General features: G+C 71.0%; 53 protein-coding genes, 2 tRNA genes and 3 pseudogenes (1 of these 58 cut by a window edge). 43 read left to right on the top strand and 15 right to left on the bottom strand.

Annotated features, from left to right (window positions below; all coding sequences use genetic code 11):
• Positions 1-122 precede the first annotated feature (122 nt).
• The 7 genes from J7E91_RS17140 (at position 123) to J7E91_RS17110 (ending at position 4,696) form a co-directional block, all read left to right on the top strand.
• Positions 123-290 carry a hypothetical protein gene (locus tag J7E91_RS17140; RefSeq protein ID WP_028813473.1) on the top strand — a complete coding sequence of 56 codons (168 nt, stop codon included), beginning with the start codon at positions 123-125 and terminating at the stop codon, positions 288-290.
• Positions 291-328: 38 nt separating this feature from the next.
• On the top strand, positions 329-943 hold the full coding sequence (gene nadD / locus J7E91_RS17135) for a nicotinate-nucleotide adenylyltransferase (RefSeq protein WP_028813474.1): 615 nt from the start codon (positions 329-331) through the stop codon (positions 941-943).
• Positions 944-994: 51 nt separating this feature from the next.
• Positions 995-2,629 carry an LCP family protein gene (locus J7E91_RS17130; protein ID WP_214904968.1) on the top strand — a complete coding sequence of 545 codons (1,635 nt, stop codon included), beginning with the start codon at positions 995-997 and terminating at the stop codon, positions 2,627-2,629.
• Positions 2,630-2,697: 68 nt separating this feature from the next.
• Positions 2,698-3,135 (top strand): ribosome silencing factor, encoded by a 438-nt coding sequence (rsfS, locus tag J7E91_RS17125; protein WP_214904965.1) that lies wholly within the window; start codon positions 2,698-2,700, stop codon positions 3,133-3,135.
• Entirely contained in the window at positions 3,132-3,800 is a 669-nt protein-coding gene (locus J7E91_RS17120) for a histidine phosphatase family protein (RefSeq protein WP_214905257.1), read from the top strand. Before rsfS ends, J7E91_RS17120 begins: the two co-directional genes overlap by 4 nt.
• A 70-nt stretch (positions 3,801-3,870) precedes the next feature.
• Positions 3,871-3,943: transfer RNA gene (locus J7E91_RS17115), tRNA-Ala, on the top strand.
• Between the two features lie 519 nt (positions 3,944-4,462).
• Positions 4,463-4,696: a hypothetical protein gene (locus J7E91_RS17110; protein WP_214904962.1), complete on the top strand. Its 234-nt coding sequence runs from the start codon at positions 4,463-4,465 to the stop codon at positions 4,694-4,696.
• Here the strand turns inward: J7E91_RS17110 and J7E91_RS17105 are convergent.
• A complete protein-coding gene (locus J7E91_RS17105) occupies positions 4,665-5,864 on the bottom strand; it encodes a glycosyltransferase 87 family protein (protein WP_308376683.1) in 1,200 nt (399 codons plus the stop codon). The genes J7E91_RS17110 and J7E91_RS17105 overlap by 32 nt on opposite strands.
• Positions 5,865-5,992: 128 nt before the next feature.
• Here J7E91_RS17105 and J7E91_RS17100 point away from each other — a divergent pair.
• Positions 5,993-6,065: transfer RNA gene (locus tag J7E91_RS17100), tRNA-Ala, on the top strand.
• Positions 6,066-6,121: 56 nt separating this feature from the next.
• On the opposite strand, the gene J7E91_RS17095 is transcribed toward J7E91_RS17100, so the two are convergent.
• Complete coding sequence (locus J7E91_RS17095) at positions 6,122-7,699, bottom strand: NADH-quinone oxidoreductase subunit NuoF family protein (protein ID WP_214904960.1); 1,578 nt, start codon at positions 7,697-7,699, stop codon at positions 6,122-6,124.
• Complete coding sequence (locus tag J7E91_RS17090; RefSeq protein WP_308376682.1) at positions 7,696-9,030, bottom strand: hypothetical protein; 1,335 nt, start codon at positions 9,028-9,030, stop codon at positions 7,696-7,698. The genes J7E91_RS17095 and J7E91_RS17090 overlap by 4 nt, the downstream gene beginning before the upstream one ends.
• A gap of 510 nt (positions 9,031-9,540) precedes the next feature.
• Between J7E91_RS17090 and leuS the strand changes: the two genes are divergently transcribed.
• From leuS to J7E91_RS17065, 5 genes are all read left to right on the top strand, one after another.
• Positions 9,541-12,405, top strand: coding sequence for a leucine--tRNA ligase (gene leuS, locus J7E91_RS17085; protein WP_214904954.1), 2,865 nt, complete (start codon positions 9,541-9,543; stop codon positions 12,403-12,405).
• Positions 12,406-12,537: 132 nt separating this feature from the next.
• Positions 12,538-13,320 (top strand): hypothetical protein, encoded by a 783-nt coding sequence (locus J7E91_RS17080; protein ID WP_214904951.1) that lies wholly within the window; start codon positions 12,538-12,540, stop codon positions 13,318-13,320.
• A 123-nt stretch (positions 13,321-13,443) separates the two neighbouring features.
• A complete protein-coding gene (locus J7E91_RS17075; RefSeq protein ID WP_214904949.1) occupies positions 13,444-14,289 on the top strand; it encodes a DegV family protein in 846 nt (281 codons plus the stop codon).
• A gap of 566 nt (positions 14,290-14,855) precedes the next feature.
• Positions 14,856-15,677: a helix-hairpin-helix domain-containing protein gene (locus tag J7E91_RS17070; RefSeq protein WP_374224728.1), complete on the top strand. Its 822-nt coding sequence runs from the start codon at positions 14,856-14,858 to the stop codon at positions 15,675-15,677.
• Positions 15,674-18,193, top strand: a complete 2,520-nt coding sequence (locus J7E91_RS17065) for a ComEC/Rec2 family competence protein (protein ID WP_214904941.1) — start codon at positions 15,674-15,676, stop codon at positions 18,191-18,193. The genes J7E91_RS17070 and J7E91_RS17065 overlap by 4 nt, the downstream gene beginning before the upstream one ends.
• 21 nt (positions 18,194-18,214) lie before the next feature.
• On the opposite strand, the gene J7E91_RS17060 is transcribed toward J7E91_RS17065, so the two are convergent.
• Both J7E91_RS17060 and J7E91_RS17055 read right to left on the bottom strand, forming a co-directional pair.
• The gene (locus J7E91_RS17060) at positions 18,215-18,670 is read right to left on the bottom strand and encodes a pyridoxamine 5'-phosphate oxidase family protein (RefSeq protein WP_214904938.1); all 456 of its coding nucleotides are present in this window, start codon (positions 18,668-18,670) and stop codon (positions 18,215-18,217) included.
• Positions 18,671-18,809: 139 nt separating this feature from the next.
• Positions 18,810-19,055 (bottom strand): hypothetical protein, encoded by a 246-nt coding sequence (locus J7E91_RS17055; RefSeq protein ID WP_028813487.1) that lies wholly within the window; start codon positions 19,053-19,055, stop codon positions 18,810-18,812.
• Between the two features lie 67 nt (positions 19,056-19,122).
• Between J7E91_RS17055 and holA the strand changes: the two genes are divergently transcribed.
• Positions 19,123-20,106, top strand: a complete 984-nt coding sequence (gene holA, locus J7E91_RS17050; protein ID WP_214904935.1) for a DNA polymerase III subunit delta — start codon at positions 19,123-19,125, stop codon at positions 20,104-20,106.
• 230 nt (positions 20,107-20,336) lie between these two features.
• On the opposite strand, the gene rpsT is transcribed toward holA, so the two are convergent.
• On the bottom strand, positions 20,337-20,603 hold the full coding sequence (rpsT, locus tag J7E91_RS17045; protein ID WP_028813489.1) for a 30S ribosomal protein S20: 267 nt from the start codon (positions 20,601-20,603) through the stop codon (positions 20,337-20,339).
• Between the two features lie 193 nt (positions 20,604-20,796).
• Here rpsT and lepA point away from each other — a divergent pair, with 193 nt between their 5' ends.
• The 4 genes from lepA (at position 20,797) to hemW (ending at position 28,352) form a co-directional block, all read left to right on the top strand.
• Positions 20,797-22,662 (top strand): translation elongation factor 4, encoded by a 1,866-nt coding sequence (gene lepA, locus J7E91_RS17040; protein WP_214904932.1) that lies wholly within the window; start codon positions 20,797-20,799, stop codon positions 22,660-22,662.
• Between the two features lie 233 nt (positions 22,663-22,895).
• Complete coding sequence (locus J7E91_RS17035; RefSeq protein WP_214904919.1) at positions 22,896-24,785, top strand: long-chain fatty acid--CoA ligase; 1,890 nt, start codon at positions 22,896-22,898, stop codon at positions 24,783-24,785.
• 197 nt (positions 24,786-24,982) lie between these two features.
• The gene (locus tag J7E91_RS17030; protein ID WP_214904916.1) at positions 24,983-27,088 is read left to right on the top strand and encodes an ATP-binding SpoIIE family protein phosphatase; all 2,106 of its coding nucleotides are present in this window, start codon (positions 24,983-24,985) and stop codon (positions 27,086-27,088) included.
• A 31-nt stretch (positions 27,089-27,119) separates the two neighbouring features.
• Complete coding sequence (gene hemW, locus J7E91_RS17025; RefSeq protein ID WP_214904913.1) at positions 27,120-28,352, top strand: radical SAM family heme chaperone HemW; 1,233 nt, start codon at positions 27,120-27,122, stop codon at positions 28,350-28,352.
• 166 nt (positions 28,353-28,518) lie between these two features.
• Here the strand turns inward: hemW and J7E91_RS17020 are convergent, their stop codons facing one another.
• Positions 28,519-29,349, bottom strand: a complete 831-nt coding sequence (locus J7E91_RS17020; RefSeq protein ID WP_214904910.1) for a DUF3097 domain-containing protein — start codon at positions 29,347-29,349, stop codon at positions 28,519-28,521.
• A gap of 27 nt (positions 29,350-29,376) precedes the next feature.
• Positions 29,377-30,108 (bottom strand): MBL fold metallo-hydrolase, encoded by a 732-nt coding sequence (locus J7E91_RS17015; protein ID WP_214904906.1) that lies wholly within the window; start codon positions 30,106-30,108, stop codon positions 29,377-29,379.
• A 210-nt stretch (positions 30,109-30,318) separates the two neighbouring features.
• On the opposite strand from J7E91_RS17015, the gene hrcA reads away from it, so the two are divergent.
• The 13 genes from hrcA to J7E91_RS16950 all read left to right on the top strand — a co-directional run bounded on the left by hrcA (position 30,319) and on the right by J7E91_RS16950 (position 42,334).
• Complete coding sequence (hrcA, locus tag J7E91_RS17010) at positions 30,319-31,335, top strand: heat-inducible transcriptional repressor HrcA (protein ID WP_214904903.1); 1,017 nt, start codon at positions 30,319-30,321, stop codon at positions 31,333-31,335.
• Positions 31,336-32,469, top strand: a complete 1,134-nt coding sequence (gene dnaJ / locus J7E91_RS17005) for a molecular chaperone DnaJ (RefSeq protein ID WP_028813498.1) — start codon at positions 31,336-31,338, stop codon at positions 32,467-32,469.
• A gap of 67 nt (positions 32,470-32,536) precedes the next feature.
• Positions 32,537-33,619, top strand: a complete 1,083-nt coding sequence (locus J7E91_RS17000; protein WP_214904899.1) for a nitronate monooxygenase — start codon at positions 32,537-32,539, stop codon at positions 33,617-33,619.
• Complete coding sequence (locus tag J7E91_RS16995) at positions 33,616-34,359, top strand: 16S rRNA (uracil(1498)-N(3))-methyltransferase (RefSeq protein ID WP_214904896.1); 744 nt, start codon at positions 33,616-33,618, stop codon at positions 34,357-34,359. The genes J7E91_RS17000 and J7E91_RS16995 overlap by 4 nt, the downstream gene beginning before the upstream one ends.
• 66 nt (positions 34,360-34,425) lie before the next feature.
• Entirely contained in the window at positions 34,426-34,818 is a 393-nt protein-coding gene (locus J7E91_RS16990) for a VOC family protein (protein ID WP_214904893.1), read from the top strand.
• Between the two features lie 93 nt (positions 34,819-34,911).
• A complete protein-coding gene (locus J7E91_RS16985; protein ID WP_214904889.1) occupies positions 34,912-35,493 on the top strand; it encodes a hypothetical protein in 582 nt (193 codons plus the stop codon).
• A gap of 232 nt (positions 35,494-35,725) precedes the next feature.
• Positions 35,726-36,085 carry a histidine triad nucleotide-binding protein gene (locus tag J7E91_RS16980; protein WP_028813502.1) on the top strand — a complete coding sequence of 120 codons (360 nt, stop codon included), beginning with the start codon at positions 35,726-35,728 and terminating at the stop codon, positions 36,083-36,085.
• An 11-nt stretch (positions 36,086-36,096) separates the two neighbouring features.
• The gene (locus J7E91_RS16975; RefSeq protein ID WP_214904886.1) at positions 36,097-37,014 is read left to right on the top strand and encodes a ribonuclease Z; all 918 of its coding nucleotides are present in this window, start codon (positions 36,097-36,099) and stop codon (positions 37,012-37,014) included.
• Positions 37,015-37,058: 44 nt separating this feature from the next.
• A complete protein-coding gene (locus J7E91_RS16970) occupies positions 37,059-38,048 on the top strand; it encodes an adenosine deaminase (RefSeq protein WP_214904883.1) in 990 nt (329 codons plus the stop codon).
• Between the two features lie 215 nt (positions 38,049-38,263).
• Positions 38,264-39,376 (top strand): PfkB family carbohydrate kinase, encoded by a 1,113-nt coding sequence (locus J7E91_RS16965; RefSeq protein WP_214905251.1) that lies wholly within the window; start codon positions 38,264-38,266, stop codon positions 39,374-39,376.
• Between the two features lie 139 nt (positions 39,377-39,515).
• Positions 39,516-40,529: a PhoH family protein gene (locus J7E91_RS16960; protein ID WP_214904880.1), complete on the top strand. Its 1,014-nt coding sequence runs from the start codon at positions 39,516-39,518 to the stop codon at positions 40,527-40,529.
• Positions 40,530-40,556: 27 nt separating this feature from the next.
• On the top strand, positions 40,557-41,054 hold the full coding sequence (ybeY, locus tag J7E91_RS16955; RefSeq protein WP_214904877.1) for an rRNA maturation RNase YbeY: 498 nt from the start codon (positions 40,557-40,559) through the stop codon (positions 41,052-41,054).
• Complete coding sequence (locus J7E91_RS16950; RefSeq protein ID WP_214904864.1) at positions 41,051-42,334, top strand: hemolysin family protein; 1,284 nt, start codon at positions 41,051-41,053, stop codon at positions 42,332-42,334. The genes ybeY and J7E91_RS16950 overlap by 4 nt, the downstream gene beginning before the upstream one ends.
• Positions 42,335-42,460: 126 nt before the next feature.
• Here the strand turns inward: J7E91_RS16950 and J7E91_RS16945 are convergent.
• Positions 42,461-43,208 (bottom strand): annotated as a pseudogene (locus J7E91_RS16945) (MFS transporter); the annotation flags it as partial.
• 120 nt (positions 43,209-43,328) lie between these two features.
• Here J7E91_RS16945 and J7E91_RS16940 point away from each other — a divergent pair.
• From J7E91_RS16940 to era, 6 genes and pseudogenes are all read left to right on the top strand, one after another.
• Positions 43,329-44,204 (top strand): annotated as a pseudogene (locus J7E91_RS16940) (RNA-guided endonuclease TnpB family protein); the annotation flags it as partial.
• A gap of 64 nt (positions 44,205-44,268) precedes the next feature.
• Positions 44,269-44,487, top strand: coding sequence for a zinc ribbon domain-containing protein (locus J7E91_RS37050; protein ID WP_308376674.1), 219 nt, complete (start codon positions 44,269-44,271; stop codon positions 44,485-44,487).
• A 214-nt stretch (positions 44,488-44,701) separates the two neighbouring features.
• Positions 44,702-44,818, top strand: a pseudogene (locus J7E91_RS16935) (XRE family transcriptional regulator); the annotation flags it as partial.
• Between the two features lie 27 nt (positions 44,819-44,845).
• Complete coding sequence (locus tag J7E91_RS16930) at positions 44,846-45,211, top strand: cytidine deaminase (RefSeq protein WP_214904861.1); 366 nt, start codon at positions 44,846-44,848, stop codon at positions 45,209-45,211.
• Between the two features lie 608 nt (positions 45,212-45,819).
• On the top strand, positions 45,820-46,179 hold the full coding sequence (locus J7E91_RS16925; RefSeq protein WP_374224727.1) for a transglycosylase family protein: 360 nt from the start codon (positions 45,820-45,822) through the stop codon (positions 46,177-46,179).
• An 86-nt stretch (positions 46,180-46,265) separates the two neighbouring features.
• On the top strand, positions 46,266-47,207 hold the full coding sequence (gene era, locus J7E91_RS16920) for a GTPase Era (protein WP_214904858.1): 942 nt from the start codon (positions 46,266-46,268) through the stop codon (positions 47,205-47,207).
• Between the two features lie 94 nt (positions 47,208-47,301).
• Here era and J7E91_RS16915 read toward each other — a convergent pair whose 3' ends face one another.
• From J7E91_RS16915 to J7E91_RS16895, 5 genes are all read right to left on the bottom strand, one after another.
• Positions 47,302-47,691, bottom strand: a complete 390-nt coding sequence (locus tag J7E91_RS16915; protein ID WP_214904855.1) for a DNA-binding protein — start codon at positions 47,689-47,691, stop codon at positions 47,302-47,304.
• Positions 47,688-47,927 (bottom strand): type II toxin-antitoxin system CcdA family antitoxin, encoded by a 240-nt coding sequence (locus tag J7E91_RS16910; RefSeq protein WP_214904852.1) that lies wholly within the window; start codon positions 47,925-47,927, stop codon positions 47,688-47,690. The genes J7E91_RS16915 and J7E91_RS16910 overlap by 4 nt, the downstream gene beginning before the upstream one ends.
• A gap of 38 nt (positions 47,928-47,965) precedes the next feature.
• A complete protein-coding gene (locus J7E91_RS16905) occupies positions 47,966-48,787 on the bottom strand; it encodes a GNAT family N-acetyltransferase (RefSeq protein ID WP_214904849.1) in 822 nt (273 codons plus the stop codon).
• Positions 48,788-48,868: 81 nt separating this feature from the next.
• Positions 48,869-49,135: a protealysin inhibitor emfourin gene (locus J7E91_RS16900; protein ID WP_028813518.1), complete on the bottom strand. Its 267-nt coding sequence runs from the start codon at positions 49,133-49,135 to the stop codon at positions 48,869-48,871.
• A gap of 26 nt (positions 49,136-49,161) precedes the next feature.
• Complete coding sequence (locus J7E91_RS16895; protein WP_214904846.1) at positions 49,162-50,220, bottom strand: M4 family metallopeptidase; 1,059 nt, start codon at positions 50,218-50,220, stop codon at positions 49,162-49,164.
• Between the two features lie 306 nt (positions 50,221-50,526).
• On the opposite strand from J7E91_RS16895, the gene leuA reads away from it, so the two are divergent.
• Positions 50,527-52,284 carry a 2-isopropylmalate synthase gene (gene leuA, locus J7E91_RS16890; protein WP_214904844.1) on the top strand — a complete coding sequence of 586 codons (1,758 nt, stop codon included), beginning with the start codon at positions 50,527-50,529 and terminating at the stop codon, positions 52,282-52,284.
• A gap of 160 nt (positions 52,285-52,444) precedes the next feature.
• Positions 52,445-53,140 (top strand): TerB family tellurite resistance protein, encoded by a 696-nt coding sequence (locus J7E91_RS16885; protein WP_308376671.1) that lies wholly within the window; start codon positions 52,445-52,447, stop codon positions 53,138-53,140.
• A gap of 13 nt (positions 53,141-53,153) precedes the next feature.
• On the opposite strand, the gene J7E91_RS16880 is transcribed toward J7E91_RS16885, so the two are convergent.
• A complete protein-coding gene (locus J7E91_RS16880; protein ID WP_214904838.1) occupies positions 53,154-54,524 on the bottom strand; it encodes an FAD-dependent oxidoreductase in 1,371 nt (456 codons plus the stop codon).
• Positions 54,525-54,681: 157 nt separating this feature from the next.
• Between J7E91_RS16880 and J7E91_RS37045 the strand changes: the two genes are divergently transcribed.
• The 4 genes in view from J7E91_RS37045 to J7E91_RS16860 are tightly spaced (at most 20 nt apart) and all read left to right on the top strand, a layout consistent with a single transcriptional unit that may run on beyond the window.
• The gene (locus J7E91_RS37045) at positions 54,682-54,813 is read left to right on the top strand and encodes a hypothetical protein (RefSeq protein ID WP_308376712.1); all 132 of its coding nucleotides are present in this window, start codon (positions 54,682-54,684) and stop codon (positions 54,811-54,813) included.
• Positions 54,810-55,556: a DNA repair protein RecO gene (recO, locus tag J7E91_RS16870; protein WP_214904835.1), complete on the top strand. Its 747-nt coding sequence runs from the start codon at positions 54,810-54,812 to the stop codon at positions 55,554-55,556. The genes J7E91_RS37045 and recO overlap by 4 nt, the downstream gene beginning before the upstream one ends.
• 20 nt (positions 55,557-55,576) lie before the next feature.
• Complete coding sequence (locus J7E91_RS16865; protein WP_214904832.1) at positions 55,577-56,404, top strand: isoprenyl transferase; 828 nt, start codon at positions 55,577-55,579, stop codon at positions 56,402-56,404.
• A gap of 19 nt (positions 56,405-56,423) precedes the next feature.
• Positions 56,424-56,549 carry the start of a YcxB family protein gene (locus tag J7E91_RS16860; protein WP_214904829.1) on the top strand. Its footprint extends 402 nt past the window's final position, so 126 of the gene's 528 nt are visible here — the first part of the coding sequence; the start codon lies at positions 56,424-56,426; the stop codon falls past the right edge of the window.

Here is a 56,549-nt window from a genome sequence, read left to right as displayed (position 1 = left end):
CTCGGCCGGTTCCTGGAGCCGGACACTGCGTGAACGACTGAGTCGGCGTGAGCGTGCCCGTACCGCCCGCATACGATGTTCGCGAAGTCTCCGCTCCGACTCCCGGATAGGTCCTGCCGCAGATGAGCCTCCACAGCACCGCTGTCTCCCTCGTGTCCCTCGCCTCCGGTGAGGGCGGCGAGCACGGCGGGAACCACGAATCCCTCAACCCGTACCTCACCGGCGGCGGCGCGCTCCTCGCGCTCCTGATCCTGCTGTGGATCACCACGCGCTTCAACCGCGACCGCTGAGGCGGGGCCGCTGGACGGGGCCAGTAGGCTCTGCACGCATGGGAGAGCAGCAAAGGCCGGGCCGTACCGGGAAGCGCCGGCTCGGCGTGATGGGCGGGACGTTCGATCCGATCCATCACGGACACCTGGTGGCCGCCAGTGAGGTGGCCGCCCAGTTCCACCTCGACGAGGTGGTGTTCGTACCGACCGGGCAGCCGTGGCAGAAGAGCCACAAGCATGTCTCCCCGGCCGAGGACCGCTATCTGATGACGGTCATCGCGACGGCGTCCAATCCGCAGTTCTCGGTGAGCCGGATCGACATCGACCGTGGCGGTCCGACGTACACCATCGACACGCTGCGGGACCTGCGCGAGCTGAACAGCGACTCGGATCTCTTCTTCATCACCGGCGCCGACGCGCTCGCCCAGATCCTCACCTGGCGGGACGCGGAGGAGCTGTTCTCGCTCTCCCACTTCATCGGTGTGACCAGGCCCGGCCACGACCTCACGGACGACGGGCTGCCCAAGGGCGGTGTCTCCCTGGTCGAGGTGCCGGCGCTGGCGATCTCGTCGACCGACTGCCGGGCGAGGGTCGCGGCGGGTGAGCCTGTCTGGTATCTCGTTCCGGACGGTGTGGTCCGCTACATCGACAAGCGCGCGCTGTACCGCGACTGAGCGGTCGGCCCGGCCGTACGGGGAGCACAGACAAGCAGGGAGAGGGCACCGGTGAACGACCGACAGTACCCGTACGACCCGTACGCGCAGGATCCGTACGCCCAGCAGCCGGAGATCATCGGCTACGACGCGTACGGGCAGCCGGTGTACCAGCAGGCGCAGCAGCAGGACGGGCAGCAGTACGACGCGCCGCAGCAGCAGGGGTACGGCTATGACCCGTACGCCCAGCAGCAGCCGTCGTACGACCCGTACGCGCAGCAGCCCCAGCAGGAGCAACAGCAGCAACAGCAGCAGTACGGGTACGTCGACACCGCTCAGCAGCAGTGGATTCCGCAGCAGCAGGCCGCTCCTGCTCCCGCTCCTGTCCCAGAACCCGAGCCCGAGCCGGCCCCCGAGCCCGTTGTCGTGCCCGAGCAGCGCCGCCCCAAGAACGAGTACGCGACCGAGCAGTTCTCCTTCGTCGAAGAGCCGGACGAGAACTCCGAAGACGTCATCGACTGGCTGAAGTTCACCGAGAGCCGCACCGAGCGCCGCGAGGAAGCCAGGCGCCGCGGACGCAACCGCGTCGTCGCCCTGGTCGTCGCCGTCGCCCTCGTCGTCGCGGGTGGTGTCGGCTACCTCTGGTACGCGGGCCTGCTGCCCGGCCTCTCCGGCAAGAAGGACGCTCCGAGCACGGCGTCGGGTCCGCAGAAGCGCGACGTGATCGCGGTGCACCTGCACACCACCAAGGGCGCCACCTCGACCGTGCTGCTCGTCGACAACACCACCACCCAGCAGGGCACCACCGTTCTGCTCCCGAACTCGCTCTCCGTCGCGAACGACGACGGCACCACGACCACGCTCGCCAAGTCGGTCGACGACGACGGCTCGGCGGGCACGCGCGAGGCGATCGGTTCCGTACTCGGGACGAAAATCGGCGGCACCTGGCGGCTCGACACTCCGTACCTGGAGAACCTCGTCGAGCTGGTCGGCAACATCGACATCGACACCGACACCGATGTGCCCGACACCAAGAAGGGCGCGACGCCCGTGGTGAAGCAGGGCAAGCAGCAGACACTGAGCGGCCGGATGGCCGTCGCGTACGCCACCTACCGGGCGCCGGGCGAGGCCGAGGCGAAGCAGCTCCAGCGGTTCGGGCAGGTCATGCAGGGCGTACTGAAGAAGATCTCGGACGACCCGCAGGCCGCGACCACGACCGTCCGCACGCTGGCGCAGATCCTCGATCCCTCGCTGCCGGAGAAGGACCTCGGCGCCTCGCTCGCCAAGCTCGCCGACCACGCCAAGCGCGGCGCGTACAAGACGGCGCTGCTGCCGGTGCAGCCCGACGGCAAGCTGAGCGATTCCGCCGCCGACAGTGTGGTGAAGGACATCCTCGGCGGCTCGGCGAGCAGCCCGGAGCAGGGCGCGGCCGTGCGGGTCGGCGTCCGGAACGCGAACGGGAACACGGACGCCAACGAGGCCGCCAGGATCGCCCTGGTCAACGGTGGCTACACGTTCGTGGACGCCGGCAAAGCAACCGCGGTCCTTACGTCGTCGCAGGTCAGCTATGGCGACGCGGCCCAGAAGGCCACGGCCGAAGAGGTCGCGAAAACGCTGGGCCTGCCGGCGGACGCGGTCCGCAAGGGCAAGGCGGCCGCGAACGCCGATGTGACGGTCGTACTGGGCCAGGACTTCGAGGTGCGGTAATCCCGTCGGGGCTGTCGGCGGTCCGTGAGACCCTGGAGGTATCTCTGACCGCCGACGAAAGCCTGCTAGTGACCGCCACTGACCGTTCCATCGAGCTCATCAACGCCGCCGCTCAGGCGGCCGCCGACCGGCTCGCGCACGACATCATCGCTTACGACGTCAGCGATGTGCTGTCCATCACCGACGCCTTCCTGGTCGCCTCGGCGCCCAACGACCGCCAGGTCAAGTCGATCGTCGACGAGATCGAGGAGCGGCTGAACAAGGACCTCGGCGTGAAGCCCGTGCGTCGCGAGGGCGACCGCGAGGCCCGCTGGGTGCTCCTCGACTACGTCGACATCGTGGTCCACGTCCAGCACAGCGAGGAGCGTGTCTTCTACGCGCTGGAGCGCCTCTGGAAGGACTGCCCCGAGATCACGCTGCCCGAGGACGCCGTCAAGACCCGCGGCCTGGCCGAGGAGCACGCCAAGCTGCGTGCGGCCGGTGAAGTGGACGGAGACCTGAGCTGAACGGCAGCGACACCGGCACCGGCAAGAAGGGCCGGGGCCGGCGCATCGTCCTGTGGCGGCACGGCCAGACGTCCTGGAACCTGGAGCGCCGCTTCCAGGGCAGCACCGACATCGAGCTGACCGAGACCGGCGTCGCCCAGGCGCGCCGGGCCGCCAGGCTGCTCGCCTCCCTGAAGCCGGACGCGATGATCGCGTCCGACCTGAAGCGGGCGGCGGCCACGGCCGGCGAGCTGGCTGCCCTGACCGGCCTCGATGTGACGCACGACGCCGCGCTGCGCGAGACGTACGCGGGTGCCTGGCAGGGCCTGACCCACGACGAGATCATCGGTCGGTTCGGCGAGCAGTACTCCGCGTGGAAGCGCGGTGAGCCGGTGCGGCGCGGTGGGGGCGAGCTGGAGACCGAGGTCGCCGACCGGGCGGCTCCTGTCGTGCTCGCGCACGCCGAGAAGCTGGACGACAACGGCACGCTGGTCGTCGTCAGCCACGGAGGCACCATCCGCACCACCATCGGCCGGCTCCTGGGTCTGGAGTCGTACCACTGGGAGGGCCTCGGCGGGCTTTCCAACTGCTGCTGGTCGGTGCTGGGCGAAGGCGCCCGCGGCTGGCGGCTGCTGGAGCACAACGCCGGGACGCTCCCGGAACCGGTGCTCGGCGACGACGACTGACGGATTTCACTTTCTGGCAGGTCGCAGGCTAAAGTTCTTCTTGTTCGCAGCGCACAGCGCACAGAACAGCGGGGCTATAGCTCAGTTGGTAGAGCGCCTGCATGGCATGCAGGAGGTCAGGAGTTCAATTCTCCTTAGCTCCACAATCGGATCCCGGTTCCTCCTCCAGGAGGGGCCGGGATTTCTCGTTCACCGCGTCAATGGCCGGTGTCCCCGGCCACCGGCACCGAACTCGACGCGTCCGGCGCCGGATTGCCGATGCGCCTGCGGACCGGCCGCAGACACCGGCCAGTTGGCCGTCCTTCCGGCCTTCGTGGCGCTGTTGAGGGCCAGTTGCCCGGCGTCGCGACATTCGGCACTCTCTTCCTCAACCGGCTGAAAGCGCCGGGAGTGCATGCGTACGGGGATGCGCTGTGGGTATGCGACCTTGCACCGGCCCCCGCGTCGATCTTCGGCACTGCGGCCGGCCTCCTGCGCACACGCCACTACCCCCCTTGCGGAGCCATGGCAGAATCGGACCGCCGGAGGGGGACGACGGTCTGATGGGGAGGGAGAGCGCGATGCCCGCGAGCATCCTCGATGCGGTCCGTGGTCTGCCCGGCAGCGACAACGGAGGTATCGCGTACGTGTGCACGGCCTGCCGCCACAGCTGGAACTGAGTGATGGGCGCACACAGTCGGAAATGCGACTGGTGCGGCAGTGGCACGCCCATCGTCAGGGACATGGAACCGGTCAATGCCGACTACCAGTACTGGTGCGAGGAATGCGCCCGGGCGCTGATCATAAAAGGCGACCCCATCGAGACGTACCGCGAACTCGAAGGGGAGCCGATCTACGGCCGGCTGCTCGACGAGCACTGCACGCTCAAGCGCTTCTATTCGTTCGCCACAGCGTGAGCAGCGCGGCGAGGGCCGTGAGCGGGTAGAGCGCCGACAGTGCCATCTGTCCGGGGTTCTGGGCGAGTTCAAGCCGTCCCGGGCCGTGTGGCACCCACCACAGCGCGTACGAACAGAACACCGCCGCCGTCGCCAGCGCCCCTCCCGCGCCGACTCGCGCGGCCAGGAACAGCACCACGGGCACGCACCACACCCAGTGGTGCGACCAGGACACCGGGCTGACGAGCAGTGCGGTCACCGCGCACGCGACCACCGCTGCGGCCCGCTCGCCGCGCAGTTCGGCCGCCACGGCGACGGCGAGGCCCGTGCCGGCCGCCAGGGCGGCGGCCACGGCCCACCACGGGCCCGGGTCGCCGGTGTGCAGCAGCCGGGCCAGTACGCCGCGCAGGGACTGGTTGGCGGTGTCCTCGGCGTGGCCCACCCGGCCCGCCTCGAAGACCATCCGCGTCCAGTAGCGGTGCGAGTCGTACGGCAGGACGGCCGCGGCCGTCACGGTCGCCGCGAGGAAGACCGCGGCGGCCGTCCCGGCCTGCCGGAGCCAGGGGTTGCGGCTCGGGCGTACGGTGCCCCGTGCTCGTACGACTCCCGTGATCAGGAGAAAGACGCCGAAGAGCGCGGGTGTGAGCTTCACCGCGGCGGCGAGGCCGATGCCCGCGCCCGCCCACCGGTGGCCGTCGCGGCGGGTGAGGTCCCAGAGGACGGCCGCCGCGAGCAGCAGGTTGATCTGCCCGTACCGCAGCGTCGTCCACACCGGCTCGCACCACACGGCGACGGCGGCGGTCAGCAGAACGGCGGTGGCGCTCTCGCGGCCCACCAGCCGCAGGGAGAGGCGGACCAGCGCGACGAGGAGAAGGAGGTTTCCGGCCGTGGCGAGGGTGCGCATCTCGGGGACGCCGGGCAGCGTCAGCGGGGTGAACAGCAGGGCGGCGAAAGGGGGGTAGGTGGTCGGCAGGTTCGCCTCGGTGGCACGCATCGCGTAGAGGTCCTGGCCTGCCCGTACGGTCTCCCCCTCGGCCCGGTAGACCATGAGGTCGATCATCGAGACGCCGGCGGCACGCTGCGCGGCCCAGAAGACCGCGAAGGAGAGCAGACAGACCGAGGCGGCGACGAGTATCGGCCACCGGGCGAGGGCGGGGCGGGCGGCGGTGGTCTGCGCGGTCACGGTCACACGGGCTGACAGTACCGGGCGTATGGGGACAGAACGGGTGTGCGGGTAAACGATTTGGTGGAGGGCCGGGGGGACCGTGTAATGTTGGCGGAGCCGCCGGGGGAAACCCCGGGAACGGCGGAACGCAAGGGGCTATAGCTCAGTTGGTAGAGCGCCTGCATGGCATGCAGGAGGTCAGGAGTTCAATTCTCCTTAGCTCCACAGAATGAAGGTCCCCCGGTCGAATTGACCGGGGGACCTTCTCGTTTCCGGGGTGGTCAGCCTCTGCCGCTGCCCAGGGCCTTCCTGCCGATGGGCGGCAGTGCGGGCCGGGCCGGCCGCTCGGGGGCCTCCTGCTCGATGCGCAGCGCCAGGGCGGGGCAGCGGCGTACGGCACGCTGGGCGCGTCCGCGCAGGTGCACCGGTACGGACGCGTCCGCGAGCGCCGGGTAGCCGTCGGGGCCGAGCCGGATCAGCTCGGGCACGATGTCCGCGCACAGCCCGTGGCCCTTGCACAGCGTCCAGTCCACGGCGAACTTCTCGCCGCTCGGGATGCCCTCTTCCTCGTAGCCGGGGCCCGGCAGCGGCAGTACGCCCATCGTCTCGCGGCCGCAGCCGCCGCCCAGGACGTGCGCCGCCAGGTCGTCGGTGAAGGCGTTGAGGGTCGAGACGAAGAAGCGCACGGAGCCGTCGGGGTGCTTGCACGCGCCCCGGCCCTTGACGGCCTGCGTCACTTCGCGCAGTGCCTCCAGGGCGGCCTGACCTCCTCCGTTGAGTACGTCGGAGAGGCCGCCGGCGGCGGCGGGCAGGCCCAGCCGGCACGGGCCGCACTGGCCCGCCGTCTCAGCGGCCAGCCAGTTCGCGACGCGCAGCGACTCGCCCAGCGGGCAGGTCTCGGGGCCGATCGGGAGGATGGCACCCGCGCCCAGCGCGCCGCCGAACGAGGCGAGGGACTCGCGGGAGATCACAGCGTCGTGCGCGGCGACCGCGTCGATCCAGTTGCCGTGGTAGCCGCCGGTGAGCACGCCCTGGGGGAGTGGCGGTGCGCCGGCCATCTGGAGGATGTACCGCAGCGGCACTCCGGTGGGCACTTCCACGACCATGGGGCGCGCGACCGCGCCGGAGATGGTGAGCATGACCGTGCCCGGCTCGTTCTCCAGGCCGGTGTGGCCGTAGCGGCGGGCGCCTATGCGGGCGGCGACGGCGAGCTGCGCGAACGTCTCGGTGTTGGACAGCAGCGTCGGGGCGCCCCCTACGCCCGTCTCCGAGGCGCGCTCACGGCGTCCGGGCGGGAGCGCGGGGCCGCCGTTCGCGGCGCGGATCAGGGAGGACGCTTCGCCGGAAACCATGCGTTCCGGGGTACGTACGATCCGGGCGCGCAGTTGCTGTCCGCGCCGGTCGGACAGGCCTCGCTCGGCGAAGGCGGCGCGTATGGACGCCTCGGTCGAGTTCCGGGTCACGCCGACGATCAGGGTGCGGGCGCCGAGTGCCTCGGCCGCGAGCAGGGCGCCGTCGAGCGCGAGGTGCGGGGCGCGGTTGAGCAGGACGGTGTCCTTGCGGCAGGCGGGCTCGCCCTCACTGCCGTTGATGACGACGACGGGCCGCACCCCGCGCCGGATGGAGGCCTGTGCGACCGCCCGCAGTTTCTTGCCGAAGGGGAAGCCGGCACCGCCGCGGCCGCGCAGCGAGATGTAGTCGGCGAGTTCGGCCAGGCGCTCCCCGCCCATCGGCTCCAGTGGGCCGTGCACCTTCAGGTGCATGCCGAGGTCGAGGCGCTCGACCAGGTCGAAGCCGGTTGTCAGCTGGGGAAGGCCGACTACGCGTACTTCGGGGACGTCGGGAAGGGGGACGTTCAACTTCGGTCTCCTGCGGGTGCGTGCCAGGGCTCTCCGGCCGCGGGCCGGTAGAGCGGACCCGGCGCGGGCTCGGTGTTGTCGGTGGTGTGGGGGTGGGGGAGCGGTCCGGTGGGCGCGTCCGGGGCGTACGTGGGGCGGCCGGGGGCGTACCCGGGAACGTCCGGTACGGCGTCGGGGCCGTACCCGGGAAGGTCGGGGACGGGGCCGTACCCGGGAAGGCCGGCGTCGGGGCCGTACCCGGGAAGGTCGGGTGCGGGGGCGGCTCCCGGGCCGTACGCCGCGCGGTCCGGGTCGTACGGCGGGCGTACGGCCTGGGCGGGGGGCGGGGGTGACGGAGTGGGCCAGCGGGGCGGCGGAGGCGCCGCCTGGACGGGGATCTCCTCCGTCATGGGGATCTGTTCCGCCAGGGGGATCCGTTCGGTGGGAGCGGAGGCGGCCGACGCGGCCGAAGCCGATACGGCGCGGTACGCGGCGGATATACCGGCGTCTGTCCCCGCGCGTAGACCTTCCGGGGAGCGGCCCGCCTCGTACAGCGGCGGGGCGGGCGCCGCGAGGCGCTGCGGCGGGGGCTGCGGCGCCGGGGCGTCGCGGAACAGCTGCTCCGGCTGCCGCGGCGGCCGCTGTGGCAGCGGCGGCTCCTGCGGCGGTGCGAAACCGCCGCCCGGCAGCGGGGAGAGGGTGGCGTCGCGGGGCGCCGGATCGGGCGCCGGGCCCAGGGAGCCGGACGTGACCAGGGTGACCACCCGGTCGGCGATGGTCCGCTTGAGCGGCGGAGGGAGCAGGCGCAGCGAAAGGGCCGCGACGACCGCCGTGAGACACAGGGCGTACATCGTGACGACCCAGCCCGCGGCGGGCCGGCCCGCGAACAGGCCGTGCACCAGCGCCGACCCCCAGGCGGGGTAGGCGACCATGTGCAGCGACCGCCAGCGACCCGCGATGCGGCCCGGCGTGGCGAACGCGCTGCGCATGGCGCCGGTCGAGGCCGCGACGACCATGAGGAATCCGGCCAGCGAGCCGAATCCGATGAGTCCGGACGTACCGCTGATTCCGAGACCGAAGGGGACCAGGGCTCCCAGGAGCGCCACGTGTCCCAGTGAGACCTTGACCGTCACGTGCAGCAGCAGGAAGCCGAGGGAGGCGACCGCGGTGGCGCGGTGGACACCCTGGGCGAGCAGACGGTGGCGCGGCCGCAGCAGCAGCCGGTCCGTCGCGATCAGGCCCCAGGCGACGGCGGCGGTCAGCGAGACCAGGGAAAGGACGCCGGTGGTGAAGTCGAGCGCGGCGCGCAGGCTGTCGCTGCCGAGGACGGCGAACAGCGGTATGAGGAGCAACGCGACGGCTGTGAGGCCTCCTTGTGCGGGGCGGCTCAATGGGGGGAAAGCCAGGGAGGTCGAAATTTTTCGATGAGGGTTCATGGGGGCGACTCCGAATGGTTCGGCAAAGTGGTCCCGTTGCCGCATGCTAAGTCGCCCCATACCAGGCAGTACGAGGTTTGGAGGTTTAGCGTTCAGGAGGAGGGAAAACTTGCTCGATCGTTGCCCCGGATAGGGCCGATACGCGGAGTAACCCCTTTGGCAAGGGGGGACCGGTCCGTGGGACGGATACTCGATGCGGCGCTCTCGGGCGCTGCGGTACCCTGACGCCATGCGTGCCGTACGCCTTCTGCTTAGCGAGCCGCGCTGATCACTCCCGACGGATGAAAGATCCGGTCGGAATCGGCGCGGCGTCCCCTCCTGTGCGAGGGGATTTTTCATTCGCTGAACGTCACAGTTCATTCGCTGAACGTCACAGCCTGAATGTCGCAGCCGCCGGCAGAGACGATCGATGGAGCTTTGAGGATCATGAGCGAGACGAATTCCGCTGCCGAGGTGGCAGCGCCGCACCGCTACACGGCCGCGATGGCCGCTGACATCGAGGCACGCTGGCAGGACTTCTGGGACGCCGAGGGCACGTACGAGGCGCCGAATCCCAGCGGCGACCTGGCGGGCGACGCGGAGCTGGCCGCCAAGCCCAAGAAGTTCATCATGGACATGTTCCCGTACCCCTCCGGTGCCGGACTGCACGTCGGTCACCCGCTGGGCTACATCGCGACCGACGTCTTCGCCCGCCACCAGCGCATGACCGGCCACAACGTCCTGCACACCCTGGGCTTCGACGCCTTCGGCCTGCCCGCCGAGCAGCACGCGGTCGCCACCGGCACGCACCCCCGGGTGTCGACCGAGTCCGCCATGGACAACATGAAGCAGCAGCTGCGCCGGCTGGGCCTGGGCCACGACAAGCGCCGCTCCGTCGCGACGATCGACCCGGACTACTACAAGTGGACCCAGTGGATCTTCCTGCAGATCTTCAACTCCTGGTACGACAAGGAGGCGGACCGCGCCCGGCCGATCGCCGAACTGGTGGCGCAGTTCGAGAGCGGTGAGCGTACGACGCCGGACGCGCGCCCCTGGAGTGAGCTGAGCGCTGTCGAGCGCGCCGACGTCCTGAGCGAGTACCGCCTGGCGTACGCCTCCGACGCGCCCGTGAACTGGGCGCCGGGCCTGGGCACCGTACTGGCCAACGAGGAAGTCACCGCCGACGGCCGCTCCGAGCGCGGGAACTTCCCCGTCTTCAAGGCCAAGCTGCGCCAGTGGAACATGCGCATCACCGCCTACTCCGACCGTCTGCTGAACGACCTGGACGGCGTGGACTGGCCCGAGGCCATCAAGCTGCAGCAGCGCAACTGGATCGGGCGCAGCGAGGGCGCGCGCGTCGACTTCCCGGTCGACGGCCACGCGATCACCGTCTTCACCACCCGTCAGGACACGCTGTTCGGCGCCACGTACATGGTGCTGGCGCCCGAGCACGAGCTGGTCGAGAAGATCGTCCCAGCCGCCTGGCCCGAGGGCACGCACGACGTGTGGACCGGCGGCCACGCCACCCCGGGCGACGCCGTCACGGCGTACCGCGCACAGGCGGCCTCCAAGTCCGACGTGGAGCGGCAGGCCGAGGCCAAGGACAAGACCGGTGTCTTCACCGGTGCGTACGCGGTCAACCCGGTCAGCGGCGAGCAGGTCCCCGTCTTCATCGCCGACTACGTGCTGATGGGTTACGGCACCGGCGCGATCATGGCCGTACCGGCGCACGACTCCCGTGACTTCGCCTTCGCGCGCGCCTTCGAGCTGCCGATGCGCTGTGTCGTCGAGCCGTCGGACGGGCGGGGCGCGGACCCGGCGCAGTGGGACGACGCGTTCGCCTCGTACGACGCGAAGATCGTGAACTCCTCCGGCGAGGACATCTCGCTGGACGGCCTGGGTGTCGTCGACGCCAAGGCGAAGATCACCGAGTGGCTGGCCGCGCGGGGCATCGGCGAGGGCACCGTCAACTACCGGCTGCGTGACTGGCTGTTCAGCCGGCAGCGCTACTGGGGCGAGCCCTTCCCGATCGTCTACGACGAGGACGGCGTCGCCCACTCGCTGCCCGAGTCGATGCTGCCGCTGGAGCTGCCGGAGGTCGAGGACTACTCGCCGCGCACCTTCGACCCGGACGACGCCGACAGCAGGCCCGAGACGCCGCTTTCGCGCAACGAGGACTGGGTCAACGTCACGCTGGACCTGGGCGACGGTCCGAAGAAGTACCGGCGCGAGACCAACACCATGCCCAACTGGGCGGGCTCCTGCTGGTACGAGCTGCGCTACCTGGACCCGCACAACAGCGAGCGGCTGGTCGACCCGGCCATCGAGCAGTACTGGATGGGACCGCGCGAGGGGCAGCCGCACGGAGGCGTCGACCTGTACGTCGGCGGCGCCGAGCACGCCGTACTGCACCTGCTGTACGCGCGGTTCTGGTCCAAGGTGCTGTTCGATCTGGGACACGTCTCGTCGTCCGAGCCGTTCCACAAGCTGTACAACCAGGGCATGATCCAGGCCTTCGTCTACCGGGACTCGCGCGGCATCCCGGTGCCGGCCGCAGAGGTCGAGGAGCGCGACGGCGCCTTCTGGTACCAGGGCGAGAAGGTCAGCCGCGTCCTGGGCAAGATGGGCAAGTCCCTGAAGAACGCCGTCACTCCGGATGAGATCTCCGCCGAGTACGGCGCGGACACGCTGCGGCTGTACGAGATGGCGATGGGCCCGCTGGACGTGTCGCGGCCGTGGGACACGCGCGCGGTGGTCGGCCAGTACCGGCTGCTGCAGCGGCTGTGGCGCAATGTCGTCGATGAGACGACGGGCGAGGTCACGGTCGTCGACGCCGAGCCCGACGAGGACACGCTGCGCGCCCTGCACAAGGCGATCGACGGCGTCGGCAAGGACATGGCGGGGATGCGCTTCAACACCGCCATCGCCAAGGTCACCGAGCTGAACAACCACCTGACGAAGGCGGGCGGCCCGCTGTCGCGGTCGGTCGCCGAGCGACTGGTGCTGCTGATCGCGCCGCTGGCGCCGCACATCGCGGAGGAGCTGTGGCGCAAGCTGGGGCACACGGACTCCGTGGTGTATCAGGACTTCCCGGTCGCCGATCCGGCGTACGTCGTGGACGAGACCGTGACGTGCGTGGTGCAGGTCAAGGGCAAGGTGAAGGCGCGGCTGGAGATCTCCCCGTCGATCGCTGACGAGGAGCTGGAGAAGCTGGCGCTGGCCGACCCGGCCGTGGTCGCGGCGCTGGGCGGCGCGGGGATCCGCAAGGTGATCGTGCGGGCGCCGAAGCTGGTCAACATCGTTCCCGCGTAGTTCGTGGTTGTTGTGTAGGTGCTTTCCCCTACGGGCAGGTTGGGGGGTCCCGATGGAACCCTTCGCCTGCCCGTTCCGTTTACGGTGGAGAGACCACGCGAGCCGAGTGGACCGACAAACGGAGAGGCGCTCATGGACGCCCTTACCCTGATCCTGATCCTGACGTCGCTGCTCTTCGTGGCGTTCGTGGCGACGGGGGTGTACGTGAGCGTGAAGGCTGTCGGTGCGGCCAAGCGCGGCGTGGACCGCAAGATCACGCAGGCGCGCCGCACCGTCGAGGACACCACCCTGCGGGCGAAGAGCTTTGGGCAGGTGGGCGTGGCCGGTGAGCTGGCCCAGCTGAGGCTCTCTCTGCGTACGTCGATGAAGGCCACCCAGGAGGCGCTGAACGCGGGCGCCGCGGAGGACGCCTCACTGTCGGAGTCGCTCGGGCTGTTCGAACGGCTGAGCGCGCACGGGCACGAACTGGACGACGACCTGAAGCGGCTGGAGCGCGAGCCGGACAAGGCGCGGGTCGCGGAGCGGCTGCCGGACCTGCGTGAGCGTACGGAGCGGGTGACGCATGCGGCGGACTCGCTGCGGTGGGCGGCGCGGGACCGGGCGCAGCAGTTCGCGAACGACGACCTCGCGTCGCTGAGCGCGCAGATCGAGGTCGAGTCGGGGGCACTGCGGCACTGGGCCACGGGGCCGGGTGCGGACGCGTCCTGGCCTGCGGCGGACGCGAAGGGGAACGGCACGGCGCACGGGGTGGCTGAGGCTGCTGCTGCTGCGGCCGGGGCGGCGGCGGACCGGGCGGAGGGGGCCGACGCGGCGCGCCGGGCGGCTGCCGGGCCCGAGGCGATCACGGCGCGTGACCCTCACCGGCAGACCACGTACCCGTGGCAGAAGACGGCCCGCCCGGAGGGCACGGTCTGACAAGGAACGGTCTGACAAGGAACGGTCTGAGAAGGCACCGCCTGAGACAGTTCCGGGGGGCGGCTGGATCTTTGAGCGGGCCCGGGCTGCCGCTGGGCGCCCCCGGCGGGTAACCTCCCGCTCATGTCCCGCCATGTCGCGATCGTCACCGATTCAACGGCCTACCTGCCGCAGCAGACGATGGAGCGGCACGGCATCACAGCGGTGCCGCTGACCGTCGTCATCGGTGATCAGGCCCTCGAGGAGGGCACCGAGATCTCCGCCCGCTCGCTGGCCCTGGCCCTGCAGAAACGCCGGTCCGTGACGACGTCGAGGCCGAGCCCCGAGGTCTTCGCGGCGGCCTACCGCGCGGCGGCGGAAGCCGGCGCGACCGGCATCGTGTCGCTGCACCTGTCCTCCGAGTTCTCCGGCACGTACGACGCTGCCGTGCTCGCCGCGCAGGGCGCCCCGGTGCCGGTGCGGGTGGTGGACACCGGAATGGTCGCGATGGCGCTGGGCTTCTGCGCGCTGTCGGCGGCCGAGGTGGTCGAGGCGGGCGGCACGGTGGACGAGGCGGTGGCCGCGGCGGAGAAGCGCGCGGCGGGCATGTCGGCGTACTTCTACGTGGACACGCTGGACTATCTGCGCCGCGGCGGCCGCATCGGCGCGGCACAGGCGCTGCTGGGCTCCGCCCTCGCTGTGAAGCCGCTGCTGGAGCTGGACGGCGGCCGCATCGAGATGCTGGAGAAGGTACGTACTGCCTCCAAGGCGATCGCACGGCTTGAGGAGATCGTCGCCGAGCGGGCGGGCACGCGCCCCGTGGACATCGCGGTGCACCACCTGGCGGCTCCCGAGCGGGCCGAACGGCTGGCGGAGCGGCTGCGTGTCCGGGTCACCGGGCTGGCGGAGCTGCATGTCAGTGAGGTGGGGGCGGTGATCGGCGCGCATACGGGGCCGGGGCTGCTGGGCGTTGTGGTCGCGCCTCACTGACACTCCGGACACCCTCGTTGTGATGACGGAGATATCCACAACGGACTGCTTTTCCACGGGAATTGACCGTGATCAGCGGGAACGGGCGGATGTGCCTACCGTCTCGTGACATGGCTCTCCGATCACACCCACACTCACGCCCGCACTCACGCTCACTCCCACGTTCCGCGACCAGTGGACCGGGCCGTACCCCGGCCTCCGAGGCCCGGTCGGCTGATGTCCGGGCCCGCCATGGGCACGGCCGAAAGGGACGCCGCCTGCGCCGCGCGCTTCACGAATCCGCCGCGTCCGCGGCCTTACGCCGCCGCGCGGAGGCGCTCTTCGAAACCGTGCCACACAGCGGCATTCCGCCAACCACCACCGACCCCGCGGCTTCGCCTTCGCTCCCGGCGCCGGCCTCGGCTGCGGCTCGGGCTCCGGCTTCGCCTCCTGCTGCGGCCTCGGCCTTGGCCTCGGCTTCGCCTTCGGCGCCGGCTCCGGCGCCGGTCTCGGCTTCGCTCCCGACCTCGGCTCCGGCGTCGGCGCTCGCTCCCACAGGGGCAGGCAGCCCGCAGGCGGTGTCGGCTGTGCGGGCTGGGCCCTCCTCGGCGGCGGTGGCGCGTCCGGAGGCCGGGCCGGAGGTGTCGGTACGGGGCGCGGTAGCGGGCGGTGCGGAGGGTGGCGTATCGGCCCGTGGGGGTGGTTTGGGGCGGATGCGGGCGGCCGTGCGGGAACGGTTGCCGGTCTGGGTGCAGTCGCGGTGCGGGCTTGAACCCAAGACGCTGGCCGCGCTGGCCGTGGTCCTTGCCGTGGCCGTCGCCTTCGCCGCTCAGCACTTCTGGGCCGGGCGGCCACAGCCCGTACAGCCTCCGCAGGTTGTCGGCGAGGAACTGGCCGAAACGCGGCCGGAGCCGTCACCGGGGCCGCCTCCGACGGCAGTCGGCGGTGAGCCGGCCGGCCAGGGGCGCATCGTCGTGGACGTGAGCGGCAAGGTACGGCAGCCCGGCATCCACCGGCTGCCGGCCGGCTCGCGGGTCGCCGACGCGCTGCGGGCCGCGGGTGGAGTCAAGGCGGACGCGGACACCGCCGGGCTCAACCGGGCGCGCCTGCTCATGGACGGCGAGCAGGTGGTCGTGGGGGTTCCCGCGCCATCCGGGACCACCGGAGCGGTTGCCGGCGGCAGCAGCGGTGCCGCCGCGGCGGCCGGTGGGCCCGCGGGCCCGGTCGGCCTGAACGCCGCCACCGCCGAGCAGTTGGAGACGCTGCCCGGGGTCGGTCCCGTACTGGCACAGCACATCATCGACTACCGGACCGAGCACGGTGGGTTCCGCTCGGTCGACGAGCTCCGCGAGGTCAAGGGGATCGGCGACCGCCGGTTCGCGGATCTACAGCCCCTCGTACGGCCATGACGCGCCCGGCGGTTCACGTCGCGTCCGGGCTTCGGCTGGGCGCCTCCGACCCCTGGCAGGAGGGGCCCGCGGACCTGCGCCTCGTACCGCCCGCGCTGGCGGCGTGGGTCGCGGCCGCCGTGGCGGTGGGGACGTCGGGCCGCTGGGCGGCCGGGCTGGCGGTGGTGTGCGTGGGCGTGGCGGCCGCGCTGCTGCTGGTCAGGGCGTTGCGGGAGGGGCGGGGGACTGAGGTCCGGCGCGGACTGAGCGTCACCGCCCTCGCCGCCGCGTTGCTGTGCGCGGCCGCGGGCGCCACCTCGGCCGGGCTGCACGCGGCCGATCTCCACCGTGGCCCCGTGCCGGACCTGGCGCGCCAGTACGCGCAGGTCACGGCCGAGCTGACGGTCACCTCGGACGCCCGCACCACCCGGCCGGCGGTGCGCGGTGACCACACGCTGCCGAGGTCGCTCGTGCTCAACGCCGACATCACACGCGTCACACCGGGCGCCCGCGACACCGGACCCGACCGGGCGTCGACCCACGTCCGTACGCCGGTCCTGGTGATCGCACCGGCCCGTGGGCCGGCGGTGTCCCGGTGGCAGCGGCTGCTGCCGTCCACCGGGCTGCGGCTCACGGCGCGACTCGCACCGCCAATGCACGGCGGTGGCGGTGAACGCGTCGCCGCAGTGGTGCGGGTGCCCGACGGTGAACCCCCGGAGATCGTCCGCGCCCCGACTGCCGTACAGCGCACGGCCGGTGGTCTCAGGTCCGGCCTGCGCGAGGCGACCGACGGGCTCGCCCCGGACGCGCGAGCACTGTTGCCGGGGCTGGTCGTCGGCGACACCTCAAGGGTGTCGCCCGAACTGCAGGAGGCCTTCGAGGCCACCGACCTCACGCACCTCCTCGCCGTATCAGGGAGCAACCTCACCATCATCCTGATTCTGCTGATCGGGCCACCAGGCACGGCGCTGCGCGCTGAACGGGGAGGGCTCGCCCCGCGTCTCGGCATCCCCCTGCGGGCGACGGCGCTGCTCGGCGGGGCGCTCACGCTCGCCTTCGTCGTCGTGTGCCGACCCGAGCCGAGTGTGCTGCGGGCCGCGGCCTGCGGGCTCATCACGCTGCTCGCCATCGGCACGGGCCGCCGCAGGCAGCTGATTCCCGCCCTGGCCGCCGCCGTCCTGCTGCTGGTCCTGTACGACCCGTGGCTGGCCCGCAGTTACGGCTTTCTGCTCTCCGTACTGGCCACCGGCGCCCTCCTCACCATCGGGCCGCGCTGGAGGGCCGCGCTGCGACGGCGCGGTGTGCCGCCGAGACTCGCGGAGGTGCTGGCCGCGGCAGCCGCCGCCCAGGCGGTGTGCGCGCCCGTTGTCGCGATGATGGCGGCCAGGGTGAGCCTGGTGGCGATCCCCTGCAACCTGCTTGCCGAGTTCGCGGTGGCTCCCGCGACGGTGCTCGGGTTCGCGGCCCTGGCCGCGGCTCCGGTGGCGATGCCCGTCGCCGAGCTGCTGGCCCGGTGCGCGGGCTGGCCGGCCGGATGGATCGCTTCCGTCGCCCGCACCGGGTCCGCGCTGCCCGGCGCGGAGGTCGACTGGCCGGGCGGGTGGCGTGGCGGGCTGTTGCTGGCGGGCGTGACAGCGGTGGCCGTGTTCGCAGCCCGCCGGCTGCTGCGCCACCCGTGGCTGAGCGCGGCCTGCGCGCTGCTCCTGGTGCTCGCGATCCTGCGGCCGGCGCCGCTCACCCGGATCGTCACCGGGTGGCCGCCGCCGCGCTGGAAGTTCGCCATGTGCGACATCGGCCAGGGAGACGCGTCCGTCCTCGCGGCGGGCGAGGGAACGGCCGTTGTCGTGGACGCGGGGCCGGACCCGCAGCGCGTCGACCGCTGCCTGCGCGCGCTCGGCGTCACCCGCGTACCGCTCGTCCTGCTCACCCACTTCCACGCCGACCACGTGGCGGGTCTGCCGGGTGTGCTGCGTGGCCGGGCAGTGGGCGAGATCCGGACGACGACGCTTCAGGAGCCCTTGGAGCAGAGCGTGTTCGTACGCAGGGCCGCGGCTGCCGCGCGCGTGCCGTTACTGGAGACGGCGCCGGGGGAGCATCGCCGGATCGGGCCGCTCTCCTGGCGGGCCCTGTGGCCGCCACCGCCGTCGTCCACGGTCCCCGAAGGGCCGAACGACGCCAGCGTCACGCTCCTCGTTCGCTCCGGTGCCCTGACCCTGTTGCTCCTGGGCGACCTCGAACCCCCGGCCCAGCAAGCCCTGCTGAGGGCCCATCCGATACTCCCGCCCGTGGATGTCCTGAAGGTCGCCCACCACGGCTCGGCCTACCAGGATCCCGCCCTGCTCGCCCGCGCCCGCCCCCGGCTGGCCCTGGTCAGCTGTGGCCGGGACAACCCGTACGGCCACCCCTCTCCCCGCACGCTCACCGCACTCCGCACGGGCGGGGCCACGGTGCTGCGCACGGACACGGACGGGGCGATCGCGGTGACGGGGTCGGGGCCCGGCCTGCGTGCGGTGCCGGCGGGGCGGGACGCCGTATGAGGCAGACGGACCGGACGTGCCTTAGACGAGCCAGTCGCCGTCCCGCATCAGATCGCGCTCGGCCAGTTCGTTCTCCTCGCGCCACGCCTTCACGGTTCGCGGGGTGACGCGGAGGTACACCCAGGGCTTCCGGTCGCGCGGGTCCCAGCCCAGCTTCGCCGTGAAGGCGTCGGCCGACTCCGTCGCCAGCTCCGTGCCCTCCACCGGCTCGGCGGCTCCCTCGATGAGCACCACGTCCCTGGTGTGGCCGAGGGAGACCCGTGCCTCCCCGGCCGGGGTCAGGTTCCGTGCCGTGGGGTTGGTCCGCCGGGTGCACATCAGGAGCGTGTCGCGGTCCCAGACGAACGACAGCGGCACCAGGCACGGCTCACCGTCCGGCGATGCCGTGGCGACCCAGAGGTCGTCGTCCTTCGCCAGCCGGTCGAGTACGTCCTGCTTGCGCTGCTCACGGGTGCGCGCCGGTTCCGTGGTCGTCATGCCCGCACGCTATCGACGGCTCACCCCCGCGCGCCTCGGGCAACCGGCCTAGGACCCCGCCCAGAACCGACCTAGGACCCACCTAAGACCCACCTAGGACGGACATAGGACCGACCTAGGACCGACCCAGGACCAGCGGTCATGGCCGTTCGAGCCAGCCCTCGTACTCGCCGGCCAGCGCGTGCAGCGCGTCGGCGTCGAGCCGTCGGTTCGGGTCCTCGACCACGACCAGCCACTGCGCGTCCTCGGCGTCGTCCTCGCCGGACAGCGCGTCCCGTACGAGCTGTGGCTCGTCCACGGCTCCGAAGCGCTCGCAGACCTCCACGGCCACCTCCTCGGCGGCGTCCCGGTCGGGCAGTACGAGTACGTGTCTCACATCGCTCACCTGCCCATTCTCCAACACGGACGGGATCTGGAGGGACTGTCAGTGGGTCGTGGGATGCTGGACCACGATGGCCACCAGGAAGAATTCGACCGACGATCCGCTCGCCCCCCTCACCCTCGCCGTGGGGCAGGAGGACCTGCTGCTCGACCGCGCCGTGCAGCAGGTGGTGGCGGCCGCCCGCGCCGCCGACGCCGACACCGACGTACGCGACCTCACGCCCGACCAGTTGCAGCCCGGCACCCTCGCCGAGCTGACCAGCCCTTCGCTCTTCGCCGAGCGCAAAGTCGTCGTCGTGCGCAGCGCGCACGACCTCTCCGCCGACACGATCAAGGACGTGAAGGCCTACCTCGAAGCCCCGGCCGAGGAGATCACTCTCGTACTGCTCCATGCGGGTGGCGCCAAGGGCAAGGGGCTGCTCGACGCGGCGCGCAAGGCCGGGGCCCGCGAGGTCGCCTGTCCCAAGACCACCAAGCCCGCCGAGCGCCTGTCGTTCGTACGGTCGGAATTCCGCACGCTGGGCCGCTCGGCCACGCCCGAGGCGTGCCAGGCCCTCGTCGACTCCATCGGCAGTGACCTGCGCGAGCTGGCCAGTGCCGTGGCCCAGCTCGTCGCCGACGTCGAGGGGACCATCGACGAGGCGGTCGTCGGGCGGTACTACACGGGCCGCGCCGAGGCCTCCAGCTTCACGGTCGCCGACCGCGCGGTGGAGGGCCGGGCGGCCGAGGCCCTGGAGGCCCTGCGCTGGTCGCTGTCGACCGGCGTCGCGCCCGTCCTGATCACCAGCGCCCTGGCCCAGGGGGTCCGGGCCATCGGCAAGCTGTCCTCTGCCCGCGGCGGCCGCCCCGCCGACCTCGCCCGCGAGCTCGGCATGCCCCCGTGGAAGATCGACCGCGTACGGCAGCAGATGCGCGGCTGGACACCGGACGGTGTGGCGCTCGCGCTGCGGGCCGTCGCCGAGGCCGACGCCGGCGTCAAGGGCGGCGGCGACGACCCGGAGTACGCGCTGGAGAAGGCGGTCGTCACCGTCGCCCGCGCCGCCCGCCACCGGTAGCCCCCACGTCGCGACAGGAACGACAAAGGCCCCGGCCGCCGTCCTGGGGAGGACGGGCGGCCGGGGCCTTCGCGTGAAGCCCTGAAGCCTGTCAAAGCTTTGATGCGCCGCACCCGCGTGGCGAACGCAGGCCGCGTGCGGCGCGGAGGTGCCGGATCAGGAGCGGAAGAGAGGGCCCGCTGAGTCCCTACCGGCGGTCAAGCAGGTCAATCAAGTGAGCAGGTGAGTGCTCAGCCCTGGAGGGAGGCAACCTTGTGCGCCAGCGCCGACTTCTTGTTGGCGGCGGCGTTCTTGTGGATGACTCCCTTGGAGACTGCCTTGTCGAGCTTGCGGGAAGCCTCGCGGACGGCCACGGTGGCCTTCTCGAGGTCACCAGCGGTGACAGCCTCACGGGCCTTGCGGATCGACGTCTTGAGCGAGGACTTGACGGCCTTGTTGCGCAGGCGCGCCTTCTCGTTCGTCTTGTTCCGCTTGATCTGGGACTTGATGTTCGCCACGAAAGAGCCTCTACAGGTTCGTTGGATCTTCGATGAGTGTCCCGCCGGCCGGAGACCTGCTCCGAGGGTTGTGAGACACAGCTGCTCAGCGTACCAGCGGCCCGCCGCACGGCCCAAACCGAGGCCCGCCCGCCGTCCGTGGGACCATAGAAGCTACGTATCGATCCAACATCGCCCCGAGACGAGACCCTGCGTGCCCGCGACTCCTACACACGTGCCCGAGCCGAGCCGTACCGACCCGGCGCTGATCCGCAACTTCTGCATCATCGCGCACATCGACCACGGCAAGTCCACGCTCGCCGACCGGATGCTCCAGCTGACCGGTGTGGTCGACCAGCGGCAGATGCGTGCTCAGTATCTCGACCGTATGGACATCGAGCGCGAGCGCGGTATCACGATCAAGTCCCAGGCGGTACGGCTGCCCTGGGCGCCCAACGAGGGCCCGGACGTGGGGAACACCCACATCCTGAACATGATCGACACGCCTGGCCACGTGGACTTCACGTACGAGGTGTCGCGGTCGCTCGCCGCGTGCGAGGGCACGGTGCTCCTCGTCGACGCCGCCCAGGGCATCGAGGCGCAGACTCTCGCCAACCTCTACCTGGCGATGGAGAACAACCTCACGATCGTTCCGGTACTGAACAAGATCGACCTGCCGGCCGCCCAGCCGGAGAAGTTCTCCGAGGAGCTGGCCAACCTCATCGGGTGCCAGCCCGAGGACGTGCTCAAGGTCTCGGCGAAGACCGGCCTCGGCGTGGACGCGCTCCTCGACCGCGTCGTACGGGACATCCCGCCCCCGGTCGGCGACGCCGACGCGCCCGCCCGCGCGATGATCTTCGACTCGGTCTACGACTCGTACCGCGGCGTCGTCACCTATGTACGTGTCATCGACGGAGGGCTCAACAAGCGCGAGCGCATCCGGATGATGTCCACCAACGCGACCCACGAGCTGCTGGAGATCGGCGTCTCCTCTCCCGAGATGACGCCGTCCGACGGCATCGGCGTCGGCGAGGTCGGCTACATCATCACGGGCGTGAAGGACGTCCGTCAGTCCAAGGTCGGTGACACGATCACCTCCCTGCACAAGGGCGCCACCGAGGCCCTGGGCGGCTACAAGGACCCGAAGCCGATGGTCTTCTCGGGTCTGTATCCGCTGGACGGCTCGGAGTACCCCGACCTGCGTGAGGCGCTCGACAAGCTCCAGCTCAACGACGCCGCCCTGGTGTACGAGCCGGAGACCTCCGCGGCGCTCGGCTTCGGTTTCCGCGTCGGCTTCCTCGGCCTCCTGCACCTCGACGTGATCCGCGAGCGCCTGGAGCGCGAGTTCGGGCTCGACCTGATCGCCACGGCGCCCAACGTGGTCTACCGCGTCGTCATGGAGGACGGCAAGGAGCACACGGTCACCAACCCGAGCGAGTTCCCCGAGGGCAAGATCTCGGACGTGTACGAGCCGGTCGTACGGGCCACGATCCTCGCCCCCAGCGAGTTCATCGGCGCGATCATGGAGCTCTGCCAGACCCGCCGCGGCACGCTGCTGGGCATGGACTACCTCTCCGAGGACCGCGTCGAGATCCGCTACACCCTCCCGCTCGCGGAGATCGTCTTCGACTTCTTCGACCAGCTGAAGTCCAAGACGCGCGGTTACGCCTCCCTCGACTACGAGCCCACCGGCGAGCAGTCCGCGTCCCTCGTCAAGGTCGACATCCTGCTGCACGGCGACCGGGTCGACGCCTTCTCGGCCGTCACGCACAAGGACGCGGCGTACGCGTACGGCGTGCGGCTCGTGGCCAAGCTGCGCGAGCTCATCCCGCGCCAGGCCTTCGAGATCCCGATCCAGGCGGCCATCGGCTCCCGCGTCATCGCGCGCGAGACCATCCGCGCCATCCGCAAGGACGTCCTCGCCAAGTGTTACGGCGGTGACATCTCCCGTAAGCGGAAGCTGCTGGAGAAGCAGAAGGAAGGCAAGAAGCGGATGAAGATGGTCGGCAGCGTGGAGGTGCCGCAGGAGGCCTTCATCGCGGTGCTGTCCAGCGACGACTCCGGCGGCAAGAAGAAGTAGCCACGACACGCCGCAGCACGGAAAAAGCTTGCGAAGGCGCCCTCCGTACTCACGGACGGGCGCTTTCGCATGTGAGGAAACTGTGGTGGCGGGCGCTTCCGTTCCGTTATGAAGCCGCGCGCCGCAGCCTCTTACGCCCCGGGCCCTCGCGCTTTACTCTGATCACCACTCGAAGGTTACTCGCCAGTTAAATACCAGCCAGTCGTGCAGCAGCCGCAGGCCCGGAGGACGTCGTGAGCGACACACAGACCTTGATCGAGAACCGGCCGCCGTCGGTGGCGGCACTCTTCATTGAGCGCGTGGCCGCCACGCCCGATGCTGAGGCCTACCGGTACCCCGTACCGGCCGCCTCCGGGCAGGGCGCCGACGCCTGGAAGTCGCTGAGCTGGGGGCAGGCGGCCGAGCGCGTGTACGCCATCGCCGCCGGCCTGATCGACCTCGGCGTACAGCCGGAGGAGCGCGTCGCGCTCGCCTCCAACACGCGTGTCGAGTGGATCCTCGCGGACCTCGGCGTGATGTGCGCCGGCGCCGCCACGACGACGGTCTACCCCTCGACCAACGCCGAGGAGTCGGCGTACATCCTGGCCGACTCCGAGAGCCGGTTGCTGATCGCCGAGGACGCGTCGCAGCTCGCCAAGGCGCGTGAGCGGCGGGCCGATCTGCCGAACCTCGCCCACGTCGTCGTCATCGACGCCACGGGTGTCGAGCCGGCCGAGGACGACCCCGAGGGCTGGGTGCTCACGCTCGCCGACCTGGAGGCGCGCGGCGCGGCGTACCTGGAGAAGCACCCGCGGGCCGTCGCCGAGCGGGTGGAGGCCATCACCGCCGACCAGCTCGCGACGCTCATCTACACCTCGGGCACCACCGGGCGCCCCAAGGGCGTACGGCTGCCGCACGACTGCTGGTCGTACATGGCGAAGGCCACGGTGGCGACCGGTCTGATCAGCGCGACGGACGTGCAGTACCTCTGGCTGCCGCTCGCGCACGTCTTCGGCAAGGTGCTGACCTCCGGGCAGATCGAGGCCGGGCACGTCACCGCCGTGGACGGCCGGGTCGACAAGATCATCGAGAACCTGCCGGTGGTCCAGCCGACCTACATGGCCGCCGTGCCCCGCATCTTCGAGAAGGTCTACAACGGCGTCGCGGCCAAGGCGCGGGCCGGCGGCGGAGCGAAGTACAAGATCTTCCAGTGGGCCGCCGAGGTCGCCCGCGAGTACGCCAAGGTCTCGCAGGACAACTTCCGCCGCACCGGCACCGCCTCCGCGCCCTTCGCGCTGACCGCCAAGCACAAGGTCGCCGACGCGCTCGTCTACGCCAAGATCCGCGAAGCGTTCGGCGGACGGCTGCGTGCCTGCGTCTCCGGCTCGGCGGCGCTCGCCCCCGACATCGGCTTCTTCTTCTCCGGCGCCGGCATCCACATCCTGGAGGGGTACGGGCTCACCGAGTCCAGCGCCGCCTCCTTCGTGAACCCCGGCGAGGCGTACCGCACCGGCACGGTCGGCAAGCCGCTCCCCGGCACCGAGGTGCGCATCGCGGACGACGGCGAGATCCTGCTGCGCGGCCCCGGCATCATGCAGGGCTACCACGGGCTGCCCGAGAAGACCGCCGAAGTGCTGGAGCCGGACGGCTGGTTGCACACCGGCGACATCGGCGAGCTGTCGGTGGACGGCTACCTGCGCATCACGGACCGCAAGAAGGACCTGATCAAGACGTCGGGCGGCAAGTACATCGCACCGGCCGAGGTCGAGGGCCAGTTCAAGGCCGTGTGCCCGTTCGTCTCCAACATCCTGGTGCACGGCGCGGACCGTAACTTCTGCACGGCGCTGATCGCGCTCGACGAGCCGACGATCCTGGGCTGGGCCAAGGACAACGGGCTTGAGGGCAAGTCGTACGCCGAGGTCGTCGCGTCCAAGAAGTCCGAGGAGCTCATCGAGGGCTATGTGAAGCGGCTCAACGAGGGGCTGCAGCGCTGGCAGACGATCAAGAAGTTCCGGCTGCTGCCCCGCGACCTGGACATCGAGCACGGTGAGCTGACGCCGAGCCTCAAGCTCAAGCGGCCCGTCGTCGAGCGCGAGTACAAGCACCTCATCGAGGAGATGTACGCCGGATCACGCGAGGCGTAGGAAGCGAGGTCGCGGGCGGGGCCTGAACCGGCTCCGCCCGCGCGGCACTCCAGGCATCCCCAGGCACCCCACGCACTCCAGGCACGCCAGGACTCGTTACGACCACTTCGGTGACTCCGTGCTTATGGGCGGCGTCCGTCTGTCACTCTGTTCCATGTCGCCGGCGGCGTAAGCAGAGACGGACGGGGAGCCGCACCATGGGGTCCATTCCGAGGCAGCGGAAGGCTACTTTCCGCTCAACGCACCTGCCGGTCGGGCTGCCTGACCCGCACTCGGCCGCCTGGACCAGCCTGCCCGGGAACCCTCTCGCGCCGGCCGCCGCGCGGCGCTTCGTCCGGGCCGCGCTCGCCGAATGGACCGGGCTCGGGCTGCCGGGCGCCGACGGCTTCACCGACCGGGTCGCGGACGACGCCGTGATCCTGGTCAACGAACTGGTGACCAACGCGGTCGTCCACGCGGGCACCAACGTCGAATTGGTGTGCCACCTGGAGGAGGCGACGGAGGACGACCCGGCCGCCCTGGTCGTCGAGGTCTCCGACCACCACCCCGCCCGCGTCGTACGGAACGAACCCGGCGGATCGGCGGCGACCGGCAGTCACGAGTTCGGGCGCGGCCTGCACCTCGTCGCCGCCCTCTCCGCGTGCTGGGGCGTCACCTACCGCACCGGCCTCAAGACCGTCTGGGCCCGGATCGCGATCGAAGGCGTACTGCCGGCCGTGTCCCCCGGACCGGCCGCCGACGCCGAGCAGGCGCTGCAGCGCGGGCTGCGCGCCGCCGAGATCCTCGCGCCCGTGCCCCGGCGGAGCGCGCGCGAGTACGACAGCGACTGGATCAACCGGGGCGCGCTGTCCTTCCTCGCCGAGGCGTCGGACCTGCTGACGGGCCAGTTCGACGAGGACATGATCGCGGCGCTCGCCGCGCAACTGCTGGTGCCGAGGCTGGCGGACTGGTGCGCGGTGTGGCTGGAGGAGGAGGGCGCGGCGCCGCGCCTCGCCCGCGTCTGGCACCAGCGCGAGTCCAGCGTCGAGGAACTGGGCAGGCACCTGGAGAAGGAGCCGCCGCCCGCACTGCCGGAGTCCGCGCGCGGCGGCCCCGTGCCGGTGCGGTGGCCGGGCGTGGCCGGTCCCGAGGAGGCTGACGGCCTCGACGGCACCGGCTCTGCCGAGGGCGTGGGCGGGATGGGTGGCATCGACGGTACCGACGGCCTTGACGTCATCGATGGCGCTGACCGCACGGAAGGTACCGACGGCAGTGACCGTACCGACGGCACCGACGGCACCGACGGCACCGACTGCGCCAACGGTGCTGCGGTCGCCTACCGGCTGATCGCGGGCGGGCGCGGGCTCGGGACGCTGATGCTGGGGCGGGCGGCGCTGACACGGTTCCCCGACGAAGTCACCGGCCTGGTCGAGGACTTCGTACGCCGGGTCGCGCTGGCCGTCGCCGCCGCCCGCCAGTACACCCGGCAGGCGAACATCAGCCATGTCCTCCAGCGGGCTCTGCTGCCGGGCCAGATGGCCGAGATCCCGGGCGTCGCGAAGGCCCTCGTGTACGAGCCGCGTGGGCAGGGCGTCGCGGGCGGCGACTTCTACGACGTCTTCCCGGGCGCGCCCGGCAGCTGGTCGTTCTCGCTCGGCGACGTCCAGGGCAACGGACCCGAGGCGGCGGTCGTCACCGGTCTCGTCCGGCCGTGGCTGCGGCTGCTCGCGCGCGAGGGCCGGGCGGTCGGCGAGGTACTGGGCCGGCTCAACGGGCTGCTGCTCGACGACGCGGTGGAAGCGGCGGAGGCGACGGCCAGGATGGCGGTGGTGTCGGCAGGGGCTTCCGGAGCTCCTGGCGCTCCGGTGGGCCCGCTCGCCCTGCGGGACGCGGCGCCGCAGCCCCGCTTCCTCTCGCTCCTGTACGGCGAACTCGTGCCGCTCCCGCCCGAGGACGGCGGCGGGGTGCGCTGCACGCTCGCCTGCGCGGGCCATCCGCTGCCTCTCGTCCTGCGGCCCGACGGCAGCGTACGGCCGGCCGCCGGCTCCCAGATGCTGCTGGGCGTCCTCGACGACGTGACGTACGAGAGCGAGACCTTCGTCCTCCAGGCGGGCGACACCCTGCTGTGCGTCACGGACGGCGTGACCGAGCGGCGCTCGGGACGGCGCATGTTCGACGACGCCGACGGGCTGGCGGCGGCGCTCGGGCGGTGCGTGGGGCTGAGCGCGCAGGGAGTCGCCGAACGGATCATGCGCGAGGTGCACGACTTCTCGCCGACGCCGCCCGACGACGACCTGGCGCTGCTGGTCCTCCAGGCATTCTGAGCAATCTGACCGGAGCTGTGACAATAGGTCTATGCCTTCAGTACTGCCCGACGGTGAGCCCATGCCCCACGACGGGGCGCTGCCCGCGCATGCCCTGGCCGGCGCGGCGGAGCGGCCGCTCGGCTTCTACCTGCACGTTCCGTATTGCGCGACGCGCTGCGGCTACTGCGACTTCAACACCTACACGGCGACCGAGCTGCGCGGCTCGGGCGGTGCGCTGGCCTCGCGCGACAACTACGCGGACACGCTCATGGAGGAGGTCCGCCTGGCCCGCAAGGTCCTCGGCGACGACCCCCGCCCGGTACGGACGGTCTTCGTGGGCGGCGGTACGCCGACGCTGCTGGCGGCGGGTGATCTCGTACGGATGCTGGGGGCGATCCGGGACGAGTTCGGGATCGCGGACGACGCGGAGGTCACGACGGAGGCGAATCCGGAGTCGGTGAATCCGGCGTATTTGGAGGAGCTGCGGGCCGGGGGATTCAACCGGGTGTCGTTCGGGATGCAGAGCGCGAAGCAGCACGTGCTGAAGATCCTGGACCGTACGCACACGCCCGGGCGGCCGGAGGCGTGCGTCGCGGAGGCGCGCGCGGCGGGCTTCGAGCACGTAAACCTCGACTTGATCTACGGCACGCCGGGGGAGTCCGACGCGGACTGGCAGGCGTCGCTGGACGCGGCGATCGGGGCAGGCCCCGACCACGTGAGCGCTTATGCCCTGATCGTGGAGGAGGGGACGCAGCTGGCGCGGCGGATCCGGCGGGGCGAGGTGCCGATGACGGACGACGACGTGCACGCCGACCGGTACCTGATGACGGAGTCCGCGCTGTCGGCGGCGGGTTTCGAGTGGTACGAGGTGTCGAACTGGGCGACTTCGGACGCGGCGCGGTGCCTGCACAACGAGCTGTACTGGCGCGGGGCGGACTGGTGGGGCGCGGGTCCCGGTGCCCACAGCCATGTGGGCGGGGTGCGGTGGTGGAACGTCAAGCACCCGGGTGCGTACGCGCAGGCGCTGGGGGACGGGCGCTCGCCCGGGGCCGGGCGCGAGGTGCTCCCGGCCGAGGACCGGCGCGTGGAGCGCATCCTGCTGGAGCTGCGGCTCGCGGACGGCTGCCCGCTGTCGCTGCTGGCCCCCGCGGGCCTGGCGGCGGCGGAGCGTGCGCTGGCGGACGGGCTGCTGGCGGACGAGCCGTTCGCTGCCGGGCGGGCGGTTCTGACGCTGCGGGGGCGGCTGCTGGCGGACGCGGTGGTCCGGGACCTGGTGGACTGACCGGGGGGCATGGGTGCGGGTGCGGGGTGCGCTGCGCGGGGCTTTCCCCTACCCGCCCCTTCCCGAAACTGGGGGCAAGCCCCCAGGCCCCCGGACGCCCTTCGGGCGTGTCCTCAAACGCCGGACGGACTGGGGGTGTGTTGAGGCGCTGCCCAGACCCCGCTCCTCAAACCCCAGCCGGCGCCGTAACGAAGTCGATCAGCTCCTCCACCCGCCCCAGCAGCGCCGGCTCCAGGTCCCTGTACGAGTGGACCGACGCCAGGATGCGCTGCCACGCCGCCCCCGTGTTCTCCGGCCAGCCCAGCGACCGGCACACGCCCGTCTTCCAGTCCTGGCCACGCGGGACCCTCGGCCAGGCGCGGATACCCACCGCGGACGGCTTCACCGCCTCCCACACGTCGATGTACGGGTGGCCGACGACCAAGACGCTCGCGTCCGTGACCTGGGCGGCGATGCGGGACTCCTTCGAGCCCGGGACCAGGTGGTCGACCAGGACGCCCAGGCGCGCGTCGGGGGCCGGGGAGAAGTCCGCGACGATCGCGGGAAGGTCGTCGATGCCCTCCAGGTATTCGACGACCACGCCCTCGATACGGAGGTCGTCGCCCCACACCCGCTCGACCAGTTCCGCGTCGTGGCGCCCCTCGACGTAGATCCGCCCCGCACGCGCGACCCGCGCCCGCGCCCCCGGCACGGCCACCGAGCCCGACGCCGTAAGGGCGGGACGCGGCGCCGCGGCGGGAGCCGGCCGTACCAGGGTGACGACGCGGCCCTCCAGCAGGAAGCCGCGCGGCTCCATCGGGAACACCCGGTGCTTCCCGAAGCGGTCCTCCAGGGTCACGACCGGCCCCTGCGCCGTCTTCTCGCTCCGGATCACCGCACCGCAGAAACCGGTGGTGACCTCCTCCACGACCAGATCGGCCTCGGCCGGAACCTCGGGAACGGGAGCGGTCTTCTTCCAGGGCGGGGTGAGATCCGGCCCGTACTGTCGGCTGCGCATTCCGCCGACGATAGCCCTGCCCCCACGTCACGACACGTCGAATCGCGCCGCCAGAGCGTCCCGCTGCGCCCGGACGTACGCCGCGTCCACCACCGCCCCGTGCCCCGGCACGTACGCCGCGTTCTCGCCGCCCAGCGCCAGCAGCCGGTCCAGGGCCGCCGGCCAGCTGGACGGGTGGGCGTCCGGGCCGGCCTGGGGGGTGCCCGACTCCTCCACCAGGTCACCGCAGAAGACGACCTCGGGGCTGCCCGGCACCAGCACCGCCAGGTCGTGGCCACTGTGGCCGGGGCCGACGTTCGCGAGCAGCACCTGGCGGCCGCCGCCCAGGTCCAGCGTCCACTCGCCGCACACCAGGTGGTGCGGCGCGACCAGCACGTCCGCCGCCTCCGCCGCCGCGTCCCGCTCCACCCCGTGCCGCACCGCGTCGTCCCGCAGCGCGTCGCGGTCCCGCCGCAGCAGGTCGTCGATGCCGACCGCCCCGTAGACCTCGGTGCCCGCGAACGCCGCCGTACCCATCACGTGATCGAAATGGGGGTGGGTGAGGGCGATGTGCGTCACTCTCCGGCCGGGGCCGAGGAGCCGCTGCGCCTGCGCCCGCAGCTCCGCTCCCTCGCGCAGCGTCGCCCCCGTGTCGATCATCAGCGCCCCGCCGTCGCCCCCTGCCGCCAGGCCCACCGTCGCGTCCCAGACGGGCATACGGCGCCGCCCCACCCCCGGTGCGAGCCGTTCCCAGCCTGCCTCTTCCCAACTGACGTTCATACCGCGACGCTAGCCCCATCCGTCGCGCTCCCGCCCGCTGAACAGGGCCGTCGCGCGGCGACTGGTGCGACAACGTGACCGGCCGCCCTTGCTAGGGGCGTACCCGCCCGCCGTACACTGGGCCGGGGACTGCTGGCACTCCCCCGCGGTGAGTGCCAGGGCGAGTGCCAGGCAGAAGCCGGAAGACCGACCAGCTGGAGGTGGTGCGCGATGCTCAGCGAACGCAGACTTGAGGTGTTGCGCGCCATCGTTCAGGACTATGTGGGCACCGAGGAGCCCGTCGGCTCCAAGGCGCTCACCGAGCGGCACAAGCTCGGCGTCTCGCCGGCCACCGTCCGCAACGACATGGCCGCCCTGGAGGACGAGGGCTTCATCGCCCAGCCTCATACGAGCGCCGGGCGCATCCCGACGGACAAGGGCTACCGCCTGTTCGTCGACAAGCTCGCGGGCGTCAAGCCCCTGTCGTCGCCCGAGCGCCGCGCCATCCAGAACTTCATGGACGGGGCGGTCGACCTCGACGACGTCGTGGCCCGTACGGTGCGGCTGCTCGCGCAGCTGACCCGGCAGGTCGCCGTCGTGCAGTACCCCTCGCTGACCCGGTCGACGGTCCGGCATGTGGAACTTCTCTCGCTGGCTCCCGCCCGCCTGATGCTCGTGCTCATCACGGACACCGGACGGGTCGAGCAGCGCATGGTCGACTGCCCCGCTCCCTTCGGCGAGACGTCCCTGGCGGACCTGCGCGCCCGGCTCAACAGCCGGGTCGTTGGACGCCGCTTCGCGGACGTACCGCAGCTGGTGCAGGACCTTCCCGAGTCCTTCGACAAGGAGGACCGGGGGACCGTTTCGACGGTTCTGTCCACCCTCCTGGAGACTCTGGTCGAGGAGACCGAGGAGCGGCTGATGATCGGCGGCACCGCCAATCTGACCCGCTTCGGGCATGATTTCCCCCTCACCATCCGGCCGGTGCTGGAGGCGCTGGAGGAGCAGGTCGTGCTCCTCAAGCTGCTCGGTGAGGCAACGGACTCGGGCATGACCGTACGAATCGGGCACGAGAATGCCCATGAAGGGCTCAGCTCCACGTCCGTCGTCGCAGTCGGCTACGGTTCGGGCGACGAAGCAGTCGCGAAACTCGGCGTGGTCGGACCGACCCGCATGGACTACCCCGGAACGATGGGAGCGGTACGCGCAGTGGCACGTTACGTCGGACAGATCCTGGCGGAGTCGTAAGTGGCCACCGACTATTACGCCGTACTAGGCGTACGCCGCGACGCTTCCCAGGACGAGATCAAGAAGGCATTCCGGCGGCTGGCGCGTGAGCTCCACCCGGACGTGAATCCCGATCCCAAGACGCAAGAGCGCTTCAAGGAGATCAACGCCGCGTACGAGGTGTTGTCGGACCCGCAGAAGAAGCAGGTCTACGACCTCGGCGGCGACCCCCTCTCGCAGGCGGGCGGCGGAGCCGGCGGCTTCGGCCAGGGCGGCTTCGGCAACTTCTCGGACATCATGGACGCGTTCTTCGGTACGGCGTCGCAGCGCGGCCCGAGGTCGCGCACGCGGCGCGGCCAGGACGCGATGATCCGGCTGGAGATCGACCTCAACGAGGCGGCCTTCGGCACGACCAAGGACATCCAGGTCGACACGGCCGTCGTGTGTACGACGTGTTCGGGCGAGGGCGCCGCTCCCGGCACCTCCGCGCAGACCTGTGACATGTGCCGCGGCCGTGGCGAGGTCTCCCAGGTCACCCGGTCCTTCCTGGGCCAGGTCATGACCTCCCGCCCCTGCCCGCAGTGCCAGGGCTTCGGCACCGTCGTACCGACCCCGTGCCCGGAGTGCGCCGGTGACGGGCGCGTGCGCTCGCGCCGGACGCTGACGGTCAAGATCCCGGCCGGTGTCGACAACGGCACCCGCATCCAGCTCGCGGGCGAAGGCGAGGTCGGCCCCGGCGGCGGACCCGCCGGTGACCTGTACGTCGAGATCCACGAGCTGCCGCACGCGGTGTTCCAGCGGCGCGGCGACGACCTGCACTGCACGGTCACCATCCCGATGACGGCGGCGGCGCTGGGCACGAAGTGTCCGCTGGAGACGCTCGACGGGGTGGAGGAGATCGACGTACGACCCGGCACGCAGTCCGGGCAGTCCATCCCGCTGCACGGGCGCGGTGTCACGCACCTGCGGGGCGGCGGCCGCGGTGACCTGATCGTGCACGTCGAGGTGCTGACCCCGTCGAAGATGGACCCGCAGCAGGAGGACCTGCTGCGCCAGCTCGCGAAGCTGCGCGGCGAGGAACGCCCGACGGGGCAGTTCCAGCCCGGTCAGCAGGGTCTGTTCTCGCGCTTGAAGGACGCCTTCAACGGGCGGTAGGCGGACGCCTGCGGGGAGGCGGAAGCCTCGATTCGGCGCAGTGCGGAGGGCATGAAACTATGCGTTCATGTCCTCCGCACTGACCGATCTTTGCCGTTATCCGATCGTGCAGGCCCCCATGGCGGGTGGCGCCTCCAGCCCTCAGCTCGTCGCTGCCGTCTCCGAAGCCGGTGCTCTCGGGTTCCTTGCCGCCGGTTACAAGACCGCTGACGGCATGTACGAGGAGATCAAGCAGCTGCGGGGCCTGACGAGCCGGCCGTTCGGCGTCAATCTCTTCATGCCGCAGCCGAGCCACGCCGACCCGGCCTCCGTGGAGGTCTACCGTCACCAGCTCGCCGGTGAGGCCGACTGGTACGACACCCCCCTCGGTGAGCCCGACAACTGCGCCGACGACGGCTACGAAGCCAAGCTGGCCATCCTCATCGACGACCCCGTCCCGGTCGTCTCCTTCACCTTCGGCTGCCCCACCCGGCCCGTGCTCGACGCCTTCGCGAAGGCCGGCACCCTCACCGTCGTGACCGTCACCACGCCCGAAGAGGCCCAGGTCGCGCAGTGGACCGGCGCCGACGTCGTGTGCGTACAGGGCGTCGAGGCCGGCGGCCACCAGGGAACGCACCGCGACGATCCCAAGAACGACGGCGCGGGCATAGGCCTGCTGTCCCTCGTGGCGCAGGTGCGCGAGACCGTGCAGCTGCCGATCATCGCGGCGGGCGGCGTGATGCGCGGCGCGCAGATCGCCGCGCTCCTCGCGCTCGGCGCGTCCGCGGCGCAGCTCGGCACGGCGTTCCTGGTGTGCCCCGAGTCCGGTGCGAACGTCCTGCACAAGCAGGCCATGACCAATCCGCTGTTCGTACGCACGGAACTCACCCGGGCGTTCTCCGGGCGCCCCGCCCGCGGCCTCGTCAACCGGTTCATGCGCGAGCACGGCCCGTACGCCCCCGCCGCCTACCCCCAGGTGCACCACATCACCTCCGGCCTGCGCAAGGCCGCGGCCAAGGCGGGCGACGCCCAGGGCATGGCGCTGTGGGCCGGGCAGGGGCACCGGATGGCGCGCGAGATGCCGGCCGGGCAGCTCGTCGAGGTCCTGGCGGCCGAGACCGACGCGGCGCTCGCGGCGCTGGCCCTGCGCGGCGCGGGTGGTGCCGCGTGACGGCGCCGGTGTTCGTCGTCGACGCCGTGCCGGGGAAGGGACAGTTCGTACTCGAAGGCCCCGAGGGGCGGCACGCCGTCTCGGTGCGGCGGCTGCACGCGGGGGAGCACGTCGTACTGACGGACGGGCGCGGCGCGGGCGCGGCGGCCGTGGTGCTGGCGGCCGAGGGCAAGGACCGGCTCGTCGTGGACGTGACTGATCTGACGGTGGAGCCGGAGCCGGCGCCGCGCATCACCGTCGTACAGGCGCTCCCCAAGGGCGACCGGGGCGAGGTGGCCGTCGAGACGATGACGGAGACCGGTGTCGACGCGATCGTGCCGTGGCAGGCGTCGCGCTGCATCACGCAGTGGCGCGGGGACCGGGGCGCGAAGTCCCTCGCCAAGTGGCGGGCCACGGCGCGCGAGGCGGGCAAGCAGTCGCGCAGGCTGCGCTTCCCCGAGGTCGCGGACGCGCTGACGACGAAGCAGGTCGGAGCGCTGCTGGCCACGGCGGACTTCGCGGCCGTACTGCACGAGGACCCGTCGGTGGGCAGCGAGGCGCTCGCCACCGCCGGGCTGCCGGAGACGGGCTCGATCGTGCTGGTCGTGGGGCCGGAGGGGGGCGTGTCGCCGGAGGAGCTCGCGGTCTTCGGCGAGGCGGGGGCGAAACCGTACCGGCTGGGGCGCAGTGTTCTGCGTACGTCGACTGCCGGGACGGCGGCGGCGGCGCTGCTGCTGGGCCGTACGGGCCGCTGGTCCTGACCTGCCCGGCCTGACCCACCGATCCGACCCGACCCGCCCGAGCTGTTTCCCGGAAAGGGCATCTCGATGGAACTCGCCCAGGTTCGTCTCCTCGTCTCCGACTTCCCCGCCTGTTACCGCTTCTACGGCGAAGTGCTGGGCCTGAAGCCCCAGTCGGGGTTCGAGAACGGTCCGTACGAGAAGTTCTCACCGGCTCTCGGGTCGGCCGGCATCGCTCTCCAGGACCGCGCCATGATGGCGGAGGTGCTCGGCGAGCTCGCCGACGATCCGGACGGCCACCGCTCGCTCGTGGTGCTGCGGGTCGACGACCTCGACCGGTACTGCGAGGAGATCACCGGGCGTGGGGCGGTGCTGGAGCACGGGCCCGCGCTGATGACGGAACGGATGCGGGCAGCGCACCTCAAGGACCCCGAGGGCAACCTCGTGGAGCTCCAGGAGTGGCTGCTGCTGGGCGGCTGACCTTTTCCGGGCCGGCCTTTCCCGCCGCGTGCGCCGCAAGTGTGACCGCAACTCGTCTTTTCCGCCTGCCGCCTCCGGTGGGAGGCTGCGCCCATGGTGGTTGCATTCAGGCGGACCCTGGCGGCGATCGGCCTCGCCGGTGCGGCGGTTGTGGGCATCTCGGCCTGCGAACCAGGGGCCGGCGGGATGAGTTCGGTGGCCGTCGCCATGACCACCGACCAGACCGGCACGCGCGCCCTTGAGCGTGCGGGCGTCGACGTGCGGTGGATGAGCTGTACGTCGACGGTCGGCGAGGGCGGCAAGGCCACCAACGGCACCCGCCCCGCCGCGGCGACCGGACCGAGCCGCAACGTCGCCTCCGTCGAGTGCGAGGGCGAGACAACGGACCGGCAGGACATCCGCATCGACGGCAAGGTGACCGAGGAGCGCGGCGGGCGGTGCGTGCACGGCGACCTGACGGCCAGGGTGGGCGAGCGGACCGTGTTCCGGGCGGACGTGCTCGGCGACTGTGACGCCGCGCCCACACGCACCCCCACCACCAGCGGCAACCCCACGCCTTCCGCCACGTACCGGCCGCCGGCGACCGTCACGGCCACCGTCACCGTCACCGTCACCGCCGCGCCTGACCCCCGTCCCGATCCCGGCCCCAGCTGTAGTTGCCCGCCCTCCAAGTGAGGGCGGCGCCGCAGACGTACGGGCTGGTGGGTGGGGGCAGTTGTGGGGTTCGCAGGCTTCGCCCATGCCCGACGGCTCTCCACGCACCTGCGCCGTGGCCTGGACGCAGCCGTCCACCGGATCAGCGGGCCCGTGCTCAAGGGGGCGCGGACCGGGAGGCGGATAGCATGCGGCCATACTTGATCGGTACAGCCTGATCGGCCTGATCAGCCGGAATTGAGGAGCCAGGACCATGGCGGGTGAACCCCAGGCAGACTGCCTGTTCTGCAAGATCGTCGCGGGGGAGGTGCCGGCGACGATCGTCCGTGAGACGGAGACGACCGTCGCGTTCCGCGACATCAACCCCCAGGCGCCGACGCACGTCCTGGTCATCCCCAAGGCGCACCACCGGGACGCCGCCGCGCTGGCCGTCGCCGAGCCGCAGATCCTCGCCGACGTACTCGCCGAGACAGGCAGGGTCGCCGCCGACGAGAAGGTCGACGGCACGGGCTACCGCGTCGTCTTCAACACGGGTACGGGCGCCGGCCAGACCGTCTTCCACGCGCACGCCCACGTCCTCGGCGGACGCGGCCTCAACTGGCCCCCCGGATAAGGCAGCGACCTGTGTCCGCACGAGAACTGGTGGTCCTCGGCACAGCCAGCCAGGTCCCCACCCGGCACCGCAACCACAACGGCTACCTCCTGCGCTGGGACGGCGAGGGCATCCTCTTCGATCCCGGCGAGGGCACCCAGCGCCAGATGCTGCGGGCCGGCGTGGCCGCGCACGACATCAACCGGATCTGCGTCACCCACTTCCACGGTGACCACTCGCTCGGCCTCGCCGGAGTGATCCAGCGCATCAACCTCGACCGCGTCCCGCACCCCGTCACCGCGCACTACCCGGCGAGCGGTCAGCGCTTCTTCGACCGGCTGCGGTACGCCACGGCCTACCGCGAGACGGTCCGGCTGACCGAAGCGCCGGTCGCCGCCGACGGGCCGCTGGCCACCGGGCCGTCGTACTCCCTCGACGCGTTCAGACTGTCGCACCCCGTCGAGTCGTACGGCTACCGGCTCACCGAGCCCGACGGACGCCGCATGCTGCCCGCGCTGCTCGACGAGCACGGGATCAAGGGGCCCGACGTCGGCCGCATCCAGCGCGACGAGCGGCTCGGCGGGGTCACGCTCGACCAGGTCAGCGAGGAGCGTCGCGGGCAGCGTTTCGCGTTCGTCATGGACACCAGGCTGTGCGACGGGGTGTACGCACTCGCCGAGGGCTGCGACATGCTCGTCATCGAGTCGACCTTCCTCGACGAGGAGGCGCTGCTGGCCGCCGAGCACGGTCACCTGACGGCCGGTCAGGCCGCCCGTGCCGCGCATGAAGCAGGCGTACGCCACCTGGTCCTCACCCACTTCTCGCAGCGCTACAACGATCCCGAGGCCTTCGAACGCCAGGCCCGCGACGCCGGTTTCGACGGCGAGCTGACCGTCGCCGCCGACCTGCTGCGGGTGCCTCTCCCCAAGCGCCACCCCCTGAAGCCCTGAGCTTCGCCCCGAACCCCCGCACGTCCTCGACGAGAAGACCCCCCATGCAGCTCCCCAAGGCCGAACTCCACCTCCACATCGAAGGCACCCTCGAACCCGAGCTGGCCTTCGAGCTCGCCGCGCGCAACGCCGTGGTCCTGCCCCACTCCACCACCGAAGAGCTCCGCCGCGCCTACCTCTTCGAAGACCTCCAGTCGTTCCTCGACCTGTACTACGCGCTGATGGCGGTCCTGTGCACCGAGGACGACTTCGACCGGCTCGCCGACGCCTACCTGGCGCGGGCGGCCGCGCAGGGCGTACGGCACGCCGAGATCTTCTTCGACCCGCAGGCGCACACCGCGCGCGGAGTCGGGATCGGCACGGTCATCGAGGGCCTCGCCCGCGCTCTGGACCGGAGCGAGGAGCGGCACGGGATCTCCACGCAGCTGATCATGTGCTTCCTGCGCGACCAGTCCGCCGAGTCCGCGCTGGAGACGCTGGAGGCCGCCAAGCCGTATCTGCACCGGATCGCGGCCGTCGGCCTGGACTCGGCGGAGGTCGGACACCCGCCGTCGAAGTTCCGTGAGGTGTACGAGGCGGCCGCGGCCCTGGGGCTGCGCAGGGTCGCGCACGCGGGGGAGGAGGGCCCGCCGGCGTACATCTGGGAGGCTCTCGACATCCTCGGCGTCGAGCGCGTCGACCACGGGCTTCGCTCCATGGAGGACCCGGAGCTCGTGAAGCGGCTCGTGCGGGACCGCGTGCCGCTGACGCTGTGCCCCCTGTCGAACGTTCGGCTGCGGGCCATCGACATCCTGGAGGAACACCCGCTGCGCGAGATGATGGACGCCGGGCTGCTGGTCACCGTGAACTCCGACGACCCGGCCTATTTCGGCGGGTACGTCGGCGACACCTTCCACGCCGTGCACGAGGCGCTGGGGCTCGGGCAGGAGCAGCTGCGCGAACTCGCCCGCAACTCCTTCCTCGCGGCCTTCCTCGATCACGACGAGAAGCGCAGGCAGGCGTATCTCGCCGAGGTCGACGCGTACGTCTTCTGAGGGACGTCTTTGAGGACCGCGACCTGGAAGACAGCCGCCCTGGCCCGCTGGTGGCGCCCCCGGCAGGTCGCCGTCGTATCGCCGCGAGCTCCTGTGGGCGCGTATCGGGCACACTGGCCTGAATCCGCACCACACCACAGGAGCGCAGGGTGAGCACGGTGAGAAAGCACGCAGCGGCCACGTCGGCGGTCACGTCAGCGGCCACGCCGGCGGTCATCGACAACAACGGTCAGCCGGACGAGGCCACGCACCTCGACCCCCTGGACGGGCTCCGCGCCGCCGACGACCCCTGCTGCGACGTGTTCCTCACCGGCACCGTCTTCCTCGACATCATCTTCACCGGCCTCGACAGCGCCCCGGTGCGCGGCACCGAGTCCTGGGCGCGCGGCATGGGTTCCAGCCCCGGCGGCGTCGCCAACATGGCCACCGCCCTCGCCCGCCTCGGCCTGCGTACGTCCCTGGCCGCCGCCTTCGGCGACGACCACTACGGCGAGTACTGCTGGGACGCGCTCGCCGACGGCGAGGGCATCGACCTGAAGATGTCACGCACGGTCCCCGGCTGGCACTCGCCCGTCACCGTCTCCATGGCGTACGAGGGCGAGCGGACGATGGTGTCCCACGGCCACGAGGCCCCACCGCCCGCCGAACCCGGCCCCTTCCCCGTCTGCCCGCCCCGTGCGCGGGCCGCCATCGCCGCCCTCACCCCCGGCCGGACCGAGGAGTGGATCGCCTCCGCCGCCCGCCGCGGCGCCAAGATCTTCGCCGACGTGGGCTGGGACGAGACGGGCCAGTGGGATCTGGCGGGCCTCGCCGACCTGGAGCACTGCGAGGCGTTCCTGCCCAACGCGGAAGAGGCGATGCGCTACACCCGCACCGACTGCCCGCGCGCCGCCGCCCGCGCCCTGGCGGACAAGGTGCCCGTCGCGGTCGTCACGCTGGGCTCGGAGGGCGCGTACGCCGTGGACGGCTCCACCGGGGAGACCGCCGAGGTCCCCGCCATCGCCGTCGAGGCGCTCGACCCCACCGGCGCGGGTGACGTCTTCGTCGCCGGATTCGTCACCGGTACGCTCGCGGGCTGGCCACTCGCGGACCGCCTGGCCTTCGCCGGACTGACCGCCGCCCTGTCGGTGCAGGAGTTCGGCGGGTCGCTCTCGGCGCCCGGCTGGTCGGAGATCGCGGCCTGGTGGCAGCAGGTGCAGGCCGTCGACGGGCAGGACCCGCAGGCGCTGCGCCGGTACGCCTTCCTCGACGGGCTGCTGCCGACGGCGGCCCGCGTGTGGCCCCTGCGCCGCGCCGTGCCGACGATCGGCTTCCGCAGGCCGGCGTAACCGCTCGGCAACCGAGTGCGGGACGGTGCGCGAAAAGCCTTCGGCCTTGTCAGTGCACCGACGTAGGCTTGGAGCCAAGAGGTTGTCGAGCAGCGAGAACCCTGCAACAGGAGGTATGTGCAGGCCACAGTGCCGGCCCATGACTCAGACACCCACACAGCCGCAGGCCCGCGCCCAGTTCACCGTGCCGGACAGACACCCGATGGTGACGGTTCTGGGCTCCAGCGATTCCCTGTTGCGCGTGATCGAGAACGCCTTCCCCGACGTGGACATCCACGTCCGGGGGAATGAGGTCAGCGCGGTCGGCGACCCCACAGAGGTCGCACTGATCCAGCGCCTGCTGGCCGAGATGATGCTGGTGCTCCGCACCGGACTGCCGATGACGGAGGACGCCTTGGAACGCTCGATCGCCATGCTCAGAGCGAACGGGAACGGCAGTGGCGCGGAAGCCGTCACCGAGACCCCGGCCGAGGTGCTCACGCAGAACATCCTCTCCAGCCGCGGTCGCACCATCCGCCCCAAGACGCTCAACCAGAAGCGGTACGTCGACGCCATCGACAAGCACACCATCGTCTTCGGCATCGGCCCCGCCGGTACGGGCAAGACCTACCTCGCCATGGCCAAGGCGGTCCAGGCCCTGCAGTCCAAGCAGGTCACCCGGATCATCCTGACCAGGCCCGCCGTCGAGGCGGGCGAGCGGCTCGGCTTCCTGCCCGGCACGCTCTACGAGAAGATCGACCCGTACCTGCGGCCGCTCTACGACGCCCTGCACGACATGCTCGACCCCGCCTCGATCCCGCGCCTGATGGCCGCAGGGACGATCGAGGTGGCCCCGCTGGCGTACATGCGAGGCCGGACGCTGAACGACGCGTTCATCATCCTGGACGAGGCGCAGAACACCAGCGCCGAGCAGATGAAGATGTTCCTGACGAGGCTCGGCTTCGACTCGAAGATCGTCATCACGGGAGACATCACCCAGGTCGACCTGCCCGGCGGAACCAAGAGCGGCCTGCGCCAGGTCCAGGGCATCCTGGAGGGTCTCGACGACGTGCACTTCTCCCGCCTCACGTCGGAGGATGTCGTACGGCACAAGCTGGTCGGCCGTATCGTCGACGCGTACCAGAAGTACGACGACAGCCAAAACGGGCTGTGACTTTGAAGCAGGGGTAGATCCAGCACCATGTCGATCGACGTCAACAACGAATCCGGCACCGAGGTCGACGAGCAGGCGATTCTCGACATCGCCCGTTACGCGCTCACCCGGATGCGGATCCACCCGCTCTCCGAACTCTCGGTGATCGTCGTGGACACGGCCGCCATGGAGCAGCTCCACATCCAGTGGATGGACCTCCCCGGACCGACCGATGTCATGTCCTTCCCGATGGACGAACTGCGTCCGCCGTCCAAGGACGACGAGGAGCCCCCGCAGGGGCTCCTCGGTGACATCGTGCTCTGCCCCGAGGTCGCCAAGAGGCAGGGCGAGGAAGCACAGACGCAGCACTCCATGGACGAGGAACTCCAGCTCCTCACCGTCCACGGCGTGCTGCACCTGCTCGGCTACGACCACGAGGAGCCGGACGAGAAGGCCGAGATGTTCGGCCTCCAGGCGGCGATCGTCGACGGCTGGCGGTCGGAGAAGGGCCTGACCGGTCCGTCCCCCGCGCCGACCGTTTCATGACCGCCCAACTGATCACGGGCGCCGTCCTGCTGGTCGTCGTCGCGTGGCTCGCGGCCTGCGCGGAGGCGGGCATCGCCCGCGTCTCCAGCTTCCGGGCCGCCGAGTCTCTGCGGGCCGGCCGGCGCGGCAGCACCAAGCTGGTCCAGGTCGCCTCCGACCCGGTCCGCTACCTGAACGTCGCCCTGCTGATACGGGTGGCCTGCGAGATGGCCGCAGGCGTCCTCGTCACGTACGCCTGCCTGCGCGAGTTCGACGAGACCTGGGAAGCGCTGACCATCGCCATCGGCGTGATGGTCCTCGTCTCGTACGTCGCCGTCGGCGTCTCGCCGCGCACCATCGGCCGCCAGCACCCGCTGAACACGGCGACCGCGTCCGCGTACGTCCTGCTGCCGCTCGCCCGCGTCATGGGCCCCGTCCCGCAGCTGCTCATCCTCCTCGGCAACGCGCTCACCCCCGGCAAGGGCTTCCGCAAGGGCCCCTTCGCCAGCGAGGCCGAGCTGCGCGCCATGGTCGACCTGGCCGAGCAGGAGTCCCTGATCGAGGACGACGAGCGCCGCATGGTGCACTCCGTCTTCGAGCTGGGCGACACCCTCGTACGCGAAGTCATGGTCCCCAGGACCGACCTGGTCTCCATCGAGCGCTTCAAAACGATCCGCCAGGCCCTCACGCTCGCCCTGCGCTCCGGTTTCTCCCGTATCCCGGTGACCGGCGAGAACGAGGACGACATCGTCGGCATCGTCTACCTCAAGGACCTCGTCAGGAAGACCCACATCAACCGCGACTCCGAGGCCGACCTGGTCTCCACCGCGATGCGCCCCGCCGTCTTCGTACCCGACACGAAGAACGCGGGCGACCTGCTGCGCGAGATGCAGCAGGAGCGCAACCACGTCGCCGTCGTCATCGACGAGTACGGCGGCACCGCCGGCATCGTCACCATCGAGGACATCCTCGAAGAGATCGTCGGCGAGATCACGGACGAGTACGACCGTGAACTGCCGCCCGTCGAGCCGCTCGACGACGGCTGTTACCGCGTGACCGCCCGGCTCGACATCGGTGACCTCGGCGAGCTCTTCGGCTTCGACGAGTTCGACGACGAGGACGTGGAAACGGTCGGCGGCCTGCTCGCCAAGGCCCTCGGCCGGGTCCCGATCGCGGGCGCGCACGCGACGGTGGACCTGCCCGACGGGCGCGCGCTGCGCCTGACCGCGGAGTCCCCGGCCGGCCGCCGGAACAAGATCGTCACGGTACTGGTGGAGCCGGAGGAGAAGGAGGCGGCATGACGCCGCCGTCGCCGGGAAGCTCCCGGACCGCATGGTCCGGGAGCTGATCGGGGACGCGTACGACCTGGTGGCGGCCCGCCTCGCCCAGGCGGAACGCCTGCGGCTCGGCCGGGCCTGACGCGGGGCTCAGGCGCCGCGCCGGTTCCGCAGGCCCACACCCACCAGGACCGCCGCCACCACCACGATCACCGCGTCCACGGCGAGCACGGTGCGTACGCCGTCGAAGAGAGCGCCCTGCGTCGTCGCCAGCACACCGAGCAGCGGAATGCCCACGGTGAGGCCGACCTGCTGCGTCGTGGTCACCAGACCGGTCGCCAGCCCCTGCTCCTCGTCCGGCACACCCGATGTCACGATGAGTCCGTACGAGATGATCGCCCCCAGGTGGCACATGCTGGCCAGCGAGACGGCGGCGGTGGCCAGCAGAGCGCCCGACCCGGTGCCGATGCCCAGCAGGGCTCCGACGAGCACGCCCTGACCGAGCAGCGAGCCGACGAGGGTGCGGCGGGCGCCTATGCGGCCGATGACCTTCGGGGCGTACGTACCGGCGACGGCCGACAGCGCACCCTGGACGCCGAAGACCAGACCGGTCTGCAGGGCGGAGAGCTTGAGCACTTCCTGGAGATAGAGAGTGAGTACGAAGACGACCGTGCTCATCATCGAGAAGGTCACCAGGCCGCCGAGATGCCCCAGGCGACCGTGCGGCGCCACAGCATCGGCAGCGAGACGAGCGGCGCTGCGGCACGGGACTCGACGTACACGAAGGCGGCGAAGAGGGCGAGCCCGCGACGCGTGCCACCAGGACGTCCGCGCCTCCGAAGCCGCGCTCGGCCGCCGTCGACAGGGAGTGGATCAGTGCGAGCAGGTTGCCGGTGAGACCCATCCAAAAGAATCGTATGCGAATGAGTGTGCTATGGGTAGTCGGTTCTGGTGGGTCCCGGAGATCGTGGGCCCGGGGCGAGGGTGAGCGATTAGGGTCGCGTTCGTGAAGCTGGTGATGCGGGTGAAGCTGCTGCCGACGCCCGTGCAGGCGGCGGCGCTTGAGGCGACCCTGCACGTCTGCAACGAGGCCGCCAATCATGTGTCCGCCACCGCCTTTGCTACCGGCGTCACCCGCAACCGGACACTGCGGGAGCAGACCTACACCGTGGTCAAGTGCAGGTGGGGACTGGGGGCACAGGCGGCCCAGCATGTGATCAAGAAGACGTGTGACGCGTACACCACGCTACGGGCGAATGTGAAGGCCGGGAACCTTGGCCGGCCCGGCACCAAGCGATATGAGAAGGCGACGGGCAAGCCGGTCGTGTTTCGTGAGGATTCGGCCCAGCCGTATGACGACCGGATGCTGTCCTGGCAGCACGAGACGCGCACGGTATCGATCTGGACCACGGCAGGCCGGTTGAAGGGCGTGGCATTTACTGGCCAGGCCGAGCAGCTTGAGGTGCTGGCCCGCTGCCGCAAGGGTGAGTCCGATCTAATTCGTCAGAACGGCGCATGGTTCCTCCTGGCGACTTGCGAGATTCCCGAGGCGAGGCTGAACACCCACCCGGCCGGGTTCGTCGGGGTGGACCTGGGGATCGTGAACATCGCCACCACCTCTGAGGGTTCCCGCCACAGCGGGCGGCGGATGAACCGCCGCCGCGAGCAGGACCGGACGCTGCGGCGCAAGTTGCAGAAGAAGGGCACGAAGTCTGCCAGGCGGCGGGCGAAGAAGCACGCGGGCAAGGAAGCACGGCGGGCCCGCGACATCAACCACAAGATTGCCAAGCACATCGTGGCGGAGGCTGAACGCACCGGACGCGGGATCGCCCTGGAAGACCTGGGCGGGATCCGTAAGCGGGCACGGCTGAGAAAGCCCCAACGCGCCACGCTGCACTCCTGGTCCTTCCACCAGTTGGGATCGTTCATCGCCTACAAGGCGAAGCGGGCCGGGGCCGGTGGTGTACGTGAATCCGGCGTATACCAGCCAGGAGTGCTCCCAGTGCCATCACACTCACCGACACAACCGCCCGAACCAGGCGGTGTTCATTTGCCGGGCCTGCGGATTCGTTGATCACGCAGACCGCAACTCGTCCCACAACATCGCCGCCCGCGGATGGTGGCTGTGGGTCCGCGGGGCCGAGTCACGGGCCCCTGTCCTCACGCTCATTGCGTAAGGACTGGACGCGGCGGGGCCTCGTCGAAGCCATCGATGACCCGAGCCGCAAGCCCGGCCGTTCACGGCCGGGTAGCTGACTACGGAGAAGTCGAAACGCGATCAACTGCACCGTGCGCAGCACGAGCAGGTTCAACTTGGCGGGGTCGCGCACCAGCTGCGCGTCCTGACCTGACCTGACCTGACCTGACCTGACCTGACCTGACCTGACCTGACCTGACCTGACGATCGTGCTGCACACGGCGCTTCCGGAAGCGGACACGGCGGCGAAGCTGGAGTGGCTGGCCTCGCCGGAGGGGCGGCGCGGCTCGATGTACCCGGTCGCGGGCTGACCCTGGTGCGCTCCCTATGCTCTGGACATGACTGAGACCACGCCGAGCACCGAACTCGACCCCGAGGACCGCAAGATCATCACGCTGGCGCGCAGTGCGCGTGCGCGCAATGGGGTGCCGGAGGGGGCGGCCGTGCGGGACGAGACAGGCCGGACGTACGTCGCCGGCACGGTGGATCTCGACTCGCTGAAGCTGAGCGCGCTCCGCACGGCGGTGGCGATGGCGGTCGCGAGCGGGGCGAAGTCGCTGGAGGCGGCAGCGGTGGTGACGGCGGCGGATTCCGTCTCCGCGGAGGACCGCGCGGCCGTCCGCGACCTGGGCGGCCCCGAGACGCCGGTCCTGGTGGCGGGGCCGGACGGAGCGCTGCGGCGGAGCGTGCCGGCGGGCGACTGAGCGCGGGCGTTACGGGTTTGTGCCGCTGCGCGGAGCTTTCCCCGACCCGCCCCTTCCCGGCCGTGACATTTGCGGCTCCGCCGCGGGGGGCTCCGCCCCAGGCCCCGCTCCTCAAACGCCGGAGGGGCTGGAGGATGCCGGGCAGGGGCGAGTCCTTGCGGCCCCGGCCACAGGACTTGGCCCCGCCTCGCGGCAACCATCCAGCCCGTCCGGCGTTTGAGGACACGCCCGGAGGGCGTCCGGGGGGTCTGGGGGCTTGCCCCCAGCTTCGGGAAGGGGCGGGTAGGGGATTAGCCCCGCAGGGGCCGGGGCGGGGTGACGCTGGTCTCGTGTGACGAGGGGCACGCCACGGGGGCGGCGGGCCGGGCGGCCCCCGGAGCGGGCGTGGGCGGGCCCGGCGCGATGCCCGCCCCGCCGCAGCCGGGGGGACCTTCGGCCCGGGCCTTCCGGCCCGCGCGGAAGGCGTCAAGGGGGTGGGCCGGAAGGCCCCCGGGCCCTCCCGAAGGACCGTGGATCCGGGCGCCCCGCGCTGCCACGGTGGAGGACATGCCCAGCAGGGAGCCCCGCTCCCCAGGGCAGCCCCCGCCCCCGAACAAAGGTCACCCCACGTGTTCTCCTCCCTGACCCGCACCGCCCTCCGCCGCCGCGTCACCGGTTCCTTCGTCGCCGCGGGAGCCACCGGCATGCTGGTTCTCGCCGGTACCGGCACCGCGTCCGCCGCCCCGGCCGCCGACTGGTCCGCGGTCGCGGAGTGCGAGTCCGGCGGCGACTGGAACGCGAACACCGGCAACGGCTTCTCCGGCGGTCTGCAGTTCACCCAGTCCACCTGGAGCGCGTACGGCGGCACCCAGTACGCACCGAGCGCCCACCAGGCCACCCCGCAGCAGCAGGCCGCGGTCGCCGACAAGGTCCTCCAGGGCCAGGGCATCGGCGCCTGGCCGGTGTGCGGCGCCAAGGCCGGACTCTGACAGCCGCGGCCTTTCCCGCTCTCCCCGCGTGACGTCCGGGCCGGCACTGGTCGGCCCGGCGGCGTACATCGGGGAGAATGGCACGCATGAGCGCTCGCACCCAGTCTTCCGAGGCCCCCCACCGGGCCGGCTTCGCCTGCTTCGTCGGCCGCCCCAACGCGGGCAAGTCCACCCTGACGAACGCTCTGGTCGGCCAGAAGGTCGCCATCACCTCCAGCCGGCCGCAGACCACGCGCCACACCGTGCGCGGCATCGTGCACCGCCCCGAAGCGCAGCTGATCCTGGTGGACACCCCCGGCCTCCACAAGCCGCGCACACTGCTGGGCGAGCGTCTCAACGACGTCGTACGCACCACCTGGGCCGAGGTCGACGTGATCGGCTTCTGCCTGCCCGCCGACCAGAAGCTCGGCCCCGGCGACAAGTTCATCGCCAAGGAACTCGCGGGAATCAAGAAGACGCCGAAGGTCGCGATCGTCACCAAGACCGACCTCGTCGACTCCAAGCAGCTCGCCGAGCAGCTCATCGCCATCGACCAGCTCTCCAAGGAGCTCGGCTTCGAGTGGCAGGAGATCGTCCCGGTGTCCGCCGTCGGCGACAAGCAGGTCTCGCTCCTCGCCGACCTGCTGGTCCCGCTGCTCCCGGAGAGCCCCCCGCTCTACCCCGAGGGTGACCTCACGGACGAGCCCGAGATGGTGATGGTGGCGGAGCTGATCCGCGAGGCCGCGCTCGAAGGTGTACGGGACGAGCTGCCGCACTCCATCGCGGTCGTCGTCGAGGAGATGCTGCCGCGCGAGGACCGCCCGGCGGACAAGCCGCTGCTCGACATCCACGCGAACGTCTACATCGAGCGCCCCAGCCAGAAGGGCATCATCATCGGCCCCAAGGGGCAACGCCTGAAGGACGTCGGCACGAAGTCGCGCAAGCACATCGAGGCGCTACTGGGCACCCCGGTCTTCCTGGACCTGCACGTGAAGGTCGCGAAGGACTGGCAGCGCGACCCGAAGCAGCTGCGCAAGCTCGGCTTCTGAGCCGGACCGTCGGATCCTGAGCGCGGCGGCCGACGCCGCCGGTTCCGACGCCGACAGCCGTCGGGCATCGGGTGCTGGGCGTGGGCGAGAAGCGTCAGACGGCGATGAGCCGGATCCGGCTGCCGCAGAGCTTCGTCATGTCGTCGAGGTCCGATGTCAGCATCGTGACTGGCCCTGGCTGCCGGAGGGCCGCTTCGGCGACAGTGGCGTCGATGGCGTACTTGTGGCCGTGCAGCCCGGCGTCCTTGAGCAGCCGAGCCGAGGCCTTTGCGCTCTGTTCGGTCACGGGTTCCACCTTGACGAGTGAGAGCAGCCAGACCAACCGATCCATGCGGGTCTTCGCGTGCGTGACCTCGATGATCGTGTTGGCGCTGATGACCAGGCCGGTCTCGCTGCGCTGTGCCGAGTCGACGAGCGCGGTCACCTTGCGGTCGCCGGCGATCCAGGCGGACAGGCCCTGGGAGTCGAGGACAAGGGTCGTCACGCCGCTTCCTCGCGCGCGGTGCCGGTGCCGTGCAGGAGCGCGTCGGCCTGAGCGCGCTCTTCGTCGGTGAACGCGCCGTGCTCACGTTCGTACCGACGCAGTTCCTCGGCGAGCAGGTCATTGCGGATCCTGCGGGCGAGGGCTTCCGCGGCGTAACCGGACAGGTTGTCCGTGAGCCCCCGGGCCGATTCCACGAGTTCTTCGGGAAGCGAGATGGTGATCTTCTTGGTGGCCATACAGCTACCATACCGTGGTATGGCCGCCTCGGCCGGTCCTATTCCGCGGACGCCTCCATCGCCGTTCCGATGCGCCGGAAGCCCGCCCGGGCGTAGACGCGCGCGACCGCGTCGTCTGTCGCGGTGAGGAACACCGTGGTGATGCCGTGGGCGCGTGCGTCCGCGGCCAGTTCCGCCGTGACCGCTACCGCCAGGCCCCGGCGCCGGGCCGACGGCAGGGTGCCGACGCCGACTATCTCGGTGGCCGTGCCCACCGGCAGGTGCTGGCCCGCGCAGAGCACCACGCCGTCCTCCACGGCCGCCGCGACGACGGACCGGCCGGCCCGGATCCGGTCCGCGACCCTTTCCACCGAGCCGTCGCCCTCGGCCTTCCGGGCCTCGATCACGGCGGCGAGTTCGGCGGGTCCGGCCTGCCCCACCGCCGTACCCAGGTCGGCGAAGGCGAGGTACGGGACGGCGAGGGCGCCGGGCAGCGCCGGATCGTCGACGCTGAGGAGGCGTACCAGGGAGTTCGGGGGCGGGGCGAGTCCGTCGTCCTTCAGGAGCATCAGCGGACGCTCCCGCGTCGCCAGCCCCGTCTCCTCCAGCGTCCGCCGCAGGCCCGGCGTCGTCTCCGGTACCCACTCGAACGCCTCCGGCACCCCCAGCTCCCGCTGGCGCGCCCCGACCCGCTCGACATCGGCGGCGGTCACCGGGGCGCCGGGCCACCCCAACGTCGGCCGGGCGTAGTAGGGGTGGCCCGAGCCGGTCTGCACGAAGAGGGTCAGCGGGCCGAAGTCCTCGGCGCGGGCGCCGGTGCGCGGTACGGCGTCGTAGTAGCGCTCGAGCCGGGTGAGGATGTCAGTGGTGGCGGAAGTCATCCGCGCATCCCATCATCCGGTGGACCCCGCACGCCCCTTCTTTTTCCGGGCGTTCAGTTCCGGCCGTTCAGTTCCAGGCGTTCAGGCCCCTTCCGTCAAGACCTGCGAGATGAGCTTGCTCTGAGCCTCGGTCAGCCGTGGGTCCGCGCAGTAGACGGTCTTCCCGTCGACCGTGATCTGGTAGCTGAATCCGTCCGGCACGCCGATCGGCGGCGTGCCCCGGCCGGCGGCGACCGCCTCCTCGGCCAGGGCCTGCCACTCACTCGCGTCGGGCCGTCCGGAGGTGTCCACCTCGGCGTATCGCTCGATCCCGGCGAATCCGCCCGTACGCCTTACCCCAATTCGCATGGGTCCCGTTCTAGTACGGATACGGCTCAGCCGGTAGGCACCCCGACCTGGGACCACGCTTTCAGCAGAGCCTCCTGCTCCTCGCCGTCACCGAAACGGGCGTGCGCGGCCGCCACGGTGGCCCGCGCGAAGTCGGTGAAGCTCGCGTCGACCTGGAGACCCCCGCCGGTCAGGGTGTCGTACCAGATCTGTCCCGCTCCTTCCCACGCCTTGCCGCCGAGGGCGGTGGCTAGCAGGTAGAAGGCGCGGTTGGGGATGCCGGAGTTGATGTGGACACCGCCGTTGTCCCTGCCGGTACGGACGTAGTCGGCCATCGTCGCGGGCTGCGGGTCCTTGCCGAGTACGTCGTCGTCGTACGCCGTGCCGGGCGCCTTCATGGAGCGCAGGGCCACCCCGGTGACGCGCTCGGCCAGCAGGCCCGCGCCGATCAGCCAGTCGGCCTGGTCGGCGGTCTGGTCGTTGACGTACTGCTTGACCAGGGAGCCGAAGACGTCGGACACGGATTCGTTGAGCGCGCCGGGCTGGCCGAAGTAGGTGAAGTTGGCCGTGTACTGCGTCAGGCCGTGGGCCAGCTCGTGGGCGATGACGTCCACCGGCAGCGTGAAGTCGCGGAAGATCTCGTCGCCGTCGCCGAAGACCATCTGCTGTCCGTCCCAGAAGGCGTTCCCGTAGTTCTCGCCGTAGTGGACGCTCGCGACGAGCGGCAGACCGTTCCCGTCGACGGACTTGCGCCCGAAGGCCTTGAGGAGGAGATCGAAGGTCGCGCCGAGGCCCGCGTACGCCCGGTTGACAGTCGCGTCCTGGCCGGGCTCGTCGCCCTCGCCGCGCACTTTGACGCCCGGCAGTTCCTGGCGGTGCTGCGCGTCGTAGAGGGTGCGGTGCGGCTTGTCGCCGGCCGCGTCCGCCGGCCGGGCGGCCGGCGGGGCGCCGAGGACCGTGGTCAGCCGGCGGTGGGTGCGCTGGGCGGCGTCCGCTTCGAGGGTCCGGCGGGCGGGGCCCGCGAGCGCCGGGTCGTCGGCCTGGGCGAGCTTGTCGAGGACGTGGGGCGGCACGATGGTGCAGAACACGGGATGGGTGGCCTTCATGGCCGCAATGTGGCACCGCGTCACTGCGCTGTCACTAGTTGCGACCATGATTGACGAAATCGAGTGATGGATCACTTTCGCCCGTTACTCGCCCGTTGCTGATGGGGTGGTCCCGCATACTGATACGGGACCGGCGAAACCGGCTCCCCTCGGCTAGGCTGCGGCACATCATGCGTTACGGGCTGCTCCTTCTTAGCTGCCGCGGCGAGGGTCTGTAGTTGTAGGCCGACCCCCTCCCCGCGGAGTCTGGTGCTGCAGCGACACCGTCGGCCGTCCCCTTTGCAGGACACCGAGGAGCCCTACGCGATGAACGCCCCTGTTGGCCGCCCCACGCCGATCACCAACGCGACGCAGCTGCAGAAGCCGTCCGGGATGCCGATCCACAAGTACGGCACGTACGAAGCGGTCGACATCCCCGACCGCACCTGGCCCGACAACCGGATCACCAAGGCGCCCCGCTGGCTGTCGACCGACCTGCGCGACGGCAACCAGGCACTGATCGACCCCATGAGCCCCGCCCGCAAGCGCGAGATGTTCGACCTGCTCGTACGCATGGGCTACAAGGAGATCGAGGTCGGCTTCCCGTCGTCCGGCGAGACCGACTTCAACTTCGTACGCTCCATCATCGAAGAGGGCGCGATCCCCGAGGACGTGACGATCTCCGTCCTCACCCAGGCGCGCGAAGAGCTGATCGAGCGGACCGTCGAATCGCTGGTCGGTGCGCGGCGCGCCACCGTGCACCTCTACAACGCCACCGCGCCGACGTTCCGGCGCGTCGTCTTCCGCGGCTCCAAGGAGCAGGTCAAGCAGATCGCCGTGGACGGCACGCGCCTGGTCATGGAGTACGCCGACAAGCTGCTGGGCCCGGAGACGATCTTCGGCTACCAGTACAGCCCGGAGATCTTCACCGACACCGAGCTGGACTTCGCCCTGGAGGTCTGCGAGGCGGTGTGTGACGTGTGGCAGCCGGAGGAGGGCCGGGAGATCATCCTCAACCTGCCCGCCACCGTCGAGCGCTCCACGCCGTCCACGCACGCGGACCGCTTCGAGTGGATGTCGCGGAACCTGACCCGGCGCGAGTACGTCTGCCTGTCCGTGCACCCGCACAACGACCGGGGTACGGCGGTGGCGGCGGCCGAGCTGGCGATCATGGCGGGCGCCGACCGTATCGAGGGCTGCCTGTTCGGGCAGGGCGAGCGCACCGGCAACGTCGACCTGGTGACGCTGGGCATGAACCTGTTCTCCCAGGGCGTCGACCCGCAGATCGACTTCTCGCAGATCGACGACATCCGCCGCACCAGCGAGTACTGCAACCAGATGGAGGTCCACCCGCGCCACCCCTACGCGGGCGACCTGGTCTACACCGCCTTCTCCGGCTCCCACCAGGACGCCATCAAGAAGGGCTTCGACGCGATGGAGGCCGAGGCGGCCGCCGCCGGCAAGACGGTCGACGACATCGAGTGGGCCGTGCCGTACCTGCCGATCGACCCGAAGGACGTGGGCCGTTCGTACGAGGCGGTCATCCGGGTCAACTCGCAGTCCGGCAAGGGCGGTATCGCGTACGTCCTGAAGAACGACCACAAGCTGGACCTGCCCCGCCGCATGCAGATCGAGTTCTCGCGGATCATCCAGGCCAAGACGGACGCCGAGGGCGGCGAGGTCACGCCGAAGGCGATCTGGTCGGTCTTCCAGGACGAGTACCTGCCGAACTCCGAGAACGCGTGGGGGCGCATCCAGCTGCGTTCCGGCCAGACGACGACCGACACGGACGGCCAGGACACGCTGACCGTCGAGGCGGTCGTGGACGGCGTCGACACGGTGCTGACCGGCACCGGCAACGGCCCGATCTCGGCCTTCTTCGAGGCACTGGGCGCGATCGGCGTGGACGCCAGGCTGCTGGACTACCAGGAGCACACGATGAGCGAGGGCGCGAGCGCCCAGGCCGCGTCGTACATCGAGTGCGCCATCGACGGCAAGGTGCTGTGGGGCATCGGCATCGACGCCAACACCACGCGCGCGTCGCTGAAGGCGGTCGTTTCGGCCGTGAACAGGGCCACGCGCTAGGACCCGGTTCTCCGGTTCCCGAACGCCGGGCGGGCTGTTTTTCGGCCACGCCCGGCGTTTTGCGTGTCTCTCACGCCGACAGGGTGCTGACGCGACATCACGGATGTGGCTAACATCACGGCAACGCGGCAGGGTTGCCGGAGCGTTTCGGAGGTGCGACGTGCTGCTGGTTCGAGGGCGGAAACAATGCGTATGGGGCATTCGCACCGCGTGGAACACCGTCGGCGACGGTGACTTCTTCTGCCCGGACTGCGGCGGCGACCGCAACTACCGGCGCCGTACGGGCCGCAGGCGCTTCACCGTTCTGGGCATCCCGCTGCTGCCGCGCGGTGACGTCGGCCCGGTCATCGAATGCGCCGCCTGCCAGACCCACTTCGGCACCGAGGCGCTCGACCACCCCACCACCGTCCGCTTCTCCGCGATGCTGCGCGACGCCGTCCACACCGTCGCCCTCGCCGTCCTCGCCGCGGGCGGCACGTCCTCCCGTACGGTCAGAGTCACCGCCGTCGCGGCCGTCCGCGCCGCCGGGTTCGACGACTGCACCGAGGACCAGCTCACCACCCTCATCGACGCCCTCGCCGCCGACACCGGACGCCTTCCCGGGGCGTACGAAGGGACCCCCGAGCCCTGCGGCGCCGCGCTCGCCATCGAACTGCACGAGGCACTCGAACCGCTGGCCCCGCACCTCGCCCCCGCCGGCCGCGAATCGATCCTGCTCCAGGGCGCCAGGATCGCCCTCGCCGACGGCCCGTACAGCCCGGCCGAACGCGAGGTGCTGACGATCGTCGGCGGCGCGCTGCTGATCTGCCCGGACGACACGGCCCGGCTGCTGGCGGCCGCCCGTACGCCGTCCTGAACGTCCGCCCGGCTCAGTCCTGAGGTGCCGCGCTCGCCCGCAGCATCGCCTCGCGCTCGACGATCTTCACGCGCTCGCGGCCCTCGGCGGCGCCCAGCGCGCGCTCCGCGCTGTCGAGGCGGTGCCAGCCCTCCCAGGTCGTGTACGGGACGTCCTTGCCCGCGAGGAAGTCCACCACGGCGTCCTCGCCGGGCGCGGCGGGAGCGGTCAGACGGCCGGCACGGTGGTCCTCCAGGAGGTTCGCCACCGTCTCGTTGGCGTCGCCCTTGGTGTGGCCGATGAGGCCGATGGGACCGCGCTTGATCCACCCGGTGACGTACGTCGACTGAAGGTGCTCGCCCGCCTCGATGACGCGGCCGCCCTCGTGCGGGACCGTACCGGTGAGGAAGTCGAAGGGCAGCTTGGGGAGTTCGTCGGAGAGGTAGCCGACCGCCCGGTAGACGGCCTGCACGTCCCAGGTGTGCGTCTCGCCCGTGCCGGTGACGTTGCCCGTGCCGTCGAGCCGGGTCCGCTCGGTGCGCAGGCCGACGACCCTGCCGTCCTCGCCGACGACCTCGGTGGGCGACTCGAAGAAGTGCAGGAAGAGCTTGTGCGGCCGGTCGCCGATGTCCCGGATCGCCCAGTTCTCCAGCGTCTTGGCGACCATGTCCGCCTGCTTGTTGGCGCGCCGGGTGGCGATGCTGCCGTCGTCGTAGTCGATGTCCTCGGGGTTGACGATGACTTCGATGGTGGGGGAGTGGTCGAGCTCGCGCAGCTCCATCGGGCTGAACTTCGCCTGGGCCGGTCCGCGCCGTCCGAAGACGTGGATCTCGCGGGCCTTGTTGGCGGCGAGACCGTCGAAGACGTTCGGCGGGATCTCGGTCGGCAGCAGTTCGTCGGCGGTCTTCGCGAGGATGCGGGCCACGTCCAGGGCGACATTGCCGACCCCGAGGACGGCGACCTTCTCCGCGTCCAGCGGCCAGGTGCGCGGCACGTCCGGGTGGCCGTCGTACCAGGACACGAAGTCCGCGGCGCCGTAGGAGCCGTCGAGCTCGATGCCGGGTATGTCCATCGCCCGGTCGGCGCTCGCGCCGGTGGAGAAGATCACCGCGTCGTAGAACGCGCGCAGGTCGTCCAGGCCGATGTCGGACGGGTAGTCGACGTTGCCGAAGAGCCGTATCTGCGGCTTGTCCAGGACCTGGTGCAGGGCGGTGATGATGCCCTTGATGCGGGGGTGGTCCGGGGCGACGCCGTAACGGATCAGCCCGAAGGGCGCCGGCATACGCTCGAAGAGGTCGATGGACACCCCGGGGTCGGTGGCGGCGTCGGACTTCAGCAGGGCGTCTGCGGCATAGATGCCGGCGGGGCCGGCGCCGACGATCGCGACCCTCAGGGGGCGGGGCATGGGGGGTTTCCCTTCGGGTGGCGACAACTGTCTCGTGCGTCACCCTAGGCAACGAAATGCCGGATCAGGTACTTGACCCCTCCCTATGACCCCATAAGCAGCTCTTATGAGTACTCAAAGGTCTCCTTGATGACGGGGCCTGGGCGAGAATGGGCGCATGACCCTGTTCCGCGACGACGGCATCGTGCTGCGCACCCAGAAGCTGGGTGAGGCGGACCGCATCATGCTGTGTCTTCCCGGGGATCAACCCCCGGACCCCCGGCCGGACACCCGTGGGGGCTCGCGATGACTCTCTTCCGCGACGACGGCGTCGTGCTGCGCACCCAGAAGCTGGGGGAGGCGGACCGGATTATCACGCTGCTCACTCGCGGTCACGGCCGCGTACGCGCCGTCGCGCGCGGCGTCCGGCGGACCAAGTCGAAGTTCGGGGCCCGGCTGGAACCCTTCTCGCACGTCGACGTGCAGTTCTTCTCACGCGGCAGCGAACTCGTCGGGCGCGGCCTGCCGCTGTGCACCCAGAGCGAGACGATCGCTCCGTACGGCGGCGGAATCGTCACGGACTACGGCCGCTACACCGCCGGTACGGCGATGCTGGAGACCGCCGAGCGGTTCACCGACCACGAGGGCGAGCCCGCCGTACAGCAGTACCTGCTCCTCGTCGGCGGCCTGCGCACCCTCGCCCGCGGCGAGCACGCGCCGAACCTCATCCTCGACGCCTTCCTGCTGCGCTCGCTGGCCGTCAACGGCTACGCGCCCAGCTTCAACGACTGCGCGAGATGCGGACTGCACGGGCCGAACCGGTTCTTCTCGGTCGCCGCGGGCGGCGTCATATGCGGCGACTGCCGGGTGCCCGGAAGCGTCGTACCCTCGGCGGAGGCCGTCGGACTGCTCAGCGCGTTGCTGACGGGGGACTGGGAGACGGCGGACAGTTGCGAGGCACGGCACGTCCGGGAGGGCAGCGGACTGGTGTCGGCGTATCTGCACTGGCACTTGGAGCGCGGACTACGCTCGCTGCGGTATGTGGAAAAGTGAATTGAGGGAGAGAGAAGCTCATGGCACGACGCGGGATTCTGGGCCGTAACCGGCGCGAGTACAAGACGCCGGAACCGCACCCGTCCGGTGCGCGACCGCCGAAGATCCCCGGCGAGCTGGTCCCGGAGCATGTGGCGGTCGTCATGGACGGCAACGGCCGCTGGGCGAAGGAGCGCGGGCTTCCGCGCACCGAGGGCCACAAGGTCGGCGAGGGCGTCGTCCTGGACGTGCTCAAGGGCTGCATCGAGATGGGCGTCAAGAACCTCTCCCTGTACGCCTTCTCCACCGAGAACTGGAAGCGCTCGCCCGAGGAGGTGCGCTTCCTGATGAACTTCAACCGGGACGTCATCCGCCGCCGGCGGGACGAGATGGACGAGCTGGGCATCCGTATCCGCTGGACGGGCCGGATGCCGAAGATGTGGAAGTCCGTCGTCCAGGAGCTCCAGGTCGCCCAGGAGCAGACCAAGGACAACGACGCGATGACGCTGTACTTCTGCGTCAACTACGGCGGGCGCGCGGAGATCGCGGACGCGGCGCAGGCGATCGCGCGCGATGTCGCGGCGGGCAAGCTCGACCCGTCGAAGGTCAACGAGAAGACCTTCGCGAAGTACATGTACTACCCGGACATGCCGGATGTGGACCTCTTCGTACGCCCCAGTGGCGAGCAGCGCACCTCCAACTACCTGATCTGGCAGAGCGCGTACGCCGAGATGGTCTTCCAGGACGTGCTGTGGCCCGACTTCGACCGCCGTGACCTGTGGCGCGCCTGCGTCGAATACGCCTCCCGTGACCGCCGCTTCGGCGGCGCCGTCCCGAACGAGGAGCAGCTCGCCGCGGGCAGCATGTAGAGGGCTAGGATCCCGCCTCATGGATCACCAGGGGCGGGACCTCATCCAGGCCGCGGAGACCGTCGAGCTGACCTACCGGCCGACGCGCGGCGACATTCTGGCGGGCATCCGGGTGCGCGACCGCGTCCGGCACTTCCACGTGCTC

The organism is Streptomyces sp. ISL-99 (genome assembly GCF_018614005.1).
GTDB classification, from domain to species: Bacteria; Actinomycetota; Actinomycetes; order Streptomycetales; family Streptomycetaceae; genus Streptomyces; species Streptomyces flavidovirens.
Note: the sequence above shows the minus strand (reverse complement) of the source record. Positions and strands in the feature narration are given on the sequence as shown.

What these genes read in the sequence shown, in the direction of transcription:
- J7E91_RS17140 (WP_028813473.1), top strand. Translation starts at nt 123, where the DNA reads ATGAGCCTCCACAGCACCGCTGTCTCCCTCGTGTCCCTCGCCTCCGGT.
- nadD (WP_028813474.1), top strand. Translation starts at nt 329, where the DNA reads ATGGGAGAGCAGCAAAGGCCGGGCCGTACCGGGAAGCGCCGGCTCGGC.
- J7E91_RS17110 (WP_214904962.1), top strand. Translation starts at nt 4,463, where the DNA reads ATGGGCGCACACAGTCGGAAATGCGACTGGTGCGGCAGTGGCACGCCC.
- leuS (WP_214904954.1), top strand. Translation starts at nt 9,541, where the DNA reads ATGAGCGAGACGAATTCCGCTGCCGAGGTGGCAGCGCCGCACCGCTAC.
- J7E91_RS17080 (WP_214904951.1), top strand. Translation starts at nt 12,538, where the DNA reads ATGGACGCCCTTACCCTGATCCTGATCCTGACGTCGCTGCTCTTCGTG.
- J7E91_RS17075 (WP_214904949.1), top strand. Translation starts at nt 13,444, where the DNA reads ATGTCCCGCCATGTCGCGATCGTCACCGATTCAACGGCCTACCTGCCG.
- J7E91_RS17065 (WP_214904941.1), top strand. Translation starts at nt 15,674, where the DNA reads ATGACGCGCCCGGCGGTTCACGTCGCGTCCGGGCTTCGGCTGGGCGCC.
- J7E91_RS17060 (WP_214904938.1), bottom strand. Translation starts at nt 18,670, where the DNA reads ATGACGACCACGGAACCGGCGCGCACCCGTGAGCAGCGCAAGCAGGAC.
- holA (WP_214904935.1), top strand. Translation starts at nt 19,123, where the DNA reads ATGGCCACCAGGAAGAATTCGACCGACGATCCGCTCGCCCCCCTCACC.
- J7E91_RS17030 (WP_214904916.1), top strand. Translation starts at nt 24,983, where the DNA reads ATGGGGTCCATTCCGAGGCAGCGGAAGGCTACTTTCCGCTCAACGCAC.
- hemW (WP_214904913.1), top strand. Translation starts at nt 27,120, where the DNA reads ATGCCTTCAGTACTGCCCGACGGTGAGCCCATGCCCCACGACGGGGCG.
- J7E91_RS17020 (WP_214904910.1), bottom strand. Translation starts at nt 29,349, where the DNA reads ATGCGCAGCCGACAGTACGGGCCGGATCTCACCCCGCCCTGGAAGAAG.
- J7E91_RS17015 (WP_214904906.1), bottom strand. Translation starts at nt 30,108, where the DNA reads ATGAACGTCAGTTGGGAAGAGGCAGGCTGGGAACGGCTCGCACCGGGG.
- hrcA (WP_214904903.1), top strand. Translation starts at nt 30,319, where the DNA reads ATGCTCAGCGAACGCAGACTTGAGGTGTTGCGCGCCATCGTTCAGGAC.
- J7E91_RS17000 (WP_214904899.1), top strand. Translation starts at nt 32,537, where the DNA reads ATGTCCTCCGCACTGACCGATCTTTGCCGTTATCCGATCGTGCAGGCC.
- J7E91_RS16990 (WP_214904893.1), top strand. Translation starts at nt 34,426, where the DNA reads ATGGAACTCGCCCAGGTTCGTCTCCTCGTCTCCGACTTCCCCGCCTGT.
- J7E91_RS16985 (WP_214904889.1), top strand. Translation starts at nt 34,912, where the DNA reads ATGGTGGTTGCATTCAGGCGGACCCTGGCGGCGATCGGCCTCGCCGGT.
- J7E91_RS16980 (WP_028813502.1), top strand. Translation starts at nt 35,726, where the DNA reads ATGGCGGGTGAACCCCAGGCAGACTGCCTGTTCTGCAAGATCGTCGCG.
- J7E91_RS16970 (WP_214904883.1), top strand. Translation starts at nt 37,059, where the DNA reads ATGCAGCTCCCCAAGGCCGAACTCCACCTCCACATCGAAGGCACCCTC.
- J7E91_RS16960 (WP_214904880.1), top strand. Translation starts at nt 39,516, where the DNA reads ATGACTCAGACACCCACACAGCCGCAGGCCCGCGCCCAGTTCACCGTG.
- ybeY (WP_214904877.1), top strand. Translation starts at nt 40,557, where the DNA reads ATGTCGATCGACGTCAACAACGAATCCGGCACCGAGGTCGACGAGCAG.
- J7E91_RS16950 (WP_214904864.1), top strand. Translation starts at nt 41,051, where the DNA reads ATGACCGCCCAACTGATCACGGGCGCCGTCCTGCTGGTCGTCGTCGCG.
- J7E91_RS16930 (WP_214904861.1), top strand. Translation starts at nt 44,846, where the DNA reads ATGACTGAGACCACGCCGAGCACCGAACTCGACCCCGAGGACCGCAAG.
- era (WP_214904858.1), top strand. Translation starts at nt 46,266, where the DNA reads ATGAGCGCTCGCACCCAGTCTTCCGAGGCCCCCCACCGGGCCGGCTTC.
- J7E91_RS16910 (WP_214904852.1), bottom strand. Translation starts at nt 47,927, where the DNA reads ATGGCCACCAAGAAGATCACCATCTCGCTTCCCGAAGAACTCGTGGAA.
- J7E91_RS16905 (WP_214904849.1), bottom strand. Translation starts at nt 48,787, where the DNA reads ATGACTTCCGCCACCACTGACATCCTCACCCGGCTCGAGCGCTACTAC.
- J7E91_RS16900 (WP_028813518.1), bottom strand. Translation starts at nt 49,135, where the DNA reads ATGCGAATTGGGGTAAGGCGTACGGGCGGATTCGCCGGGATCGAGCGA.
- J7E91_RS16895 (WP_214904846.1), bottom strand. Translation starts at nt 50,220, where the DNA reads ATGAAGGCCACCCATCCCGTGTTCTGCACCATCGTGCCGCCCCACGTC.
- leuA (WP_214904844.1), top strand. Translation starts at nt 50,527, where the DNA reads ATGAACGCCCCTGTTGGCCGCCCCACGCCGATCACCAACGCGACGCAG.
- J7E91_RS16880 (WP_214904838.1), bottom strand. Translation starts at nt 54,524, where the DNA reads ATGCCCCGCCCCCTGAGGGTCGCGATCGTCGGCGCCGGCCCCGCCGGC.
- J7E91_RS37045 (WP_308376712.1), top strand. Translation starts at nt 54,682, where the DNA reads ATGACCCTGTTCCGCGACGACGGCATCGTGCTGCGCACCCAGAAGCTG.
- recO (WP_214904835.1), top strand. Translation starts at nt 54,810, where the DNA reads ATGACTCTCTTCCGCGACGACGGCGTCGTGCTGCGCACCCAGAAGCTG.
- J7E91_RS16865 (WP_214904832.1), top strand. Translation starts at nt 55,577, where the DNA reads ATGGCACGACGCGGGATTCTGGGCCGTAACCGGCGCGAGTACAAGACG.